This window comes from Streptomyces sp. NPDC057682, from assembly GCF_042799575.1.
Lineage (GTDB): Bacteria > Actinomycetota > Actinomycetes > Streptomycetales > Streptomycetaceae > Streptomyces.
The window spans coordinates 1-55,034 of sequence record NZ_JBHVIN010000025.1; the positions used below are offsets into that span (position 1 = coordinate 1).

55 protein-coding genes (1 of these 55 running past the window's edge) are annotated in these 55,034 nt (G+C 72.7%); 25 read left to right on the forward strand and 30 right to left on the reverse strand.

Annotated features, from left to right (window positions below):
* From ACFVDM_RS34720 to ACFVDM_RS34740, 5 genes are all read left to right on the forward strand, one after another.
* Positions 1–234, forward strand: a 234-nt coding sequence (locus tag ACFVDM_RS34720; RefSeq protein WP_383650151.1) for a hypothetical protein, incomplete at its 5' end; no start/stop codon positions are given.
* Between the two features lie 214 nt (positions 235–448).
* Positions 449–1,417: a hypothetical protein gene (locus ACFVDM_RS34725; protein WP_383650153.1), complete on the forward strand. Its 969-nt coding sequence runs from the start codon at positions 449–451 to the stop codon at positions 1,415–1,417.
* Between the two features lie 109 nt (positions 1,418–1,526).
* A complete protein-coding gene (locus ACFVDM_RS34730) occupies positions 1,527–2,912 on the forward strand; it encodes an Ig-like domain-containing protein (RefSeq protein WP_383650155.1) in 1,386 nt (461 codons plus the stop codon).
* A 31-nt stretch (positions 2,913–2,943) separates the two neighbouring features.
* Complete coding sequence (locus tag ACFVDM_RS34735) at positions 2,944–3,888, forward strand: sortase (protein ID WP_383650157.1); 945 nt, start codon at positions 2,944–2,946, stop codon at positions 3,886–3,888.
* Positions 3,889–3,911: 23 nt separating this feature from the next.
* Complete coding sequence (locus tag ACFVDM_RS34740) at positions 3,912–4,739, forward strand: phosphate ABC transporter ATP-binding protein (protein WP_383650159.1); 828 nt, start codon at positions 3,912–3,914, stop codon at positions 4,737–4,739.
* 100 nt (positions 4,740–4,839) lie between these two features.
* Here the strand turns inward: ACFVDM_RS34740 and ACFVDM_RS34745 are convergent, their stop codons facing one another.
* From ACFVDM_RS34745 to ACFVDM_RS34755, 3 genes are all read right to left on the reverse strand, one after another.
* Complete coding sequence (locus ACFVDM_RS34745) at positions 4,840–6,483, reverse strand: phospho-sugar mutase (RefSeq protein WP_383650161.1); 1,644 nt, start codon at positions 6,481–6,483, stop codon at positions 4,840–4,842.
* Between the two features lie 50 nt (positions 6,484–6,533).
* Entirely contained in the window at positions 6,534–7,358 is an 825-nt protein-coding gene (locus ACFVDM_RS34750) for a purine-nucleoside phosphorylase (protein ID WP_383650162.1), read from the reverse strand.
* Between the two features lie 135 nt (positions 7,359–7,493).
* Positions 7,494–7,931 carry a gamma-glutamylcyclotransferase gene (locus ACFVDM_RS34755; RefSeq protein WP_383650164.1) on the reverse strand — a complete coding sequence of 146 codons (438 nt, stop codon included), beginning with the start codon at positions 7,929–7,931 and terminating at the stop codon, positions 7,494–7,496.
* Between the two features lie 262 nt (positions 7,932–8,193).
* Between ACFVDM_RS34755 and ACFVDM_RS34760 the strand changes: the two genes are divergently transcribed.
* Together ACFVDM_RS34760 and ACFVDM_RS34765 are read left to right on the forward strand one after the other, a co-directional pair.
* Positions 8,194–9,630 (forward strand): NAD(P)H-quinone dehydrogenase, encoded by a 1,437-nt coding sequence (locus ACFVDM_RS34760; RefSeq protein WP_383650167.1) that lies wholly within the window; start codon positions 8,194–8,196, stop codon positions 9,628–9,630.
* Positions 9,631–9,825: 195 nt separating this feature from the next.
* Positions 9,826–10,779, forward strand: coding sequence for a DeoR/GlpR family DNA-binding transcription regulator (locus ACFVDM_RS34765; protein ID WP_383650169.1), 954 nt, complete (start codon positions 9,826–9,828; stop codon positions 10,777–10,779).
* Between the two features lie 15 nt (positions 10,780–10,794).
* Here the strand turns inward: ACFVDM_RS34765 and ACFVDM_RS34770 are convergent, their stop codons facing one another.
* Together ACFVDM_RS34770 and ACFVDM_RS34775 are read right to left on the reverse strand one after the other, a co-directional pair.
* Positions 10,795–11,394 (reverse strand): TetR/AcrR family transcriptional regulator, encoded by a 600-nt coding sequence (locus ACFVDM_RS34770; protein WP_383650172.1) that lies wholly within the window; start codon positions 11,392–11,394, stop codon positions 10,795–10,797.
* Positions 11,395–11,527: 133 nt separating this feature from the next.
* Entirely contained in the window at positions 11,528–13,282 is a 1,755-nt protein-coding gene (locus ACFVDM_RS34775; protein WP_383650175.1) for an acetyl/propionyl/methylcrotonyl-CoA carboxylase subunit alpha, read from the reverse strand.
* 392 nt (positions 13,283–13,674) lie between these two features.
* On the opposite strand from ACFVDM_RS34775, the gene ACFVDM_RS34780 reads away from it, so the two are divergent.
* A complete protein-coding gene (locus tag ACFVDM_RS34780) occupies positions 13,675–14,133 on the forward strand; it encodes a hypothetical protein (protein WP_383650180.1) in 459 nt (152 codons plus the stop codon).
* A gap of 10 nt (positions 14,134–14,143) precedes the next feature.
* Here the strand turns inward: ACFVDM_RS34780 and ACFVDM_RS34785 are convergent, their stop codons facing one another.
* From ACFVDM_RS34785 to ACFVDM_RS34800, 4 genes are all read right to left on the reverse strand, one after another.
* A complete protein-coding gene (locus ACFVDM_RS34785; RefSeq protein ID WP_383650183.1) occupies positions 14,144–14,752 on the reverse strand; it encodes a nucleoside triphosphate pyrophosphatase in 609 nt (202 codons plus the stop codon).
* A gap of 31 nt (positions 14,753–14,783) precedes the next feature.
* Positions 14,784–14,912, reverse strand: a complete 129-nt coding sequence (mmpB, locus tag ACFVDM_RS34790; RefSeq protein ID WP_306056857.1) for a morphogenic membrane protein MmpB — start codon at positions 14,910–14,912, stop codon at positions 14,784–14,786.
* A gap of 78 nt (positions 14,913–14,990) precedes the next feature.
* A complete protein-coding gene (locus ACFVDM_RS34795) occupies positions 14,991–15,197 on the reverse strand; it encodes an acyl-CoA carboxylase epsilon subunit (protein ID WP_383650186.1) in 207 nt (68 codons plus the stop codon).
* Between the two features lie 14 nt (positions 15,198–15,211).
* On the reverse strand, positions 15,212–16,804 hold the full coding sequence (locus ACFVDM_RS34800; protein ID WP_383650189.1) for an acyl-CoA carboxylase subunit beta: 1,593 nt from the start codon (positions 16,802–16,804) through the stop codon (positions 15,212–15,214).
* Positions 16,805–16,961: 157 nt separating this feature from the next.
* Between ACFVDM_RS34800 and ACFVDM_RS34805 the strand changes: the two genes are divergently transcribed.
* The 5 genes from ACFVDM_RS34805 (at position 16,962) to hutH (ending at position 22,907) form a co-directional block, all read left to right on the forward strand.
* Complete coding sequence (locus tag ACFVDM_RS34805) at positions 16,962–17,825, forward strand: biotin--[acetyl-CoA-carboxylase] ligase (protein ID WP_383650191.1); 864 nt, start codon at positions 16,962–16,964, stop codon at positions 17,823–17,825.
* Between the two features lie 121 nt (positions 17,826–17,946).
* Positions 17,947–19,131, forward strand: a complete 1,185-nt coding sequence (locus ACFVDM_RS34810; protein WP_383650193.1) for an adenylate/guanylate cyclase domain-containing protein — start codon at positions 17,947–17,949, stop codon at positions 19,129–19,131.
* Positions 19,132–19,213: 82 nt separating this feature from the next.
* Positions 19,214–20,026: an enoyl-CoA hydratase/isomerase family protein gene (locus ACFVDM_RS34815; RefSeq protein ID WP_383650195.1), complete on the forward strand. Its 813-nt coding sequence runs from the start codon at positions 19,214–19,216 to the stop codon at positions 20,024–20,026.
* Positions 20,027–20,120: 94 nt separating this feature from the next.
* Positions 20,121–21,287 carry a diguanylate cyclase domain-containing protein gene (locus ACFVDM_RS34820; RefSeq protein ID WP_383650197.1) on the forward strand — a complete coding sequence of 389 codons (1,167 nt, stop codon included), beginning with the start codon at positions 20,121–20,123 and terminating at the stop codon, positions 21,285–21,287.
* Positions 21,288–21,356: 69 nt separating this feature from the next.
* Positions 21,357–22,907, forward strand: coding sequence for a histidine ammonia-lyase (gene hutH / locus ACFVDM_RS34825; RefSeq protein WP_383650198.1), 1,551 nt, complete (start codon positions 21,357–21,359; stop codon positions 22,905–22,907).
* A gap of 70 nt (positions 22,908–22,977) precedes the next feature.
* Here hutH and ACFVDM_RS34830 read toward each other — a convergent pair whose 3' ends face one another.
* Entirely contained in the window at positions 22,978–23,268 is a 291-nt protein-coding gene (locus ACFVDM_RS34830) for a hypothetical protein (RefSeq protein ID WP_383650200.1), read from the reverse strand.
* A gap of 551 nt (positions 23,269–23,819) precedes the next feature.
* Here ACFVDM_RS34830 and ACFVDM_RS34835 point away from each other — a divergent pair.
* The 3 genes from ACFVDM_RS34835 (at position 23,820) to ACFVDM_RS34845 (ending at position 27,472) form a co-directional block, all read left to right on the forward strand.
* Entirely contained in the window at positions 23,820–25,091 is a 1,272-nt protein-coding gene (locus ACFVDM_RS34835) for an Ig-like domain-containing protein (RefSeq protein WP_383650202.1), read from the forward strand.
* Positions 25,092–25,254: 163 nt separating this feature from the next.
* Positions 25,255–26,724, forward strand: a complete 1,470-nt coding sequence (locus tag ACFVDM_RS34840) for an ABC transporter permease (RefSeq protein ID WP_383650204.1) — start codon at positions 25,255–25,257, stop codon at positions 26,722–26,724.
* Positions 26,725–26,788: 64 nt separating this feature from the next.
* Entirely contained in the window at positions 26,789–27,472 is a 684-nt protein-coding gene (locus tag ACFVDM_RS34845) for an ABC transporter ATP-binding protein (RefSeq protein ID WP_383650206.1), read from the forward strand.
* Positions 27,473–27,576: 104 nt separating this feature from the next.
* On the opposite strand, the gene ACFVDM_RS34850 is transcribed toward ACFVDM_RS34845, so the two are convergent.
* Complete coding sequence (locus tag ACFVDM_RS34850) at positions 27,577–28,065, reverse strand: RDD family protein (RefSeq protein WP_383650483.1); 489 nt, start codon at positions 28,063–28,065, stop codon at positions 27,577–27,579.
* Between the two features lie 362 nt (positions 28,066–28,427).
* Between ACFVDM_RS34850 and ACFVDM_RS34855 the strand changes: the two genes are divergently transcribed.
* Positions 28,428–28,598, forward strand: a complete 171-nt coding sequence (locus tag ACFVDM_RS34855) for a hypothetical protein (protein WP_383650208.1) — start codon at positions 28,428–28,430, stop codon at positions 28,596–28,598.
* Between the two features lie 351 nt (positions 28,599–28,949).
* Entirely contained in the window at positions 28,950–30,329 is a 1,380-nt protein-coding gene (gdhA, locus tag ACFVDM_RS34860) for an NADP-specific glutamate dehydrogenase (protein ID WP_383650210.1), read from the forward strand.
* Positions 30,330–30,422: 93 nt separating this feature from the next.
* Here gdhA and ACFVDM_RS34865 read toward each other — a convergent pair whose 3' ends face one another.
* The 5 genes from ACFVDM_RS34865 to ACFVDM_RS34885 all read right to left on the reverse strand — a co-directional run bounded on the left by ACFVDM_RS34865 (position 30,423) and on the right by ACFVDM_RS34885 (position 33,593).
* On the reverse strand, positions 30,423–30,812 hold the full coding sequence (locus tag ACFVDM_RS34865; RefSeq protein WP_383650212.1) for a YrdB family protein: 390 nt from the start codon (positions 30,810–30,812) through the stop codon (positions 30,423–30,425).
* The gene (locus ACFVDM_RS34870; protein WP_383650214.1) at positions 30,812–31,408 is read right to left on the reverse strand and encodes a dihydrofolate reductase family protein; all 597 of its coding nucleotides are present in this window, start codon (positions 31,406–31,408) and stop codon (positions 30,812–30,814) included. Before ACFVDM_RS34870 ends, ACFVDM_RS34865 begins: the two co-directional genes overlap by 1 nt.
* 147 nt (positions 31,409–31,555) lie before the next feature.
* Positions 31,556–32,221, reverse strand: coding sequence for a peptide-methionine (S)-S-oxide reductase MsrA (msrA, locus tag ACFVDM_RS34875; RefSeq protein ID WP_383650216.1), 666 nt, complete (start codon positions 32,219–32,221; stop codon positions 31,556–31,558).
* A gap of 76 nt (positions 32,222–32,297) precedes the next feature.
* A complete protein-coding gene (locus ACFVDM_RS34880) occupies positions 32,298–32,420 on the reverse strand; it encodes a hypothetical protein (RefSeq protein ID WP_383650218.1) in 123 nt (40 codons plus the stop codon).
* A 69-nt stretch (positions 32,421–32,489) separates the two neighbouring features.
* Complete coding sequence (locus ACFVDM_RS34885) at positions 32,490–33,593, reverse strand: hypothetical protein (RefSeq protein ID WP_383650220.1); 1,104 nt, start codon at positions 33,591–33,593, stop codon at positions 32,490–32,492.
* Between the two features lie 66 nt (positions 33,594–33,659).
* Between ACFVDM_RS34885 and ACFVDM_RS34890 the strand changes: the two genes are divergently transcribed.
* Entirely contained in the window at positions 33,660–34,805 is a 1,146-nt protein-coding gene (locus ACFVDM_RS34890; protein WP_383650222.1) for a cystathionine gamma-synthase, read from the forward strand.
* A gap of 67 nt (positions 34,806–34,872) precedes the next feature.
* Here ACFVDM_RS34890 and ACFVDM_RS34895 read toward each other — a convergent pair whose 3' ends face one another.
* The 4 genes from ACFVDM_RS34895 to ACFVDM_RS34910 all read right to left on the reverse strand — a co-directional run bounded on the left by ACFVDM_RS34895 (position 34,873) and on the right by ACFVDM_RS34910 (position 36,466).
* Positions 34,873–35,064 (reverse strand): DUF1059 domain-containing protein, encoded by a 192-nt coding sequence (locus ACFVDM_RS34895; RefSeq protein ID WP_383650224.1) that lies wholly within the window; start codon positions 35,062–35,064, stop codon positions 34,873–34,875.
* A gap of 74 nt (positions 35,065–35,138) precedes the next feature.
* Positions 35,139–35,387, reverse strand: a complete 249-nt coding sequence (locus ACFVDM_RS34900) for a hypothetical protein (protein ID WP_383650226.1) — start codon at positions 35,385–35,387, stop codon at positions 35,139–35,141.
* Positions 35,384–35,878: a sigma factor-like helix-turn-helix DNA-binding protein gene (locus ACFVDM_RS34905; RefSeq protein WP_383650228.1), complete on the reverse strand. Its 495-nt coding sequence runs from the start codon at positions 35,876–35,878 to the stop codon at positions 35,384–35,386. The genes ACFVDM_RS34900 and ACFVDM_RS34905 overlap by 4 nt, the downstream gene beginning before the upstream one ends.
* Before the next feature lie 60 nt (positions 35,879–35,938).
* Positions 35,939–36,466 carry a MarR family winged helix-turn-helix transcriptional regulator gene (locus ACFVDM_RS34910; protein ID WP_383650230.1) on the reverse strand — a complete coding sequence of 176 codons (528 nt, stop codon included), beginning with the start codon at positions 36,464–36,466 and terminating at the stop codon, positions 35,939–35,941.
* A gap of 156 nt (positions 36,467–36,622) precedes the next feature.
* Between ACFVDM_RS34910 and ilvA the strand changes: the two genes are divergently transcribed.
* The 3 genes from ilvA to ACFVDM_RS34925 all read left to right on the forward strand — a co-directional run bounded on the left by ilvA (position 36,623) and on the right by ACFVDM_RS34925 (position 39,952).
* A complete protein-coding gene (gene ilvA, locus ACFVDM_RS34915; protein ID WP_383650232.1) occupies positions 36,623–37,852 on the forward strand; it encodes a threonine ammonia-lyase in 1,230 nt (409 codons plus the stop codon).
* A gap of 241 nt (positions 37,853–38,093) precedes the next feature.
* Positions 38,094–39,107: an ATP-binding cassette domain-containing protein gene (locus ACFVDM_RS34920; protein WP_383650234.1), complete on the forward strand. Its 1,014-nt coding sequence runs from the start codon at positions 38,094–38,096 to the stop codon at positions 39,105–39,107.
* Entirely contained in the window at positions 39,104–39,952 is an 849-nt protein-coding gene (locus tag ACFVDM_RS34925; RefSeq protein WP_383650236.1) for an ABC transporter permease, read from the forward strand. The genes ACFVDM_RS34920 and ACFVDM_RS34925 overlap by 4 nt, the downstream gene beginning before the upstream one ends.
* A 69-nt stretch (positions 39,953–40,021) precedes the next feature.
* Here ACFVDM_RS34925 and greA read toward each other — a convergent pair whose 3' ends face one another.
* Positions 40,022–40,519 (reverse strand): transcription elongation factor GreA, encoded by a 498-nt coding sequence (greA, locus tag ACFVDM_RS34930; RefSeq protein ID WP_383650238.1) that lies wholly within the window; start codon positions 40,517–40,519, stop codon positions 40,022–40,024.
* 185 nt (positions 40,520–40,704) lie between these two features.
* A complete protein-coding gene (locus ACFVDM_RS34935; protein WP_383650240.1) occupies positions 40,705–41,121 on the reverse strand; it encodes a DUF4307 domain-containing protein in 417 nt (138 codons plus the stop codon).
* A gap of 152 nt (positions 41,122–41,273) precedes the next feature.
* Here ACFVDM_RS34935 and mca point away from each other — a divergent pair, with 152 nt between their 5' ends.
* Together mca and ACFVDM_RS34945 are read left to right on the forward strand one after the other, a co-directional pair.
* Positions 41,274–42,155 carry a mycothiol conjugate amidase Mca gene (gene mca / locus ACFVDM_RS34940; protein ID WP_383650242.1) on the forward strand — a complete coding sequence of 294 codons (882 nt, stop codon included), beginning with the start codon at positions 41,274–41,276 and terminating at the stop codon, positions 42,153–42,155.
* 1 nt (position 42,156) lies between these two features.
* On the forward strand, positions 42,157–42,402 hold the full coding sequence (locus ACFVDM_RS34945) for a hypothetical protein (RefSeq protein WP_383650244.1): 246 nt from the start codon (positions 42,157–42,159) through the stop codon (positions 42,400–42,402).
* 84 nt (positions 42,403–42,486) lie between these two features.
* Here ACFVDM_RS34945 and ACFVDM_RS34950 read toward each other — a convergent pair whose 3' ends face one another.
* The 5 genes from ACFVDM_RS34950 to ACFVDM_RS34970 all read right to left on the reverse strand — a co-directional run bounded on the left by ACFVDM_RS34950 (position 42,487) and on the right by ACFVDM_RS34970 (position 51,572).
* Positions 42,487–44,643, reverse strand: coding sequence for a glycoside hydrolase family 3 N-terminal domain-containing protein (locus ACFVDM_RS34950; RefSeq protein WP_383650246.1), 2,157 nt, complete (start codon positions 44,641–44,643; stop codon positions 42,487–42,489).
* 138 nt (positions 44,644–44,781) lie between these two features.
* On the reverse strand, positions 44,782–48,006 hold the full coding sequence (locus tag ACFVDM_RS34955; RefSeq protein WP_383650248.1) for a tetratricopeptide repeat protein: 3,225 nt from the start codon (positions 48,004–48,006) through the stop codon (positions 44,782–44,784).
* 218 nt (positions 48,007–48,224) lie between these two features.
* Complete coding sequence (locus ACFVDM_RS34960; RefSeq protein ID WP_383650249.1) at positions 48,225–49,622, reverse strand: protein kinase; 1,398 nt, start codon at positions 49,620–49,622, stop codon at positions 48,225–48,227.
* Positions 49,623–49,651: 29 nt separating this feature from the next.
* Positions 49,652–50,500: an FHA domain-containing protein gene (locus ACFVDM_RS34965; RefSeq protein ID WP_383650251.1), complete on the reverse strand. Its 849-nt coding sequence runs from the start codon at positions 50,498–50,500 to the stop codon at positions 49,652–49,654.
* Positions 50,501–50,639: 139 nt separating this feature from the next.
* The gene (locus tag ACFVDM_RS34970) at positions 50,640–51,572 is read right to left on the reverse strand and encodes a peptidoglycan DD-metalloendopeptidase family protein (RefSeq protein WP_383650253.1); all 933 of its coding nucleotides are present in this window, start codon (positions 51,570–51,572) and stop codon (positions 50,640–50,642) included.
* Between the two features lie 229 nt (positions 51,573–51,801).
* On the opposite strand from ACFVDM_RS34970, the gene ACFVDM_RS34975 reads away from it, so the two are divergent.
* Complete coding sequence (locus ACFVDM_RS34975; protein WP_383650255.1) at positions 51,802–52,236, forward strand: MmcQ/YjbR family DNA-binding protein; 435 nt, start codon at positions 51,802–51,804, stop codon at positions 52,234–52,236.
* 26 nt (positions 52,237–52,262) lie between these two features.
* On the opposite strand, the gene ACFVDM_RS34980 is transcribed toward ACFVDM_RS34975, so the two are convergent.
* The 3 genes in view from ACFVDM_RS34980 to ACFVDM_RS34990 are tightly spaced (at most 34 nt apart) and all read right to left on the reverse strand, a layout consistent with a single transcriptional unit that may run on beyond the window.
* On the reverse strand, positions 52,263–52,787 hold the full coding sequence (locus ACFVDM_RS34980) for a hypothetical protein (protein WP_383650486.1): 525 nt from the start codon (positions 52,785–52,787) through the stop codon (positions 52,263–52,265).
* 34 nt (positions 52,788–52,821) lie between these two features.
* The gene (locus ACFVDM_RS34985; RefSeq protein WP_383650257.1) at positions 52,822–54,810 is read right to left on the reverse strand and encodes a hypothetical protein; all 1,989 of its coding nucleotides are present in this window, start codon (positions 54,808–54,810) and stop codon (positions 52,822–52,824) included.
* On the reverse strand, positions 54,807–55,034 hold the 3' portion of the coding sequence (locus ACFVDM_RS34990; RefSeq protein WP_383650259.1) for a purine phosphorylase. 936 nt of this gene lie beyond the right edge of the window; 228 of the gene's 1,164 nt are visible here — the last part of the coding sequence; its start codon lies beyond the right edge, outside the window — the gene reads right to left on this strand; its stop codon occupies positions 54,807–54,809. Before ACFVDM_RS34990 ends, ACFVDM_RS34985 begins: the two co-directional genes overlap by 4 nt.

A 55,034-nucleotide genomic window follows, 5' to 3' on the forward strand; every position in this document is an offset into this window, starting at 1 on the left:
GGCGGCGGCCGTCCCGCCGGCCGTCCCGACGCGGCGGGGCCCGGCGCCACGACGGCCGGCCCCGAGGGAGCCGCGCGGCAGAACGCCGCCCACTCCGGCGGGCTCACTCCTTCCACGGTCCTCGGAATCATCCGCTGGGTCCTGCTCGGCGCCCTGGTCGCGGGCGGTGCGGCGGCCCTTTCCGGACCGGTGCTGCTGCGCCTTTCGGTACGGAAATCCGTGCGGACCGGCTGAGTTCCCCAGGAGTCACCCCGTACAGGAATTCGTAACCTGATCAACCGTCGCCGTTGGTGGCCGCCGATATCCGGATACGGAAAGGTGATCGATGGCCGGCCGACGGGTCGGCGGCAAAGGGATTCGAATTCTGCAGAATTCTGAAACCTGTTCGTACGTCTTGAACGTCCATTCCTTCCATTCCTCATATCCGTAAGCACGGAGGAGAACAGAAGTGAACGTCAAGTCCCGCGCACGCATCGGTGCCGTCGTCGGTGCCGCGGCCCTCGCCCTCGGCCTCCTGGCCGTCCCCGCCTCGGCGGACCCGGCCACCGGCGACTACCGGGTTCTCGCCGGCGCCGGCTCCGACACCACGCAGGACGTCCTGAACGGCCTGGGCACGGCGATCGACAGCGGCACGCTGATCGCCTCCTACGACGCCACCGGACCTTCGCCGGTCAAGACCCGTGCCACCGGGTGCCAGATCGCCCGGCCCAACGGCTCCTCGGCCGGCATCAACGCGCTGCGCAACGCCGTCGACAACAACACCGGATGCCTGGACTTCGCGCGCTCCTCGCGCGGCGTGGCGGACTCCTCGTCCACCGATCTGACCTGGATCCCCTTCGGCAAGGACGCGGTCACCTTCGCCGTCCGCGCCGACAGCGCCCTGCCCACCGCGCTCACCGCGGCGCAGCTCGTCTCCATCTACACCTGCGACACCACCACGCTCAACGGTGTGGCGCTCACCCCGCTGCTGCCCCAGCCGGGCTCCGGCACCCGCTCCTACTTCCTGGCCCAGCTCGGCCTGACCGAGAGCACCTTCGGCCCCTGCGTCGACGACACGGTCCAGGAGCACAACGGCGAGGCGCTGGACAGCGCGGGCGACATCGCCCCGTACTCCATCGCCCAGTACATCGCCCAGGGCAACGAGATCGACGGCGTCGCCGACCGGCGCGGCTCCGCCGTGCTCGGTTCGGTCAACGGGGTCGCCCCCCAGCTGGCCGACGGCACGCTCAACACCGCCTTCCCCTTCAACCGTGACGTCTACAACGTCGTCCCGACCGCCGAGCTCACCGACCCGACCATCGCCGCCGCCTTCGTCGGCGCCACGTCCAAGGTCTGCTCGCAGTCCGCGGTGATCAACACCTACGGCTTCGGCACCCTCGCCCACTGCGGCGACACGAGCCTCAAGGGCGAGAGCTGACCACCACCCCGTAAGCGCGCGACGGCCGGGCACCCCACGGGTGCCCGGCCCCCCGGCGTATCCGCCACCACCACCGCATCCACCGCATCCCATGGGGGGACCGATCATCATGAGGCACCTCGCACCACCGAGAACACCCACCGCCCTGCTGCTGTGCTGCTCGCTCCTGCTCGCCGCCGCCGCGGCCGTCCTCGGGCTCGCGCCGTCCGCGCGTGCCGTGGACACGCTGGGAAAGCTGACCCTCCCGGTCACCTCGGGCAGGATCGCCGACAACCCGACGTTCCCCCGGGTCACGACGGACGGACCCTGCCCGTCCGCCAACGCGCAGCAGGTGTCCCTCGTCCTCGCCAAGCCGACCGGGGGCACGGTCACGCTGGGCAGGACGACGGTCGGCGCCCCCTTCGACCAGGGGCCCTTCAGCGCCGACATCCTCGCCGGCAAGTCGCTGGAGTCGCTGCTGCGCGGCTGGATCCCGACCGGATCCCTCGACGGCACGTACGACATCCGCCTGATGTGCCGCACCGCGGCCAATGTGGGCGGGTCGTACTTCGCCGCGAAGGCCGAGGTCGCCGGTGACTCCTGGACCCTGGAGGCGCCCGCCCCCGTCGCGACCACCACCGCCCTCACCGCCGCCCCGGCCGCCCCCGCACCCGCCGGCGCCGAGATCACCCTGACCGCGGCCGTCACGCCCGCCACGGCGGCCGGCAGGGTCACCTTCCTGGACGGGGCCACCCCGCTCGGCACCGCGGACACCGCCTCCGGCACCGCGACGCTGAGGACGACCGCGCTCGCCCGGGGCGCCCACACCCTCACCGCGTCCTTCGCCCCGGCCGACACCGCCGCGTACGCCGCATCGGCCTCCACCGCGACCGCCTACACCGTCACCGCGGCCGGCTCCTCGCCCTCGCCGGACCCGAGCGACACCCCCGGCCCCACCCCGACCGCGTCCGCCGACCTCGACGCCACCGACGCCGACGGCACGGCGCTGGACGTCGACCCGACGCTCACCCCGGGGCAGAAGGTCCTCCTCACCGCGCGCGGCTACACCGGGAACGCCAAGGTGAAGGCCGTCCTCGCCGACAGCGACGCCACCTTCCCCGACACCACCGCCGACGCCCAAGGAACCGTCACCGCCTACGCGTTCACCGTCCCGGACGACAGCGCGGCCGGCTCGTACACGCTCAGCCTCACCGAGGACAAGGCGGACGGGCACAGCGTCGAGTTCCTGTACAGCGTCGGCGACGCCCCCGGCACCGACCCCGGCGCCGGCCCCTCCGCCACCGCCGACGACGGCGGGACCACGGCCGGGGCCGACGACGGCGACTCCGGGGCCGCCGACACCGGTGGACCGGCCGGCGGCGGCGAGAGCGCCACCGGGCCGCTCGCCTCCACCGGTACGAGCGCCCTGGCGCTCGGAGCCGCGGCCCTCGCGCTCTGCGGGCTCGGCACGGCGTTCGTGACGCACGCCCGCCGCAAGGGCCTGCTCCGGTTCTGATCCGGCCCGATCCGAACGAAAGGCCCCCGCCGTGACCACCGTGCTGACTCCGCCGCCCCCACCGGTGACCCCCGCCCCACCCCCGCCGGACCCGGCCGCGACGGACCCCGGCGCCCCGTCCGCACCGCCCGCCCGCCCCGGCCTCGCCCTGGCCGGAGCGGCGCTGTGCGTACTCGCCGCCGTACTCCTCGGCTTCGCCGCCAACCTCACGGTGGTCGGCCACCTCCAGCACGCCCGCGACCAGCGGACCGCCTACGACGAGCTGCGCCGGCAACTCGCCCTCGGCACCGCCCCGGTCGGCCAGCGCACCTTCGACGGCAGGCTCCTCGCCCCGGGTGCGCCCGTCGCCCTGCTGCGCATCCCCGCACTGGGGCTCCGCGAGGTCGTCGGCGAGGGCACCACCTCCGGCATCCTGATGTCCGGGCCCGGCCACCGCCGGGACACCCCGCTGCCCGGCCAGGCCGGCACCAGCGTCGTGATGGGCCGGCAGTGGGGCTACGGCAGCCCCTTCCACGCCCTCGGCACGCTCCGCGCGGGCGCCGTCGTCGAGGTGACGACGGGCCAGGGCAAGGCCGTGTACCGGACCCTGGGCGTGCGGCGGTCCGGGGACCGGCTCCCCGCCCCCGCCGGGGCCCGCGGCCGGCTCACGCTCGTCACCGCCTCCGGCAGCCCGTACACCCCCGCCGGTGTGCTGTACGTCGACGCCGAACTGACCACGCCCGTACAGCCCAGCCCGCCCCGCTCCGTCCGGCTCGGCTGGACCGGGCCCGCCGAGGAGGCGCTCGGCGGGGAGAGCGGTGCCTGGCTCGCGGTCTTCCTCTGGTCGCAGGCCCTGCTGGTCGCCGCGCTCCTCGCCGTCTGGCTGCACCGGGTCTGGGGCGTCTGGCAGACCTGGATCTCCGCCGGTCCCGTCCTGATCGCCCTCGGCCTCGCCGTCTCCGGCGCCGTCACCCGACTGCTTCCCAACCTGCTCTGAACCGCCAGGAGTTGATGAACCGCATGACCATCGAAACGGTCCGGCCGCCCGCCGTTCCCCGCACCGTCACCGCCGCCCCCGCCACCCTGGAGGCCGAGGCGGTCTCGGCGTGGTTCGGGGACCACAAGGTCCTGGACCGCGTCTCGCTCGCCATGCCCGCCCGCGAGGTCACCGCGCTCATCGGCCCGTCCGGCTGCGGCAAGTCGACGTTCCTGCGCATCCTCAACCGGATGCACGAGCTGATCGGCTCCGCCTCCCTCGCCGGCCGGGTGCTGCTGGACGGCGACGACATCTACGACCGGGGCCGCCGCATCACCCGGGCCCGCCGCGAGATCGGCATGGTCTTCCAGAAGCCCAACCCGTTCCCCGCGATGTCCCTGTACGACAACGTCCTCGCCGGACTGAAGCTCAACGGCATCAAGGCGGCCAGGGGCGGCAAGGACGACCTGGTCGAGGAGTGCCTGACCAAGGCGGGGCTGTGGCGCGAGGTCAAGGACCGGCTCCGCCAGCCCGGCGGGGCGCTCTCCGGGGGACAGCAGCAACGCCTGTGCATCGCCCGGTCGCTGGCGGTGCGCCCCCGGGTGCTGCTGATGGACGAACCCTGCTCGGCGCTCGACCCCACCTCCACCCGGCGCATCGAGGAGACCATCGCCGACCTCAGGGAGGAGGTCACCATCGTCATCGTCACGCACAACATGCAGCAGGCGGCGCGCGTCTCCGACCACTGCGCGTTCTTCCTCGCCGAACAGGGCACCCCCGGCGTCGTCGTCGAACACGGCCCGACCGACGACATGTTCCACCGCCCCCAGGACAGCCGGACCGCCGACTACGTCAACGGCCGCTTCGGGTGAGGGGGCGCGGCACCCCGGCCCGCGGGCCGTTCCCGCGCGGGCCCGGACGCCGGCTCCACGCACCGGACGCGTGCGTGGGCCGGTGTCCCGTCCCCGGGGATCAGATGCCGGCGGCGGCGGCCAGGTCCCGCCGGATGCCCGCCAGCAGCTCCGCACCCCGGGCGCGGGCCTCGGGCAGCCCGTCGGCCGAGGCGACCGGCACCACGACCTCCAGGTAGCACTTGAGCTTGGGCTCGGTGCCGCTCGGGCGGACGATCACCCGGGCGCCGTCGAGGCGGTAGCGCAGCCCGTCCGTGGGCGGCAGCTGCTCCGAGCCGCGCGCCAGGTCCTCGGCCGAGACGACGGGCAGGCCCGCGAGCGCGGCCGGCGGGGACTCGCGCAGCCGGCGCATCGCACCGGCGATGACGGACAGGTCCTCTACACGCACCGACAGCTGGTCGGTGGCGTGCAGCCCGTGCTCCACGGCCAGATCGTCCAGCAGGCCGAGCAGGGTGCGGCCGCGCTCCTTGAGCACCGAGGCGAGTTCGGCGACGAGCAGGGCCGCCGTGATGCCGTCCTTGTCGCGCACGCCCTCGGGGTCGACGCAGTAGCCCAGCGCCTCCTCGTAGCCGTACCGCAGTCCGTCCACGCGCGCGATCCACTTGAAGCCGGTCAACGTCTCCTCGTACCCGAGGCCCGCCTTCCCGGCGATCCGGCCGAGCAGGGACGAGGACACGATCGACTCGGCGAACACCCCGGTGACGCCGCGGTCGACCAGATGGGCGGCGAGCAGCGCGCCGACCTCGTCGCCGCGCAGCATCCGCCATCCGCCCTCCGCCGCCGGGTCCGGGACGGCGACGGCGCAGCGGTCGGCGTCCGGGTCGTTGGCGATGACGAGGTCGGGGTCCGTGCGGCGCGCGGTGGCGAACGCGAGGTCCATCGCGCCGGGCTCCTCCGGGTTGGGGAAGGCCACGGTGGGGAACGCCGGATCGGGCTCGGCCTGCTCGGCCACCAGGACCGGGGCGGGGAAGCCGGCCCGGTCGAAGGCGGCGGTGAGCACCGACGTACCGACCCCGTGCATCGCCGTGTACACGACGCGCGCGGTGCGCGGCGAGCCGGCCGCGAGCACCGCGTCCGTACGTGCCAGATAGGCCTCCAGCACCGATTCGCCCAGGGTCTCCCAGCCGCTGCCGGGCCGGGGCACGGTCTCCAGCGGGCCGACCGCGGCGATGGCGGCGGCGATCTCGCCGTCGGCGGGCGGCACGATCTGCGAGCCGTCGCCGAGGTAGACCTTGTAGCCGTTGTCGCGCGGCGGGTTGTGGCTGGCGGTGACCTCGACCCCGGCGACGGCGCCCAGATGCCTGATCGCGTACGCGAGGACGGGCGTCGGCAGCGGGCGGGGGAGCACCGCGGCCCGCAGCCCGGCGCCGGTCATCACGGCGGCGGTGTCCCGGGCGAAGTCGGCGGACTTGTAGCGGGCGTCGTAGCCGATGACGACGAGTCCGCCGCCCTGCCCCCGGTCCTTCAGATACGCGGCGAGGCCGGCCGCCGCCCGGATGACGACCGAGCGGTTCATCCGCATCGGCCCGGCGCCGATCTCGCCCCGGAGCCCGGCGGTGCCGAACTGGAGCGTGCCGGAGAAGCGGTCGCCCAGCTCGTCCAGGTCCTCCGCGTCGATGAGCTTCGCCAGCTCCTCGCGGGTCTCGGGGTCCGGGTCCTCGGCGAGCCAGGTCCTGGCCCGCGCGATGAGGTCCTGCGTCGTCACGGTCGTCCGCCTTCCGGGGTGTGGCTGGGGTGGGAGGTGCGCGGGCCGGGTCAGATCCGGTCCAGGACCCGGGCCAGCAGCGAGCCCATCCGGGTCGCCGAGTCGCGGCCCGCCTGGAGGACCTCCTCGTGGTTGAGCGGCTCCCCGCTCAGCCCCGCCGCGAGGTTCGTCACCAGGGAGATGCCCAGCACCTCCGCGCCCGCCTCGCGCGCCGCGATGGCCTCCAGCACCGTGGACATGCCGACCAGGTCGCCGCCCATCACCCGGACCATGTTGATCTCGGCGGGCGTCTCGTAGTGCGGCCCGGGGAACTGGACGTAGACGCCCTCCTCCAGGGTCGCGTCGACCTCCTTGCACAGCGCCCGCAGCCGGGGCGAGTACAGGTCGGTCAGATCGACGAAGTTGGCGCCGATGATCGGCGACGCCGCCGTGAGGTTGATGTGGTCGCTGATCAGGACCGGCTGTCCCGGGCGCATGCCCTCGCGCAGTCCCCCGCAGCCGTTCGTCAGGACGACGGTCCGGCAGCCCGCGGCCACCGCGGTCCGCACCCCGTGCGCCACGGCGGCGACGCCCCGGCCCTCGTAGTAGTGCGTACGGCCCAGGAAGACCAGGGCGCGCTTCTCGCCGATCCGGTACGAGCGGATCGTGCCGCCGTGGCCGGCGACGGCGGGGGCGGGGAAGCCCGGCAGCTCGGTCACCGGGAACTCGGCCTCCGGAACGCCGAGCGCCTCCCCGGCCGGCGCCCAGCCCGAGCCCATCACGAGGGCGACGTCGTGGGTCTCGGCGCCGGTCAGCTCGCGCAGGCGGGCGGCGGCGTCGGCGGCGGCGGAGTACGGGTCGCCCTGGATGTGGTCCGGAATAACTGATGCGTTCACGCGGACGAGCGTAACCGCTGATTCCCTACGCGCGTAGATGCTCCCGGACAGAGTCTGGGCGTGTTCGTTCGTGTGTTCCCACAGTCGGCTCCGCGTACGGCCGCGAAACGGCAGTTCAGCGCGGGGGTCCGGGGGTCAGCAGGGGCGCTTGCGCAGCTCCATCACATAATCGTGCGGCGCGCCCGCGGACTCGGCCGCGTCCGCGATCTCGCCGAGGTACCGCGCGGAGGGCAGACCGCCCTCGTAGCCGTTCAGCACATAGATCCAGGCCGGCTCCTCGCCGTCCAGGGTGTGCACCCGCACCCGCATCCGCCGGTAGATGTCCAGGCCGACACCCTCCCAGCGGTCCATGGAGTCCTCGTCCATGGCGGCCAGGTCGTAGAGGGCCACGAAGACCTGCGAGCGCGGCGCCTCGACCACCGTGGCCAGCGCGCCCTCCCAGCCCATCTGCTCGCCGCCGAAGGTCAGCCGCCAGCCGTTCAGCCAGCCGGTGCCGCGCAGCGGGGAGTGCGGGGCGCGGCGCGTCATCAGCCGCGCGTCGAGGTTGCCGGCGTACGCGGCGTAGAGCGACATGGGATCGAGGGTACGGGAGGGGACGGCGGGAGCGTCGATTACCGGAAGGTTGCCCCCGGCCGGGGGAGGCGCGTCACCCGGTCCTCCCGGTTCCCGCTTCCCGGTCCCCGGCCGCCGCGCGCACGTATGGAGGGCCCCGGGGCGAAGCACCTTGGCGCGTGCGGGACAATGAAGTACGTACTGCATTCCCCCGGGGCGATCCCCCGGACCCCCGGCCGGGGCAGCAGGCGGCCGCGGGACGAGAAACGCGAGGCGGACTTTCGTGACCCGGATCGTGATCATCGGCGGCGGACCCGGCGGGTACGAGGCGGCGCTGGTGGGCGCCCAGCTCGGCGCGGAGGTGACCGTCGTCGACTGCGACGGCCTCGGCGGCGCGTCCGTGCTCACCGACTGCGTGCCCTCGAAGACCCTGATCGCGACGGCGGAGGTGATGACCACCTTCGACTCCTCGTACGAGGAGCTGGGCATCATCGTCGCCGACGACACCCCGAGCGAGCAGGCCGCCCGGGTGGTCGGCGTCGACCTCGGCAAGGTCAACCGACGGGTCAAGCGCCTCGCGCTGGCCCAGTCCCACGACATCACCGCCTCGGTCACCCGGGCCGGCGCCCGGGTGATGCGCGGGCGCGGCCGGCTGGAGGGGCTCCAGGCCGCCGACGGCTCCCGCAAGGTCGTGGTCACCGCGGCCGACGGCACCGAGGAGACCCTCACCGCCGACGCCGTGCTGATCGCCACCGGCGGTCACCCCCGGGAGATCCCGGACGCGCAGCCCGACGGCGAGCGCATCCTGAACTGGACCCAGGTCTACGACCTCGACGTGCTGCCCGACGAGCTGATCGTGGTCGGCTCCGGTGTCACCGGTGCCGAGTTCGCCGGCGCCTACCAGGCCCTCGGCTCCCGGGTCACCCTCGTCTCCTCCCGCGACCGCGTGCTGCCGGGCGAGGACCCGGACGCCGCCGCCGTCCTGGAGGACGTCTTCCGCCGCCGCGGCATGAACGTCATGGCCCGCTCCCGCGCCCAGTCCGCCAAACGGGTCGGCGACCGGGTCGAGGTGACCCTCGCCGACGGCCGGGTCATCACCGGATCGCACTGCCTGATGGCGGTCGGCGCCATCCCGAACAGCGCGGGCATGGGCCTGGAGGAGGCCGGGGTCCGGCTGAAGGACTCCGGGCACATCTGGACCGACAAGGTCTCGCGCACCAGCGCGCCGGGCGTCTACGCCGCCGGTGACGTCACGGGCGTCTTCGCGCTGGCCTCGGTCGCCGCCATGCAGGGCCGCATCGCGATGTACCACTTCCTCGGGGACGCGGTCGCCCCGCTGAACCTGAAGACGGTGTCCTCCAACGTCTTCACCGACCCGGAGATCGCCACCGTCGGCTACACCCAGGCCGACGTCGACGCGGGCAAGATCGACGCCCGGGTCGTGAAGCTGCCGCTGCTGCGCAACCCGCGCGCCAAGATGCAGGGCATCCGCGACGGCTTCGTCAAGATCTTCTGCCGCCCCGGCACCGGGATCGTGGTCGGCGGCTGTGTCGTCGCCCCGCGCGCCAGCGAACTGATCCACCCCATCTCGATCGCGGTCGACAACAATCTGACCGTCGAACAGATCGCGAACGCCTTCACGGTCTATCCGTCGCTGTCGGGTTCGATCGCGGAAGTGGCCCGCCAGTTGCACACCCGGAAGAGCGCGGGCGAGGCGTAACCGGCACCGGACGTCGGAAGTCCGCCGCTCCGCGACGGCTTCCGACCGCTCGGGCGGGTCCCCTGACCGACGTTCGGTCAGTACGGAACAACAACAGGGTCGCCTATACCACTTGGTGACCCTCGGCATGCGCAACTTCTGCTATTCGCCGCAAACACCTGAAAACGCTCGGGCGGTCACGTTACTGTCAGTTTTGTGTTCGCTGCAGAACGTCGTCAGTTGATCCTCGAAATGGTGCGCGCCAACGGGGCGGTATCGCTCCGTGAGCTCGCCCGCGTCGTCCAGACCTCCGAAGTGACCGTACGGCGGGACGTGCGGGCGCTGGAGGCAGAAGGACTCCTCGACCGCCGGCACGGCGGTGCGGTCTTGCCGGGCGGTTTCACGCGGGAGTCCGGCTTTCCGCAGAAATCCCATCTCGCCACCGCGGAGAAAACGGCCATCGCCGATCTGGCGGCCGGCCTCGTCGAAGAGGGCGAGGCCATCGTCGTCGGCGCCGGTACGACCACGCAGGAGCTGGCCCGCCGGCTCGCGCGGGTCCCCGGTCTGACCGTGGTCACCAACTCGCTGCTGGTCGCCCAGGCCCTGGCCCATGCCAACCGGGTCGAAGTGGTCATGACCGGGGGCACCCTGCGCGGTTCCAACTACGCCCTCGTGGGCAGCGGGGCCGAACAGTCCCTCCAGGGGCTGCGGGTCTCCCGCGCCTTCCTCTCCGGGAGCGGCCTCACCGCCGAACGCGGACTCTCCACGTCCAACATGCTCTCCGCGAGCGTGGACCGGGCGCTGGTGCAGGCCGCCGCCGAGGTGGTGGTCCTCGCCGACCACACCAAGCTCGGCTCCGACACCATGTTCCAGACCGTGCCGACGGACCTCATCACCCGTCTGGTCACGGACGAACCGGCCGCCCACGACGACCGCTCGGCCGCGGAGCTCCAGGCCCTCGCCGACCAGGGCGTACAGATCGCGGTCGCCGGACCCGGCGGGGCCGCCCCCACCACCGACCCGCTGCCGTCGGGACGCTCCTCGCGCCGCGAGATGCCCCTGCCGGGACAGCGCCGCACCCACGCCCAGCAGCTGCGCGGCGGATCGGTCCTGGCCGACCAGGGCGGCCAGGGCGAACGGTCCAGAGTCGCCGACCTCCGCCGCCGCTGATCGTTGCCCCCTGGCTCAGGGGGCCGTCCGCAGGCCGAGCAGAGTGAGCGTCAGGAGCCGTTCGGCCAGCGCCGGATCGTCCGGCGACTGCTCGGCGGCGAGCGCGATCGCGTTGGTCAGCTGCATCAGATCGTCGATGGAGACGTCGGCGCGGACCGAGCCCGCGTCCTGCGCCCGGGACAGCAGCACCGCGCCCGCCTCGCGCAACGGCACATTGCACCGGGACAGCGCCGAATTCTCGTCCCGGCAGGTCGAGATGAGTGCCTGGGCCAGCCCCCGGTACTCACCCGCATGAGTGATGATCGCGCCCAGCCACTCCACCAGCGCGGCGCACGGGCGCTCGGCAGCCGCCAGCTCGCGGGAGCGGTCGATCAGGGCGGCCACCGCCTCCTGGAAGACCGCGCTCATCAGCGCGTGCCGGGTCGGGAAGTGCCGGTACAGCGTGCCGATGCCCACTCCGGCCCGGCGCGCGACGTCCTCCAGGGACGCGTCCGTACCGTGCTCGGCGAAGGCGGCGCGGGCCTCGGTCAGCAGCCGGTCGTAGTTGCGCCGCGCGTCGGCGCGCATGGGCCGCTGCGGCGCGCGGGCCGGTGTCCGTGCCGTGCTGATCGCCATTGCGCAGTCCTCCCAGTGTCCGCACCGGGGTCCAGGATGCCACCGCGCGGGCGGAGCGATCCCCCCGGACGACGACCGGCGCCCCGTCCGTGTCCGGTGACATGGGCGGGGCGCCGGTGGAGCGTACGGCGGATCAGTCCTTGATCTCGCAGAGGACCGCGCCGGAGGAGACCGAGCTGCCGACCTCGGCGGCCAGGCCCTTGACCGTGCCGGCCCGGTGGGCGTTGATCGGCTGCTCCATCTTCATGGCCTCCAGGACGACGATCAGATCGCCCTCCTGGACCTCCTGGCCCTCCTCGACGGCGACCTTCACGATGGTGCCCTGCATCGGGGAGGCGAGGGTGTCGCCGGAGACCGCCGAACCGGACTTCTTCGCCGCGCGGCGCTTGGGCTTGGCGCCCGCCGCGAGGCCCGTACGGGCGAGGCTCATGCCCAGCGAGGAGGGCAGCGAGACCTCCAGGCGCTTGCCGCCGACCTCGACGACGACCGTCTCGCGGCCCGCCTCGTCGTCCGCCTCGGCCTCGGCGGGCGCGGCGAACGGCTTGATCTCGTTGACGAATTCCGTCTCGATCCAGCGGGTGTGGACGCGGAACGGGTCGGCGGTGAACGCCGGGTCGACCACGACCGCGCGGTGGAACGGGATCGCGGTGGCCATGCCCTCGACGTGGAACTCGGCGAGCGCGCGGGCGGCGCGCTGGAGCGCCTGCTCACGCGTCGCACCGGTCACGATCAGCTTGGCGAGCAGGGAGTCCCAGGCCGGGCCGATGACCGAACCGGACTCGACGCCCGCGTCCAGGCGGACGCCCGGACCGGTCGGCGGGGCGAAGCGGGTGACGGTGCCCGGGGCCGGCAGGAAGTTGCGGCCCGGGTCCTCGCCGTTGATCCGGAACTCGAACGAGTGGCCGCGCGTGGCGGGGTCGTCGTAGCCCAGCTCCTCGCCGTCCGCGATCCGGAACATCTCGCGGACGAGGTCGATGCCGGAGACCTCCTCGGTCACCGGGTGCTCGACCTGGAGACGGGTGTTGACCTCCAGGAAGGAGATCGTGCCGTCCAGGCCCACCAGGAACTCGACCGTGCCGGCGCCGACGTAGCCGGCCTCCTTCAGGATCGCCTTGGAGGCCGCGTACAGCTCCGCGTTCTGCTCGTCGGAGAGGAAGGGGGCCGGGGCCTCCTCGACGAGCTTCTGGTGGCGGCGCTGGAGCGAGCAGTCACGGGTGGAGACGACGACCACGTTGCCGTGGGTGTCGGCCAGGCACTGGGTCTCCACGTGCCGGGGCTTGTCGAGGTAGCGCTCCACGAAGCACTCCCCGCGGCCGAAGGCGGCGACGGCCTCGCGGACCGCGGAGTCGTACAGCTCCGGGATCTCCTCCAGCGTGCGCGCGACCTTCAGTCCGCGCCCGCCACCGCCGAAGGCGGCCTTGATGGCGATCGGCAGCCCGTTTTCCCGGGCGAAGTCGACGACCTCGTCGGAGCCCGAGACCGGGTCCGGGGTGCCGGCCACCAGCGGGGCGCCGGCGCGCTGGGCGATGTGCCGGGCGGCGACCTTGTCACCGAGGTCCCGGATGGCGTGCGGCGGCGGGCCGATCCAGGTCAGACCGGCGTCCAGCACGGCCTGGGCGAACTCGGCGTTCTCCGAGAGGAAGCCGTAGCCCGGGTGGATCGCGTCCGCCCCGGAGTCCTTGGCGGCCTGGAGCACCTTGGCCATGTCCAGATAGCTGGCGGCCGGGGTGTCACCGCCCAGGGCGAATGCCTCGTCGGCCGCGCGGACGTGCAGAGCGTCGCGGTCGGGGTCGGCGTAGACGGCCACACTCCCGATACCCGCGTCCCGGCAGGCCCGAGCAACACGGACAGCGATTTCGCCACGGTTGGCGATGAGCACCTTGCGCACGATGGCTCCCTCCTTGAAACAAGCTGAGTTTAGGGACTACCGACACGGCCGTACGACCCGTCCCCAATGGTGAGCTTGCCCACACGGAGTGTGATTCGAGGCTTGCTCGAGTCGCGAAATCCCTTGTGGCACCACGGTACGCCGGGAGCCGTGACCGCACAGTAGCCACGAGGTGTGGTCCAGGTCTCTGTTGGTACGAGCAGCGACGTGCGCTGTTTCTTTGTTGGTTTCCTACTAAGCCACGAAAGATTCTTTGCCCGACGCACTTGGGGGTGAACAACAGGGGTCGGGGGTCCGGGAGGAAGGGGTGGGGCGGGGTCGTGCCGCACCCCTTGTCCCCGCGATTACCCGTTAGTAGGGTCCGGGCTGTCACGTACTGCTGGTAACAGGGGGTGAGCGCCGTGGTGCGCAGGCCGGTGGCTTTCATAGCCGCGCTCGTGCTGTTCGCGGAAGCCGTGGGCGTCGTGATCGTCAACATGGTCCTCGGCACGGTCGTGAAGAACCAGACCATGTCCCTCGCGGGCACCGACCCCGACGTCATGTCCAAGGGCACCTGGGTGCTCGGCGGCGTCAGCGGGGTCTTCCTGCTCCTGTGCGGTGCGCTGCTCCTGACCGCCGGCATCCGCGACCGCGCCCCGGGCCGCGCGGCCCGGATCCTCCTCGTCGTCTGCGCCGTCGTCCACGGGGTGCTGGGCGCGCTCACGGTCGGCCTGGTCGGCTGGACGGCCTTCGCCTGGATGATGCTGGTCCTCGGCCTGATCGTGCTGGTCCTGGTGGCGTACGGCCCCGCCGCCGAGAAGCCGGGGCCCGCCCCCGAGCCCGAGCAGCCCGCGGCCCCCGCACCCGCCTGAACGGGGCCGGTCAGGCCCAGAGGTCGGTGACCAGGACGTCCAGGTCGCCCAGCAGCCGGCGCAGCAGCGGCAGCGACAGACCGATCACATTGCCCGGGTCCCCGTCGATGGAGTCGACGAACGGTGCCGAGCGCCCGTCCAGGGTGAACGCGCCCGCGACATGCAGCGGTTCGCCCGAGGCCACATAGGCGGCGACCTCGGCGTCCGAGGGCTCCCCGAAGCGGACGGTCGTGGACGCGGTCGCCGAGACGGTGCGCCCGCTCGCGGTGTCGATCACGCTGTGCCCGGTCCGCAGCACCCCGGAGCGTCCCCGCATCGACTTCCAGCGGGCGGTGGCCTCCTCGGCGTCGGCCGGCTTGCCGAGCGCCTCGCCGTCCAGTTCGAGGACCGAGTCGCAGCCGATGACCAGGGCCCCGGCCGCCTCCGGACGCGCGGCGACCGCCGCGGCCTTGGCCTCGGCCAGGACGAGGGCCAGTTCGGCGGGGGACGGCGCGTCCAGCGCGTCCTCGTCGACCCCGCTGACGATCACCTCGGGGGCGAACCCGGCCTGCCGGAGCAGACCGAGACGGGCGGGGGACTGGGAGGCGAGGACGAGGCGGCGGGGCGTCGGCGTGGTCATGGGCGCCATCGTACGGAGGGACGCGGCCGGGTCAGCGCGTGCCCAGGACGAACATCGCCACCACCATGGCCAGCGCCAGCACCAGGCCCGCGCGGCGCATCATGTTCTCCGCGTCGCGCAGTTCCTTGGGGGGCTTGTTCTCGGGGTCGGACCAGAGCATGCCGTCGATCCTCCCCGGCGGTCCTTGGGCGGCGCCTGAGTACGCGTACTCAACCGCCGCCCCCGCACGTCACCCGCGTCACACGGGCCAGTAGGTGCGCGCCCAGGCGCGCGGGCCCGGGACGTGCCGGCCCCGGCGGGCCAGCCGGCCCGGGTCGGACCACTGCGCGGGCAGCTCCGGCGCGCCGGAGGACACGGCGGACGCCGCCGCGGCCCGTGCCCGGACCACCGCCAGGGCGGCGGCCAGCTCCTCCGGGGTCGGGTTGCCCCGTACGACCTTGATCATGGCCAGGACCCTTTCTAGAGGGGGATGTTGCCGTGCTTCTTCGGGGGCAGGGCCTCCCGCTTGGTCCGCAGCTGGCGCAGCCCCTTCACCACATGGGCGCGGGTCTCGGACGGCATGATCACCGCGTCCACGTAGCCGCGCTCGGCCGCCACGTACGGGTTGAGGAGCGCGTCCTCGTAGTCCCGCATCAGCTCGGCCCGGGTGGCGTCCCTCTCGTCGGCATCCGTGACGGCGGCGATCGTGCGCCGGTGCAGGATGTTGACCGCGCCCTGCGCGCCCATGACGGCGATCTGCGCGGTCGGCCAGGCCACGTTGATGTCGGCGCCCAGGTGCTTGGAGCCCATGACGTCGTACGCGCCGCCGAAGGCCTTGCGGGTGATCACCGTGATCAGCGGGACGGTCGCCTCCGCGTACGCGTAGATCAGCTTGGCGCCGCGCCGGATGATGCCGCCGTACTCCTGGTCGACACCGGGCAGGAAGCCCGGCACGTCCACGAAGGTCAGCACCGGGATGTTGAACGCGTCGCAGGTCCGGACGAAGCGCGCGGCCTTCTCGCTCGCGTTGATGTCCAGACAGCCGGCGAACTGCATCGGCTGGTTGGCGACGACACCCACCGGAAAGCCCTCCACCCGGCCGAAGCCGGTGAGGATGTTCGGCGCGAACAGGGCCTGGGTCTCCAGGAATTCGCCGTCGTCCAGTACGTGCTCGATGGCGGTGTGCATGTCGTACGGCTGGTTCGCCGAGTCCGGGATGAGCGTGTCCAGCTCCCGGTCCTCGTCGCTCACCGCCAGGTCCGCCTCCTCCGGGAAGGCCGGGGCCTCGGAGAGGTTGTTCGACGGCAGGTACGACAGCAGCGACTTGACGTACTCGATGGCGTCCTTCTCGTCGCCCGCCATGTGGTGCGCCACCCCGGAGGTGGTGTTGTGCGTACGGGCGCCGCCCAGCTCCTCGAAGCCGACGTCCTCGCCGGTGACCGTCTTGATGACGTCGGGTCCGGTGATGAACATGTGCGAGGTCTGGTCGACCATGACCGTGAAGTCGGTGATCGCGGGGGAGTAGACCGCGCCGCCCGCGCACGGTCCGACGATCAGCGAGATCTGCGGGATCACGCCCGAGGCGTGCACGTTGCGGCGGAAGATCTCCGCGAAGAGACCGAGGGCCGCCACACCCTCCTGGATGCGTGCCCCGCCGCCGTCGTTGATGCCGATGACCGGGCAGCCGGTCTTCAGCGCGAAGTCCATCACCTTGACGATCTTCTCACCGTAGACCTCGCCGAGCGAGCCGCCGAAGATGGTGAAGTCCTGCGAGTACACGCAGACCGGGCGGCCGTCCACCGTGCCGTAGCCGGTGACGACGCCGTCGCCGTACGGGCGGTTCTTCTCGATGCCGAAGTTGGTCGAGCGGTGCCGGGCGAACTCGTCGAGCTCCACGAAGGAACCCTCGTCGAGGAGGAGATCGACGCGTTCGCGCGCGGTCAGCTTGCCCTTCGCGTGCTGCTTCTCCACCGCGCGCGCGGAACCCGCGTGGGTCGCCTCGTCGATACGGCGCTGCAGGTCCGCGAGCTTGCCCGCGGTGGTGTGGATGTCGGTCTCTTCCGGCTCGGACATCGGGTGGCGGCTCCCTGCCTGGTCACGGGGGACGACTGCTGCTGCCGGCGCTGCGGCCGGTCGGCGGATGGACAGCCGTGGACAGCTACTGAGCCGTAGCGTATCCGCGCGGATACCGTTCGGCAGTGCGTCGTTTGACACACCTAGGGTGGCTTGCATGACTCCCTCGGATGCGCCACACAGCCGTTGGTCGGACCTGGACCGGCCGCCCCTCAACCTCGCCGCGCTGCGGCGCGGACTGCTGCGGCCGGACGGGCTGTGGACCGCGTTGGACGTGGTCGAGTCCACCGGTTCCACCAACTCCGACCTCGCCGCGCGGGCCGGTTCCCTCACCGAGGGCACCGTCCTGGTCGCCGAGGAGCAGACCGCCGGACGGGGCCGGCTGGACCGCGCCTGGTCGGCCCCGGCCCGCTCCGGCCTCTTCTTCTCGGTGTATCTGACCCCCGGCGACGTACCGATGGGGCGGTGGGGCTGGCTGCCGCTGCTCACCGGGGTCGCGGTCGCCACCGGGCTGGCCCGCTCGGCCGGGGTCGACACGGCACTGAAATGGCCCAACGACCTGCTGGTCACCGTGGACGGCGGGGAACGCAAGGCCGGCGGCATCCTCGCCGAACGGGCCGGCGAGGGCGTCGTCGTCGGCATCGGCCTCAACGTCTCCCTGCGCGCGGACGAACTGCCCGCCCCCACCGCCGGCTCGCTCGCCCTCGCCGGAGCCGTCTCCACCGACCGCGAGACGCTGCTGCGGGCCGTCCTGCGCTCCCTGGAGCAGTGGTACGGGCAGTGGAAGGCGGCCGACGGCGACGCGGCGGCCAGCGGGCTCCAGGCGGCCTACGCGGCGGGCTGCGCCACCCTCGGCCGGACCGTGCGCGCCCAGCTCCCCGGCGACCGCACCCTCACCGGGGAGGCGGTCGCGATCGACGGCGACGGCCGGATCGTCCTGTCCACCGGTGACGGACTGCGCGCGCCGGTCTCCGCCGGTGACATCGTGCACCTGAGGGGCGCGGGCGGCGGTCTGACCTGACCCGGGTGCCCGTTCCCGTCCCGACGCGACGACGTGAGGTAGGGCACACCTGCCGTATCGTTGAGGCGATCCACCGACAGATCGGCAGGGCAGTGCGCAGGGAACGGGCAGGAGGCGGCTGGTGACCGTCGACGACACGAACTCCGGTGCGGGCGAGCAGCCCCCGCCGGGCCCCTCGGTCCACGCGACACCGCATCACGACGTCGACCACACGGCCGAGCCGACCGACGATCCGCTCGCGATCCGGCTGGAGGCGCTCATCCTGGGCGCCGACCGGCGCTACACCCCCTTCCAGGCAGCCCGGACCGCCGGCGTCTCCATGGACCTCGCCTCCCGGTTCTGGCGGGCCATGGGCTTCGCGGACATCGGCCAGGCCAAGGCGCTCACCGAGGCGGACGTCCTGGCCCTGCGGCGGCTCTCCGGTCTGGTCGAGGCCGGACTGCTCAGCGAGCCGATGGCGATCCAGGTGGCCCGGTCGACCGGCCAGACCACCGCCCGGCTGGCCGAATGGCAGATCGACTCCTTCCTGGAGGGGCTCACCGAGCCGCCCGAGCCGGGCATGACCCGCACCGAGGTCACGTATCCGCTGATCGAGCTGCTGCTGCCCGAGCTGGAGGAGTTCCTGGTGTACGTGTGGCGGCGCCAGCTGGCCGCCGCCACCGGCCGGGTCGTCCAGGCCGCCGACGACGAGGAGATGGTCGACCGGCGCCTCGCAGTCGGCTTCGCCGACCTCGTCGGCTTCACCCGGCTCACCCGGCGCCTGGAGGAGGAGGAGCTGGGCGAGCTCGTCGAGTCCTTCGAGACCACCTGCGCCGACCTGGTCGCCGCACACGGCGGCCGGCTCATCAAGACCCTCGGCGACGAGGTCCTCTTCGCCGCGGACGACGCCGGGACCGCCGCCGAGATCGCGCTGCGCCTGATCGAGGCGATGACCCAGGACGAGACGATGCCGGCCCTGCGCGTGGGCATCGCCTTCGGCACGGTCACCACCCGGATGGGCGATGTCTTCGGGACCACGGTGAACCTCGCCAGCCGGCTGACCTCCATAGCCCCGAAGGACGCGGTGCTGGTGGACGGTGCCTTCGCCGAGGAGCTGACCCGGACCGGCGACGCCCCCGTCTCCGAGGCGCGGGCCGCCCAGGAGGCGGCGGCCGCCGCCGAACGGGCCGAGAAGGAGGGCGCGGAGGGCCACGAGCCCGCCCCGCTGCCCACCTACCGCTACGGGCTCCAGCCGATGTGGCAGCGCCCGGTCCGCGGCCTCGGCATCGTCGAACCCTGGCTCCTGGCCCGCCGCGGCACCTCCTGACACCGCCCCGATCCCTTCCGGGGCGGGGCTCTAGGATCCTTCCGATAACGCTCGTTAACGCGTCGATCTGAGGGGTGCAGTCATGACGGTCACGTCCGAGCAGCGGTTCGGGGAGTTCGTCGTCGTACGGAGCCGCGAGGGCCTGGAGCACGTCGCCGAGCTGGTCCTCGACCGGCCGAAGGCCATGAACGCCGTGTCCACGGACATGGCGCGCTCGATCACCGCCGCCTGCGCCGCGCTGGCCGCCGACCCGGCGGTGCGGGTCACGGTGCTCAGCTCCAGCCACGAGCGCGCCTTCTGCGTGGGCGCGGACCTCAAGGAGCGCAACTCCTTCACGGACGCCGATCTGCTGCGCCAGCGGCCCGTCACGCGCGCCGCCTACACCGCCGTGCTGGAGCTGCCGATGCCGACGATCGCGGCCGTGCACGGCTTCGCGCTCGGCGGCGGCTTCGAGCTGGCCCTGTCCTGCGATCTGATCGTGGCCGACCCGACCGCGCTGGTGGGGCTGCCCGAGGTGTCCGTGGGGGTCATCCCGGGCGGCGGCGGCACCCAGCTGCTGCCGCGCCGGATCGGGGCGGCCCGCGCCGCCGAGCTGGTCTTCACCGCCCGGCGGGTGGAGGCGGCCGAGGCCCGCGCGCTCGGGCTGGTCGACGAACTGGTCGGCACGGGCGAGGACCGGGCCGAGGCGCTGGCCCTGGCCGGCCGGATCGCCGCCAACTCCCCGGTCGGGCTGCGGGCGGCCAAGCGGGCCCTGCGGCTGGGGCACGGCCTCGATCTGCGGGCGGGACTGGAGGTCGAGGACGCCGCGTGGCGCTCGGTGGCCTTCTCCGGCGACCGGGCGGAGGGTGTGGCCGCGTTCAACGAGAAGCGGAAGCCGAACTGGCCCGGCGAGTGACGGACATCACGTTCGGTGAGGTTTCGGCGACGCACCGTATCCAAAGAAAGCGGTCAACTGATCAAAGTGCCCGAAATCTCCCTAAACTGGGGTGATGGGTGGTGACGATGCGCGACTGCGGTCCGTGGTTTCCCTGGCGCAGGCGATGGCCGCGGCGCACACCCCTCGCGGGTGCTGGCGGGCCGCGGCCCTCGGCGCGTGCGAGGCGCTGGGCGGCTCCTTCGCCGCGCTCTCGGTCTGGGAGCGCGGGCCCGGCCGGCTGAGGGTCCTGGTCAACGCGGGTGCGCGGGCCGAGGGGGAGGAGGAGTTCCCCGAGGACGAGACCTACCCGGTCCACCAGTTCCCGGAGATCACCGAGTTCCTGCACGAGCGGTGGGCGGGCGGTGGCGAGCCGGACGCGTGGGTGGAGACCGCCGACGAACCGGACGGGCCGGCGGCCGCGGGTGTGCGCGGATACGGGCGCGGCTACTGCCACCAGCGGGTGACGGCCCTGCGGCGGCGGGGCCGCGGCAGCTGTGTCGTCGCGCCGATCGTCCTGCACGGGCGGGCCTGGGGCGAGCTGTATGTGGCCCGCCCGCTGGGGGAGCCGGTGTTCGGCCGCCGGGACGCGGACTTCGCCACCGTGCTGGCCGCCGTGGCCGCCGCCGGGATCGTGCAGACCGAACGCCTGGAGGAGGTGCGCAAGCTCGCCTTCACCGATCCGCTGACGGGCCTGGCCAACCGGCGGGCCGTGGACATGCGGCTGGACGAGGCGGTGGAGCGGCACCGGGCGGACGGTTCCGTGGTGAGCCTGGTCGTCTGCGACCTCAACGGTCTCAAGCGGGTCAACGACACCCAGGGGCATGCCGTCGGCGACCGCCTGCTGGAACGTTTCGGCTCGGTGCTCTCGCGCTGCGGGGCGATGCTCCCGGGGGCGCTCGCGGCCCGGCTCGGCGGGGACGAGTTCTGTCTGCTCGCGGTGGGCCCCGAGGCGGACGAGGTGGTCGCGGTGGCCACGGAGCTGTGCGACCGGGCCGCCGAGATGGAGTTGGGCGACGGGGTCGCCTGCGGGCTCGCGTCCACCGGCGACCCGATCGGGCCGGACGTCTCCGGCCGCCGGCTCTTCCGGCTGGCGGACGCCGCCCAGTACCGGGCCAAGGCCGCCCGCTCCGCCCGGCCCGTGGTGGCGGGCCGCGACAACGAGGTCATCCGGCTCGCGGACTCCCCGCCGCCCTCGCCGCACGACCGCCGCAGGCTGCGCGGGAACCGTCCGGAGGGCTGAGCCCGGGGTAAGGGGTCAACCCGCCGACCGCTAGTGACATGAAGGGTTTCAATCCGTACGCTTCTGAATATGGATATGCATACAGTCGTGGTGGGGACGTCCGGCACCACCGCACAGGACGTCATCGCCGTGGCCCGCGGCAACGCCCGGGTCGAGCTCTCCGCCGCCGCGGTGGGCGCCCTGGCCGCCGCCCGCGAGATCGTGGACGCGCTCGCCGCGAAGCCCGAACCGGTCTACGGCGTCTCCACCGGATTCGGCGCGCTGGCCAGCCGCCACATCAGCCCGGACCTGCGCGCCCGCCTCCAGCGCAACATCGTCCGCTCGCACGCCGCCGGGATGGGCCCGCGGGTCGAGCGCGAGGTCGTCAGGGCGCTGATGTTCCTGCGGCTGAAGACGGTCGCCTCCGGCCGCACCGGCGTCCGGCCGGAGGTCGCGCAGACCATGGCGGACGTACTGAACGCCGGGATCACACCCGTCGTTCACGAGTACGGATCGCTCGGCTGCTCCGGCGATCTGGCCCCGCTCTCGCACTGTGCGCTGACCCTCATGGGCGAGGGGGACGCGGAGGGCCCCGACGGGACCGTGCGCCCCGCCGGTGAACTCCTCGCCGCCCACGGCATCACCCCGGTCGAACTGCGCGAGAAGGAGGGCCTGGCCCTTCTCAACGGCACCGACGGCATGCTCGGCATGCTCGTGATGGCCCTCGCCGACCTGCGCGCCCTCTACACCTCGGCCGACATCACCGCCGCCCTCTCCCTGGAGGCCCTGCTCGGCACGGACAAGGTCCTCGCCCCCGAGCTGCACGCCATCCGCCCGCACCCCGGCCAGGGCGCCAGCGCGGACAACATGCTGCGGGTGCTGGCCGGTTCGGGCCTGACCGGTCACCATCAGGACGACGCGCCGCGCGTCCAGGACGCCTACTCCGTGCGCTGCGCGCCCCAGGTCAACGGCGCGGGCCGGGACACCCTCGCGCACGCCGCGACCGTCGCCGACCGCGAACTGGCCGCCGCCGTCGACAATCCGGTCGTCCTTCCCGACGGCCGGGTCGAGTCCAACGGGAACTTCCACGGGGCCCCGGTCGCGTACGTCCTGGACTTCCTCGCGATCGCCGCCGCCGACCTCGGCTCGATCACCGAGCGCCGCACCGACCGGCTGCTCGACAAGAACCGCTCGCACGGGCTCCCGCCCTTCCTCGCCGACGACGCCGGGGTCGACTCGGGCCTGATGATCGCCCAGTACACCCAGGCCGCCCTGGTCAGCGAGATGAAGCGGCTGGCCGTCCCCGCGTCGGCGGACTCCATCCCGTCCTCCGCGATGCAGGAGGACCACGTCTCCATGGGCTGGTCGGCCGCGCGCAAGCTCCGTACGGCCGTCGACAACCTCGCCCGGATCATCGCCGTCGAGCTGTACGCGGCGACCCGGGCGATCGAGCTGCGCGCCGCACAGGGGCTGACCCCGGCGCCCGCCTCCCGCGCCGCGATCGAGGCGCTGCGGGCGGCCGGGGCCGAGGGCCCGGGGCCGGACCGCTTCCTCGCGCCGGACCTGGCCGCGGCGGACGCCTTCGTGCGCTCCGGCGGCCTGGTGGCGGCCGTCGAGCCGGTCACGGGCCCGCTGGCCTGAGTCCCGCCGCAACGGGAAAGCGGCCACCGGACGGATCCGGTGGCCGCTTCCGCGATGCGGGGGCGGGTGCTCAGCGCACCGGGCGTGGCTCCGTCCGGCGGGCCGAGCGCACGGCGAAGCCGGCACCGGCGCCCAGGAACGCCATGCCGCCCAGCAGATAGGGCGTCGTGTCGAAACCGGGCCCGTTCTCGGCGAGCGCAGTGGCGCCCGGACCGGCCTGGGCGGACGCGGCCGTGGGGATCTCGGGGCCGGGCGCTCCGGAACGGTCCCCGTCGGCATGGGCGGACGGGACGAACCACAGCGCGCACAGCAGCGTTCCCGCGGCGGTCGCGGTGAGCAGGGGGCGGCGGGGGATGGCCAAGGAAATCGTTCTCCCTCAAGACAGCCGTGGAAGGAGGGGGCGGCCCAAGTGCCGGGCCCCCTCGGGCCTGTTGCGGCGATGCTAGTGAACGTCGCGGGCCCCGGGAAAGGGCGCGGAGGGGGCGGTGACGCGGCGCGTGGGATCAGGGGCCCGCACACGTTCCAGGACGTCCCGGTTCGCACTCTTTCAGGTGGAAATGGTGAGGGACATCACGGACGTCTGCGGACGGTGTCCGCCCCGTCACCCGACCCGCCGGAGCCCGTACGCATACCGGCATCCGGGGCGGGGAAGGCGAGCAGCCGGAGAGGGACGCGGCAACGGTGCCGCTTTCGGTGTCCCGCACAATGGGGAGGAACGGAGCCAGGCGGTGGACCGGCGGAGACACCGGAGCCGGCCACGGGAACCGCCGCCCCCGTCACCGCGTCGATGAGTGGTGTTCCCCACATCGAAGACGCATGTGGAACGGGTGACCCATTACGGGGGTTCTGGAACATTGAGGGGTAGTGCCGGTCGACGGCCTTGCTCGGGGTTTTTCGGGGATTTCGGCAACGATGGAGAAGCGTGTGATGACGGACAGCAAGCGGCGCAAGGGCCTCGTGGCCGCGTCCGCACTGCTCGGCGGCGTACTGGTGCTCTCGGCCTGCAACGACAGCGACGGTGACAGCGGCGGGGCGGCTCCCGCCGCCTCGACGCAGTCGCAGGCGGCCGACGTCGACAAGGCCGCGGCGCAGGAGACCTCCGAGGCCCAGATAACGATCGCGCCGAAGAACGGTGCGACGAACGCGAGCATCAACAACGCCGCCAAGGTCTCCGTCACCAAGGGCACGCTGACGTCCGTCGAGATGACGACGGCCGCCGGCGCGGCGGTCAAGGGCACGATCTCCGCCGACGGCACCAGCTGGAAGCCGGACGTCCAGCTGGAGCGCTCCACCACGTACAAGATCACCGCGACGGCGAAGGACGCCAAGGGCCGCGAGGCCCACGAGAACTCCTCCTTCACCACCGTCTCGCCCGCCAACAGCTTCATCGGGAACTTCACCCCCGAGGACGGCTCCACGGTCGGCGTCGGCATGCCCGTCTCGATCAACTTCAACAAGGCGATCACCGACAAGAAGGCCGTCCAGGCCGGCATCACGGTGACGTCCAGCAGCGGCCAGGAGGTCGTCGGCCACTGGTTCAACTCCCAGCGGCTCGACCTGCGCCCGCAGGACTACTGGACGGGCGGCTCCACCGTCACGCTGAAGCTCGCCCTGGACGGCGTCGAGGGCGCGGACGGCGTCTACGGCGTCCAGCAGAAGACCGTCACCTTCAAGATCGGGCGCAACCAGGTCTCCACGGTCGACGCCAAGACCCACATGATGACCGTCACCCGGGACGGCAAGACGGTCAAGACCATCCCGATCTCCGCGGGCTCGCCCGACAACCCCACGTACAACGGCCAGATGGTGATCTCCGAGAAGTACAAGGAGACCCGGATGAACGGCGCCACCGTCGGCTTCACGGACGACGACGGCAAGGGCGAGTACGACATCAAGGACGTGCCGCACGCCATGCGGCTCTCCACGTCGGGCACCTTCATCCACGGCAACTACTGGGGCAAGGGCATCTTCGGCAAGGTCAACACCAGCCACGGCTGCGTCGGCCTCGCCGACGTCCAGGGCGCCGGCGACCCCAACCAGGCCGCCGCCTGGTTCTACAACAACTCGATGATCGGCGACGTCGTCATCGTCAAGAACTCCCCGGACAAGACGATCCAGCCCGACAACGGCCTCAACGGCTGGAACATGAGCTGGGCCCAGTGGACGGCGGGCTCCGAGGCCTGATCCGCCTCCCCGCTCCCCAGCCGGAACCCCACCCCGTACGCCGGAGGCGGCGGCGCCCGGTCCCCCGAGGACCGCGGTGCCGCCGCCTCCGGCGTACGCGTTCTCATCCGGCTCTCATCGCGGCCTTAACCCACCATCACGCGCGCTCCCTAGCCTCGCGCCCATGTTCTTCACCTACCTCCGGCGCGAACTGCGCCGCCGCAGAAAGGCGGCGCTCGTCGTCGCCTCCGGGCTCGCCCTCGGCATCGCGCTGGTCATCATCGTGAGCTCGGTCTCCTCGGGCATGAGCAAGGCCCAGGACAAGGTCCTGGAATCCCTGTACGGCCTCGGTACGGACATGACCGTCACGAAGGCCGCGGCGGCGCCCGGCTCCGGAGGAACGGACCGGCCCCGGTTCCAGTTCGACGCCAAGGACGGCGACGACGACACGACGCAGAGCACGGACCGGGTCATGGTCCAGGGCTTCCAGTCGCTGGCCGCCTCCACCGTCGACCAGGTGGGCAAGCAGACCGGCGTCGCCGACGCCGTCGGCGGGCTGAGCCTGACGGTCATGAAGGTCGACGGCCAGTTCAAGCGCGGCGAGTTCAAGCAGCAGGAGGGCGGCGCGTCCCAGGGCGGCGGCCGCGGCGGGTTCGGCGGCGGCTCCGGCCAGCCGCAGGGCGAGGTCCAGGGCGGCGGCGCCTCCTTCGACGTCAACTCCTACACCGTGTACGGCACCGACGTCACCCGGCAGGACCTCGGCCCGCTCACCTCGTCGAAGATCACCGCCGGACGCACCTTCAAGACCACCGAGACCGACGCGAAGGTGGCCGTCGTCGACGCCGCGTACGCCAAGGAGAAGTCCCTCGCGGTCGGCAAGTCCCTGACGATCCACGGCACGAAGTTCTCCGTCATCGGCGTCTCCACCGCCGACAGCGGTGACGCGGCGGCCAACGTCTACGTCCCGCTCCAGCAGGCGCAGACCCTCGCCGACGCGAAGGACAAGGTCACCACGGTCTATGTGAAGGCCACGGACTCGCAGAAGATCGACAGCGTCAAGTCGGCCATCCAGAAGAACATCTCCGGCACCACGGTCACCACCTCGGCCGATCTCGCCGACACCGTCTCCGGCTCCCTGTCCACCGCCTCCGACCTCGCCGCCGGCGTCGGCAAGTGGCTCTCCGTCGCCGTCCTCGCCGCCGCCTTCCTCGTCGCGGGCCTCCTCACCTCCTCCGCCGTCAGCCGCCGCGTCCGCGAGTTCGGCACGCTCAAGGCCCTCGGCTGGAGGAGCGGCCGGGTCACCCGCCAGGTCATCGGCGAGGCCCTCGTCAACGGCCTCATCGGCGGTGTCCTCGGCATCGCGGTCGGCCTGGCCGGCGCGTACGCCGTCACCGCCGCCAGCCCCACCCTCACCGCCGAACTCGGCTCCTCCGGCGGCGGGATGCGCGGCGGCCCCATGGGCGGCGGGATGGGCGGCCCCGGCCGGCAGAGCGCGTCCAAGGCCCTGGACATCGCGCTGACCGCACCGGTCTCCCTCTCGGTCATCCTGACCGCCGTCGGCCTGGCCGTCGCGGGCGGACTGATCGCGGGTGCCTTCGGCGGCTGGCGCGCCTCCCGGCTCCGTCCCGCGGACGCGCTGCGCCGGGTCGAGTAGCCCGAGCCTCCTCACCCGTCACCCGTCGCGCGACACGCGCCCACCGTCCAGCAGGAGTTGGCCCATGTACACCCTTCACGGCGTCACCAAGCAGTACACCCGGGGAAAGTCCACCGTCCACGCGCTCGCCGGCGTCGACCTCACCATCGAGGACGGCGGCCGCCTCGTCATCCAGGGACCCACCGGCGGCGGCAAGTCCACCTTGCTCCAGATGCTCGGCGGCCTGGACCGGCCCACCGCCGGCACGGTCGAGCTCGACGGGGTGGACCTCGCCGGGCTCAGCGAGGCCAGGCTCACCAAGGTGCGCGCCGAGAACATCGGATTCGTCTTCCAGAGCTTCAACCTCATCCCGACGCTCACCGCCCAGGAGAACGTCGAGACCGCCCTCGTCCCGCTCGGCGTCAAGGCGTCCGAGCGGCGCACCCGGGCCGCCGAGGCGCTCGACTCCGTCGGCCTCGGCGAACGGCTCGGCCATCTGCCCAGCGAGATGTCCGGCGGCCAGCAGCAGCGCGTCGCCATCGCGCGGGCCCTGGTCAAGCGGCCCAAGGTGCTGCTCGCCGACGAGCCCACCGGCAACCTCGACGAGTCGATGCGCGACGAGATCATGGAGGTGCTGGAGACCCTGTGGAAGGAGCACGGACTCACCTTCGTCATGGTCACCCACGACAGCGCGATCGCCCGCCGCGCACCGCGGCTGGCCACCATCCGCAAGGGCAAGGTCACCATCACGGAGAACGCGGCGGCCTGAAGCGGGGGAGGGGGAGTGTGCCTCCGGTCGGCCTCATCCGCCCTCCGGTCGGCCGCCTCCGCCCCGTCCGCCCCCTGTGCCCCGTCCGCCGGGGCGGAGGGGGCTCAGCCAGTCCGGGCCCGGCCGGTGAGGGCCGCCGCCCGGCGGAACGCCGCGAGATCGCCCCGGCGGACCTGGCGCAGCCCCAGCGGGTCGTCCGGGGCGAGATGCTCCGCGAGGCCCTGGCCGCCGTGCGGGCCGCCCGTACCGGCGTACGGGCCCCCGCCGCCGGTGCGGGCGGCCCGCAGCCCGTACCAGGGCCGCAGGGGCAGCCAGCACAGCCCGTACAGCCAGCGCAGCGCCAGCCGGCCGGGGCCGGGGCGCCGGACCTCCGGCAGGCTCACCACCCGGATGTCCATGATCAGCTTCCCGGCGCCGCCGCCGAAGCAGGCGGTGAGCAGCACCTGGTTCAGGAAGGACAGCGCGAGCACCGGCCCGGCCAGCAGCGCCGCCGCCTCGGCGGCCGGCACGCCGTCCACGTACGGCCTGGCCAGCAGTCCCGCCGGGACCACGCACAGATAGCAGTCGAGGCCGACCGCGAGGAAGCGGCGCATCTCGCCGGCCCGGGGCGGTGTGCGGGGCCCGGGGCGTGCGGCCGTCCCGTACCCGGCCGCACGGGGGGCCGGGCCGGAACCGGGGCTTCTGCGGTGCCCCCGTAACGGTGTCATGCGCGAATCATGTCCGATCCCCCCGTGCCGCGTCCCGCGGTCCGCCCGGAGCGTCGCGCACGGACGCGGGGCCGCACGGCCGCTCGGCCGCACGGGACGGCGGGCACCCCGGGGGGTGCAGCAGGCTCCACCCCCGGTCCGGGGGCCCGGCACCTCGTGGCGCGGCGCGTGCGCCGGAAGCATGGAGGAAGAGGCGAGGCCCGGTCCGGTCGGCGGATCACGGCCCGCCCGTACCCCCTGGAGGAACCGTGAAATCGCTGCTGTGGACCGTGCTCGTCGGGGCGGTCGCCGCCAATGTCGCGTTCAACTTCCTCGTGGAGCAGGACGCCCTCTCCACCGTGCTGAGCGCCGTCTCCGGATCCGTGTTCCTCGTGGCGGGGGTGGGGCTCTGGATGACACGAGGGGCCCACGAGGAGTGACGGGCGCACTGTCCGACCTCACAGTGGCCTCCGGCGCGTTGTGAGGTTCACCACTTCGGAGGGATCCCGGCCGCCGCCGCAACCCGGCCATTGCTGCCCGGAACCGGCCTCGCACAAGGCCGTTGGCCAGGTACCGAGCCCCTCGGGGCGGGATCACCATGTGGATGGCGCGGGCCTTTCCGCCGGGCCACTGGGACAATCGGTATGCCACAACGGTCCTGTACGCCGCATGCGTGAGCGCGGTAATGCGCGAAGTCCCGGCGACGCCCTCAATGGGGAGGGGGACCTGGCGCGCCCCCCGGGACGGGGGCGCCCTCGCGTTCGAGCCGACCCATGGAAGGTCTTGATCAGATGACGGTCAGCCCTGACTCCGCAATCCCCCACGCTGCCGAGAACCGGATCATCGAGCCGCTGTACGCCGAAGTCCTCCGCCGCAATCAGGGCGAGAAGGAGTTCCACCAGGCCGTACGGGAGGTCCTGGAGACCCTCGGCCCGGTGCTCGCGCAGCGCCCGGAGTTCGTGGACGCCCGGATCATCGAGCGCATATGCGAGCCGGAGCGCCAGCTCATCTTCCGGGTGCCGTGGTCGGACGACTCGGGCGACATCCATGTGAACCGCGGCTTCCGGGTCGAGTTCAACAGCTCGCTCGGCCCGTACAAGGGCGGACTGCGCTTCCACCCCTCGGTCAACCTCGGCATCGTGAAGTTCCTCGGCTTCGAGCAGATCTTCAAGAACGCCCTCACCGGCATGCCCATCGGCGGCGGCAAGGGCGGCGCGGACTTCGACCCGAAGGGCCGCTCGGACGCCGAGATCATGCGGTTCTGCCAGTCCTTCATGACCGAGCTGCACCGCCACCTCGGTGAGTACACCGACGTGCCCGCCGGTGACATCGGCGTCGGCGGCCGTGAGATCGGCTATCTCTTCGGCCAGTACAAGCGCATCACCAACCGGTACGAGTCCGGTGTCCTCACCGGCAAGGGCCTCGGCTGGGGCGGCGCGCTGGTGCGCACCGAGGCGACCGGTTACGGCTGCGTCATGTTCACCGCCGAGATGCTGCGCAGCCGGGGCGAGTCCCTGGACGGCCAGCGCATCTCCGTCTCCGGCTCCGGCAACGTCGCGATCTACGCGATCGAGAAGGCCCAGCAGCTCGGCGCTACCGTGGTCACCGCGTCCGACTCCGGCGGCTACGTCGTCGACGACAAGGGCATCGACCTCGACCTCCTCAAGGAGATCAAGGAGCAGGGCCGCGGCCGGATCTCCGAGTACGCCGAGCGGCGCGGCTCGCACGTGAAGTACGTCGAGGGCACGGGCGTCTGGAACGTCCCCGTCGACGTCGCCCTGCCCTGCGCCACGCAGAACGAGCTGCACGAGGCCGACGCCGTGGCCCTCGTCCGGGGCGGTGTGAAGGCCGTCGCGGAGGGCGCCAACATGCCCACCACCCCCGAGGCCGTCCGGGTCCTCCAGGACGCCGGCGTCGCCTTCGCCCCCGGCAAGGCCGCCAACGCGGGCGGGGTCGCCACCAGCGCCCTGGAGATGCAGCAGAACGCCTCGCGCGACTCCTGGACCTTCGCCCACACCGAGGAGCGGCTGGCGGAGATCATGCGCCACATCCACGACTCCTGCTACACCACGGCGGAGCGCTACGGCACCCCCGGCAACTACGTCGTCGGCGCGAACATCGCCGGCTTCGAGCTGGTCGCCGAGGCGATGCTCGCGCAGGGCCTCATCTGACCCCTGCGGCCGTCTTCGCAGCCGTACGGACGCACCGACGGGCCCGGGACCCCTTTCGAGGGTGTCCCGGGCCCGTCGGCCTTTCCGAGGCGCCTACCCGGCGGCGGGCCGCCGCCGGAACGTCTCCGCGAGCGCCGTGTTCACCACGACCACCACGCCCGTCACGGCCGCCGCCACCGGATGCCCGACCCCGTACAGCGCGAGCGCGCCCCCGCCCAGGACCACGGCCTTCACGGCGAGCACCCCGGCGAGCGGCGGCCGGAACCGGGCCCGGGGCGCCGCGAACAGCCCCCACAGCGCGACGGCCGCCCCGGTCACCACGACCCCCAGCGCCACCCCGGGCAGGCCGCCGTCCCCACGGTCGTACCCCCACCAGAACAGGCAGCCCAGCGCCACCAGCTCCAGGACGAACGCCAGGCCCTCGTTGGCCGCCCACCAGGGCCGGCCCGCCACCGACGGGACGACCGGCGTCTGCGGGGGCATCAGCCGCCCGCCCGCGTGTACGTGAGGAACAGCGCCCCGCTCTTCAGCACCGTATGGTCCACGAGCTCCCAGGTGCGCGGGTCGAAGGCGGCCTCGCGGGAGAACAGCGGAATCCCGTTGCCGACGGTCAGCGGACCGACCTTCAGGATCAGCGCGTCGATCTCCCCGTACAACGACTCCGCCAGCCCGGCCCCGCCCAGCAGCCAGATGTCCTTGCCCTCCTGCCGCTTCAGCTCCCGCACCGTCTCCACCGGATCGTCCGCGACCAGCTCCACCCGCGGGTCGGGGCTCTCCTTCAGAGTCCGCGAGAACACCAGGTGCCGCAGATGCGGATACGCGTCCGTGACCCCGGCAGCCAGCCCGATCCCGTAGCTCTTCCGCCCCTCCAGCACCGTGTCGAACCGCGTCCCCTCCGCCGTCACCGACAGCGCCTCCCGCGCCGGCCCCGGCAGCGTCTCCGGGTACTCGGCGACCAGGTGCGCGATGTAGTCCTCCGGCACGGGCCAGAACCCGCCCGGCCCCGTCGGGTCCGCCCCGTCCGGTCCCGCGATGAAACCGTCGAGCGTGGTGGCGATGTAGTAGACGAGCCTGCGCATGCGGATCCCTTCCCCGTGGATGCCCTGTCACCGTGCCGTGCGGGCATATGACTGCCCGGTGATCATGGCCTCCGGTCGCCGGTGCGATCAACAGGTCGCGGCGGCGGGGTTTCTGACGGGCATTCAAGGGATCCCCGGTTCCGGGTCTCAGCCCTCCGCCGGCGCCACCCCGATCGGGCAGCTCACGCCCGTGCCGCCGATGCCGCAGTAGCCCGCCGGGTTCTTGTCGAGGTACTGCTGGTGGTCCGGTTCGGCGGGCCAGAAGGTGCGGCCGTCGGCGGGAAGGATCTCGGTGGTGATGTCGCCGTGGCCGGAGGCGGTCAGGACGCGCTGGTACGCCTCGCGGGAGGACGCGGCCGCTTCGGCCTGGGCGGGGGAGTGGGTGTACACGGCGGAGCGGTACTGGGTGCCGACATCGTTGCCCTGGCGGAAGCCCTGGGTGGGGTCGTGGGACTCCCAGAAGAGCTTCAGCAGCTCGGCGTACGAGACGACGGACGGGTCGAAGACGACGCGGACGGCCTCGGTGTGGCCGGTCAGGCCGGAGCACACCTCTTCGTACGCGGGGTTCTCGGTGTAGCCGCCCTGGTAGCCGACGAGGGTCGTCCAGACGCCGTCGGTCTGCCAGAACTTGCGCTCGGCGCCCCAGAAACAGCCCAGGGCGAAGTCGGCGACCTCCAGGCCCTCCGGGTAGGGGCCCACCAGCGGGTTGCCCAGCACGGTGTGCCGGGACGGGACGGTGAACTCGGGGACCGGACGGCCGCGCAGGGCCTCCTCCGGGGTGGGGAGCTGCGGGGTGCGGCGGTGCAGGAACATACGGGGGCTCCTCCTGGGTCGGCGTGCTGTCCGTACAACGCACCGGGACCGCCCCGGATTCCTGCCCGGGGCGTGGTCAGCGGCCCGGACCCGCCTCGTCCGACTCCATGGACGCGACATAGGCCGACGCCCGCTTGCGGGCCTTGAACCAGAAGTAGAGGCCGAGGCCGATCAGGAGCAGGGGGACGAGGCGTGCCACGGGGATACCGGTCCTTGGTGTCGGGGGCGGTGCGTGGCCCCCACCGTCGCACACCGGCCGGCGGCACCACTACCTCGGCAGCGTCGCCGGGCTTCCGCCGTTCGCCTCGTAGCCCGCGACCGCCAGGGCCCGGTACACCGTGTACTCGGCCGCCGGGTCGGAGCTCTCCGTCCACGGCAGGGCGCCCACGTGGCCGTCGATGTGGACGAGCTGGGCCATCGCCTCCGCCCAGCGCTCCATGCGGACCAGGAAGAGGACGAGGAGGTGGCGGACGTGGGCGAGCATCGGGTCGTCGGGGCGGGCGGAGTGGACGGCGTACATCGCGCCCTCCACGGCGCGGGTGACGACCTGGCTCTGGTAGAAGCCGCGCACGAAGTTGACCTCCGGCAGGTGCTCGTACACCGCGAAGAGCGGCAGCGCGGCCAGCAGGGAGCCCTGGGGGGCGCGGGCGGCCGCCGCGGTGGCGAAGGCGTCGGCCTCCTCGCGGGAGCCGTGCCACTTCTCGCACCAGAAGTGCAGGGCCGCGATGTGGGCGCCCATATGGGCCGGGGCGCGGTCGATGATCTTCGCCCAGAGCCGGTCGAACTCCTCGTGGGAGTAGCCCAGTCCGCGGGCCACGGCCAGCTCGGCCAGATACGGGACCGGATCGCCCGGGGCCAGCAGGGCCGCCTCCGCCGCGACCGTACGGGCCTCCTCCAGGATGATCCGGAAGTCGTCCGTGCCCGCCGTCGAGGACCGCCAGGCCTGCTGCACCAGGAACTCCGCGTGCACCGCCGCCGCACCCGCGTCCTTCGGGGCCTCGGACCGCCACGCGCGCAGCCACGCCCCGCCGACGCCCGGCTGCCGCATCAGCTCCAGCGAGGCGGCCCCGGCGAAGGCCTGCACCCGCTGCCAGCGGACCTCGCCCTCCTTCGGCGTCCCTGCGAGCAGCTGGGAGGCCGCCTTCCAGGACCGGGTGTGCTGGACCACGTCCAGGACGTCGAGGAGATCCTGGTCCGGGCCCGGCATCCGGATGTCCAGCTCCTCCTGGCGCACGAAGCCGTAGGTGTCCGGATCGGCGGCGTCCGGCGACCCCGGAGCCACCTGGCGGACACCGCCCCGGCGACGCAGCACGAAGGGACCGATCACCGCCGCGAGCATGCACAGCGCGAGCAGGAACCACAGAATCTCCATGCCCCCATTGTCACCGGACGGCCGGGTGGCCCGTGAGGGCCCTCCTGACGAACTACGCTCGGCCCCATGAGCGACCAGCACAGCTTCGAGACCCTCGCGATCCACGCGGGCAACACCGCCGATCCCCTCACCGGCGCCGTGGTCCCGCCCATCTACCAGGTGTCCACGTACAAGCAGGACGGCGTGGGCGGGCTGCGCGGCGGCTACGAGTACAGCCGCAGCGCCAACCCGACCCGGACCGCCCTGGAGGAGAACCTCGCGGCCCTGGAGGGCGGCCGCCGCGGACTCGCCTTCGCCTCCGGCCTCGCCGCCGAGGACTGCCTGCTCCGTACGCTGCTGACCCCCGGCGACCACGTGGTCATCCCGAACGACGCCTACGGCGGCACGTTCCGGCTGTTCGCGAAGGTCGCCTCGCGCTGGGGCGTGGAGTTCTCGGTCGCCGACACCTCCGACGTGGCCGCCGTACGGGCCGCGATCACCCCGCGCACCAAGGCCGTCTGGGTGGAGACCCCCTCCAACCCGCTGCTGGGCATCACCGACATCGCGGCCGTCGCCGCCGTCGCCCGCTCCGCCGGGGCCCGCCTCGTCGTCGACAACACCTTCGCGAGCCCCTACCTCCAGCAGCCGCTCGCGCTCGGCGCCGACGTGGTCGTGCACTCCACCACCAAGTACATGGGCGGTCACTCCGACGTCGTCGGCGGCGCGCTGATCGTCAACGACCCGGACCTGGCCGAGGAGCTGGCGTATCACCAGAACGCGATGGGAGCCGTCGCCGGGCCGTTCGACGCCTGGCTGGTGCTGCGCGGCATCAAGACGCTCGCCGTCCGCATGGACCGGCACTGCGAGAACGCCGCCAAGGTGGCCGAGCTGCTGACCCGCCACCCCAAGGTCACCCGGGTCCTCTACCCCGGGCTCCCCGAGCACAAGGGCCACGAGACCGCCGCCAAGCAGATGAAGGCCTTCGGCGGCATGGTGTCCTTCCGCGTCGAGGGCGGTGAGGAGGCGGCCGTCGCGGTCTGCGACCGGGCGAAGCTCTTCACGCTCGGTGAGTCCCTGGGCGGTGTCGAGTCGCTGCTGGAACACCCCGGCCGGATGACCCACGCCTCCGCCGCCGGCTCCCCGCTGGAGGTCCCCGCCGACCTGGTCCGCCTCTCCGTCGGCATCGAGAACGCCGACGACCTGCTGGCCGACCTCACCCAGGCCCTCGGCTGAGCCCGACCGCGCAGCGGAAGGGGGCGGGACCGGCCGCACGGCCGGTCCCGCCCCCTTTTTCCACGGCTCAGGCCGGAACCTTCTCGTCCTCCAGCGACGCCCTGATCTGCTCGCGCAGTTCGGGACTGTCGGTGTGTTCGTGCACCGAGACCGCGTGCTCGGTCGCGGCCCGTACGACCTCGTCCTCCTCGCCGGAAATCGCCAGCGAGCAGTTCGACACGCTCGGATACTTGCGGCAGTCAGCGATCTTCCTCGTCATCACAGCCTCCTCGGCCGGTGGTGCCGCTCCTCTCCAGGATAGATCGGATCATCCGGCCCGAAACGGGGCGGACGTCACCATTCCAGCGGAGGGGTCGTCTCGGCCGGCGGCGCGTGCCACGGCTGGACCGTCACCGCCCAGACCGTGAACGCCACCACGACGGCGGTCGCCGTCAGCAGCCACAGCCGGCGCAGCACCCGCCGTCTGCGCAGCCGTCCGGAGCCCCGCCGCGCCGCTCGCGCCGCCAGATCGGCCGGCACCTGCGGATGCGGGGTGTCCAGCATCCGCCGGACCTCGTCCTCCCGGCGCCCGGTCCCGCTCATCGGGCCGCCCGCAACTGCCCGGGGTGGCGCCGCCGTTCGGTCGGTGTCCGGGTGCCGCGCATGGTGGCCACCGAGCGGTTGCAGACCGCGCGGATCCGGTCCGCCGGCACCCCGAGCAGGGCGGCGGTCTGCTCCTCGGGCACACCCTCGTACAGGCGCAGGACCAGCACCAGCCGCTCCTGCGGGGTCAGCCGGTCCAGCAGCCCGCCGCGCGGCCGGTGGTGGCGCCAGGCCTCCCGGGCGAAACGGGTGGCCAGATCCTGACGGGTGCGGTTGTACGGATCCTCGCCGTGCAGCCGGTCCCATTCCGCGTACGTCCGGGACAGCGCGTCCGTCAGCAGCCGCAGCGCCCGGGGATGCGCGTCGGGAGGGTCCGCCGGCTCGGCGGTGAGCAGGGTGGCGGTGTGCAGCAGCCGGCCCGCCGCGCCCGCCACGAAGGCATCGAACTCCTGGGCGCGGCGCCGCTCGCGGCCCGCCTGACGCTCTCGCACGGGTCCATCGCAACGCCCCGCGGTCCCGGGGTCAACCCCCGGGAGGCGGAAGGCGGTTGATCAGCTCGATGGAGGCTGGTGGGCGGCCTGCCGGGCGGCGAGCGCCGCGTTGAACCGAGTGAGGAGCGTGCAGAAGGTGTCCCGCTCGTCCTCGGTCCACTCGTCCGTCACCTGGGACATCAGCGCGCGCCGCGACTCCCGCACCTCCTCCAGCCGGGCCTGGCCGCGCGGCGACAGCTGGAGCACGACCGCGCGCCCGTCCTCGGGGTGCGAGGTGCGCTTGACCAGGCCGGTGTCCACCAGCGGCGCGACCTGGCGGGTCACCGTCGACGAGTCGATCCCCATCCCGGCGGCCAGCGCCTTGACGCCCATCGGGCCTTCCCGGTCCAGCCGGTTGAGCAGCAGATACGCGGCCCGGTCCATGGAATTGCGCACCTGGCCGACACCGCCGAGGCGGGTCTGCTCGGCACGCCGGGCGAAGACCGCCACCTGGTGCTGCAGAACGTCGAGCAAGTGGTCGTGACCCGGGTTCTCCGGGGCTGCGCCCCCGGAAGGAGACGCGGCAGTCGTCATGTCCTGAGGGGGCATGGCCGGGGGCTCTCTTCGTGCGGTGTCGGATGGGTGGGGGACAGAGTACGCGGCCCCGGGGCAACGTGTGCCAGTGCTGCACAAACCTGTGGACATCGACGCAGTACGGCCCGGCGGGCGGCGGCGACGGCCCCGGGAGGCTGGAAGACTTGCGGTATGAACTACCTTCCGCCCGGCCGCTTTCCCTCGGTGATCCTCGACGACGTCAGGGGAGCGCAGAAGATGCTCGCCGGGGTCTCCCGGGTCACGCCGCTGGAGGGCAGCCGCCATCTGTCCGGGCTGGTGGGCGCGCCCGTCCGCTTCAAGTGCGAGAACCTCCAGCGGACCGGTTCGTTCAAGCTGCGCGGTGCGTACGTGCGCATCTCGGGGCTGACCCCGGTCGAGAAGGCCGCCGGCGTCGTCGCGGCGAGCGCCGGGAACCACGCGCAGGGCGTCGCGCTCGCCTCCTCGCTCCTCGGGGTGCGCTCGACGGTCTTCATGCCGGTCGGGGCGCCGCTGCCGAAGGTCGCGGCGACCCGGGAGTACGGGGCGCGGGTGCGGCTGCACGGCCATGTGGTCGACGAGACGCTGGCCGCCGCGCAGGAGTACGCCGAGGAGACCGGCGCGGTCTTCATCCACCCCTTCGACCACCCCGACATCATCGCGGGGCAGGGGACCGTGGGGCTGGAGATCCTGGACCAGTGCCCCGAGGTGCGGACGATCGTCGTCGGCATGGGCGGCGGCGGGCTCGCGGCCGGGATCGCCGTCGCGGTCAAGGCGGTCCGGCCCGAGGTGCGGATCGTCGGGGTGCAGGCGGCGGGAGCGGCCGGCTATCCGCCCTCGCTGGCGGCCGGGCATCCGGTGTCGGTCCGCTCGCTCCAGACGATGGCGGACGGCATCAAGGTCGGCCGCCCCGGAGACGTGCCGTTCCGCATCGTCCAGGAGCTGGTCGACGAGGTCGTCACGGTCACCGAGGACGAGCTGTCCAGTGCCCTGCTGCTCTGTCTGGAGCGGGCCAAGATGGTGGTGGAGCCGGCCGGGGCCAGCCCGGTGGCGGCGCTGCTCGGGGATCCCGGGGCGTTCCGGGGACCGGTCGTCGCGGTGCTGTCCGGCGGCAATGTGGACCCGCTGCTGATGCAGCGCATCCTCACCCACGGCATGTCGGCGGCCGGCCGCTATCTGAGCCTGCGGCTGCGGCTGACCGACCGCCCCGGCGCGCTGGCGACCATGCTCGGGGTGCTCACGGTGGCCGACGCCAACGTCCTGGACGTCAGCCATGTGCGGACCGATCCGCGCCTCGGGCTCACCGAGGCCGAGGTGGAGCTGCACCTGGAGACCAAGGGCCCCGAACACTGCGAGGAGGTCGCCGAGGCGCTGCGCGGGGCGGGGTACCGGGTGATGTCCTGAGGGCGGGGTGCGGGGTGACGGTCCGGGGGAGAGGTGCCGCGTGATGGCCCGGGGAGGGGTGCCCCGGAGGTTCCCGGCACACCTCTCTTGTGAGTCGCGATGTATCGCGATACCGTCCGGATGTCCGGAGCCTTCGGCCGCGGACGTACGCATGTGCGTCTCGCGTGTTCACCGGGCGCGGAAACCCGGGCAAATCTAGGATCTGTGAGGAAGTCACCCGAACGCACTGGGGGAACCCCGTATGCCAGGCGCCATCTACGCCGAAGGTCTCGTGAAGACCTTCGGAGACGTGCGAGCCCTCGGCGGCGTCGACCTCGACGTGCCGGAAGGCACCGTCCTCGGACTCCTCGGCCCCAACGGAGCCGGCAAGACGACCGCCGTACGCGTCCTCACGACGCTGCTCAGGCCCGACAGCGGCAGCGCCTTCGTCGCGGGCATCGACGTCCTGAAGAAACCCAACGAGGTGCGGCGCTCCATCGGGCTCTCCGGCCAGTTCGCCGCCGTCGACGAATACCTCACCGGCCGCGAGAACCTCCAGATGGTCGGCCAGCTCTACCAGATGTCCGCACGCGACGCGAAGGCGCGGGCCGTCGAGCTGCTGGAGCGGTTCAACCTCTCCGACGCGGCCGACCGCACGGCCAAGACGTACTCCGGAGGTATGCGCCGCCGCCTCGACCTGGCGGCGGCGCTCGTCGTCTCCCCGCCGGTCATGTTCATGGACGAACCCACCACCGGACTCGACCCGCGCAACCGCCAGCAGCTCTGGGACGTCATCGAGGAACTGGTCGCCGGCGGCACGACCCTGCTGCTGACCACCCAGTACCTGGAGGAGGCCGACCGCCTCGCCCACGACATCTGCGTCATCGACCACGGACTCGTCATCGCCCGGGGCACCTCCGACGAGCTCAAGGCCCGCACCGGAGGCGAACGCGTCGAGGTCGTCGTCCAGCGGCGCCAGCAGATCGACCCCGCCCGCGAGGTCCTGACCCGTCTCGGCAAGGGCGCCGTCGCCGTCGTCCCCCACATGCGCAAGCTCACCGTCCCGGTCGACGGCGGCGCCAAACTGCTCGCCGAGGTCATCCGCGACCTCGACGCCCGGGGCGTGGAGATCGACGACATCGGGCTGCGCCGCCCCACCCTCGACGACGTGTTCATCTCCCTCACCGGCCACGCCGCCGAGCAGGAGCGGAACGACGACAACGACGCGGACGGGCCGGAGAGCCCGTCCGCCACCAGGACGGAGGCCGCGCGATGACCGCCGTGACCCGGACCCCCGCAGCCGTCCCCCGGGGCGGCGGAGGAGTCGGCCAGTCCGTCCGCGACTCGCTGGTCATCGCCCGCCGCAATCTGATCCGGATGACCCGGATCCCCGAAGTGGTCCTCTTCGGACTCATCCAGCCGATCATGTTCGTGGTGCTCTTCAGCTACGTCTTCGGCGGCTCGATGAACATCGGCGGCTCCACGGACCCCACCGTCTACCGCAACTTCCTGATGGCCGGGATCTTCGCCCAGACCGTCACCTTCGCCACCGCCGGCGCCGGGGCCGGCATCGCCGACGACATGCACAAGGGGCTCGTCGACCGCTTCCGCTCCCTGCCCATGGCACGCGGCGCCGTCCTCACCGGCCGCACCCTGGCCGACCTCGTGCAGACCATGTTCACCGTGCTGGTCCTCACGATCGTCGCCCTGATCGTCGGCTGGCGGATCCACGAGGGCGTCCCCAAGGCGCTCGGCGCCTTCGGGCTGCTGCTCCTCCTCGGCTACGCCTTCTCCTGGATCGGCGCCCTGATCGGCCTCTCCGTCCGCACCCCGGAGGCGGCCACCTCCGGCGGGCTGATCTGGCTCTTCCCCGTGACGTTCATCTCGAACGCCTTCGTGGACTCCAGCCAGATGGCCGGCTGGCTCCAGCCGATCGCCGACTGGAACCCCTTCAGCGCCACCGTCCAGGCCTGCCGGGTCCTCTTCGGCAACCCCGGGGTCTCCACCTCGGACGCCTGGCCGATGCAGCACCCCGTCTGGGCCTCGCTGATCTGGTCCGCCGTGATCATCGTGGTCTTCCGGACCCTGGCCGTACGGAAGTACCGCTCGGTGGCCGTCTGAGCACGGGCCCACGGAAGAGCCCCGGCCGCCAGGGAGGCGGCCGGGGCTCTCGCGTACGGGGGACGCGGATCAGCCGGAGTACGGCTTCGCCGACAGGATCTTCACCGTGGCGGTCCGGCCGTTGGGCAGCTCGTACTCGGCGTTGTCGCCGGTGCGCTTGCCGTTCACGCCCATGCCGAGCGGCGACTGCGGCGAGTAGGTCTCGATGTCCGCGCTCGCGTACTCGCGGGAGGCCAGGAGGAAGGTCACGGTGTCGTCCTCGTCGCCGTCGAAGGCGATCGTGACGACCATGCCGGGCTCGACCACGCCGTCGTCGGCCGGCGCCTCGCCGACCTTCGCGTGCTCCAGGAGCTGGGTCAGCTGGCGCACCCGGAGCTCCATCTTGCCCTGCTCCTCCTTGGCCGCGTGGTACCCGCCGTTCTCTCGCAGGTCGCCCTCCTCACGGGCCGCCGCGATCTTGACGGCGATCTCCGTGCGCGCGGGACCAGACAGGTACTCCAGCTCGGCCTTGAGCTGGTTGTACGCCTCCTGCGTGAGCCAGGTGACGTTTTCGCTGGTCTGGGTCACAGGGTGCTCCTCGTCGGTACTTGGGAAATACAAAGCAACGCCCTGCCCCGCAAACATCGCGTTCACGGGTGGGCGAAACCACGAGCCTAACAATTCGGCGGGAAAAGGGGGAGAAGGTAAACGGCTGAGACTGGGAAACCGCAGCTCAGCGGGCGTAACTGCGGGTCAGCAGGGGGGTGCGGCGGTCAACGCGACGCACCGCCGTCGTCCGTGCACCCCAGCAATTCCACACTCGTCGCCCGGGACGTGGTCCGCAGCGTCAGGATCCGGTCGATCCGGGTACTCGCGTCATCGAAGCGGAAACCCTTGCGGGCGACCTCCGTACCGTCCTCGCGCTGCGAGCGGAGCGTGCAGTAACCCTGGGCGTCCCGCTCCTTGCGGACCTCCAGATGGACCTCGACCTTCTCGTCCGAGACCACCTTGAACTTGATCATCTCGGCGCTCAGGGCCTGGCCGCTGACGTATCCGTAACCGATCCAGCCGACCACGCCGAGCAGGAGGGCGCCGAGCACCGCGCCGACGATCTTCAGCTTCCGGTCGGCGCGGCGGTCCGCGGACCGGCCGTAGCGGTTCTCGGGAAGCGCCTCGCGCACCGCCGTCATGATCGTTCCTCCCGTACCGGGGATCGAGGAATTTTCCACCCCCCGGTTCGGTCACTATAGAAGTTGCCCACCCGTCACCCGACCGCCGCCCCGGGATCGGCGTCCCTGCGGGGCGGCACCACTGAGGGCGACCAATCACTGAGGATCGAGTCTTGACTGAGCAGCTTCGACTGATGGCCGTGCACGCCCACCCCGACGACGAGTCGAGCAAGGGCGCGGCCACCATGGCCAAGTATGTGTCCGAGGGGGTGGACGTGCTGGTCGTGACCTGCACGGGAGGCGAGCGCGGCTCCATCCTCAACCCGAAACTCCAGGGCGACGCGTACATCGAGGAGAACATCCACGAGGTGCGCCGCAAGGAGATGGACGAGGCCCGGGAGATCCTGGGCGTCAAGCAGGAGTGGCTGGGCTTCGTCGACTCCGGGCTGCCCGAGGGCGACCCGCTGCCGCCGCTGCCCGAGGGCTGCTTCGCGCTGGAGGACGAGACCGTCGCGGCCGGGCGCCTCGTCGCGCGGATCCGCGCCTTCCGGCCGCAGGTCATCACGACGTACGACGAGAACGGGGGCTACCCGCACCCCGACCACATCATGACCCACACCATCTCGATGATCGCCTTCGAGGGCGCCGCCGACACCGAGAAGTTCCCCGAGGCCGAGTTCGGCCCGGCCTGGGCCCCGCAGAAGCTCTACTACAACCAGGGCTTCAACCGGCCGCGCACGGTCGCGCTGCACGAGGCGCTGCTCGCCCGGGGCCTGGAGTCGCCGTACGGGGAGTGGCTGGAGCGCTGGAAGGAGTTCGGCCGCGCCGAGCGCACCCTGACCACGCACGTGCCCTGCGGCGACTTCTTCGAGATCCGCGACAAGGCCCTGATCGCGCACGCCACGCAGATCGACCCGGACGGCGGCTGGTTCCGCGTCCCGCTGGACATCCAGCGGGAGGTCTGGCCGACCGAGGAGTACGAGCTGGCGAAGTCTCTCGTCGATACCTCCCTCCCCGAGAGCGACCTCTTCGCGGGCATCCGCGACAATGCCTGATATGTACGCGACTCAGGCACTGCCGCACCTTGTCCCGCTCGCCGAGGAACTGGACAAGAACAAGGTGACCCCCGGGGTCCTCGGCTTCCTCGTCTTCGCCGCGCTCGCGGTGGGCGTGTGGGCGCTGATGAAGTCCATGAACCGGCACATGGGCAAGGTCGACTTCGAGGAGACGCCCGAGGAGCCGGCGGCGTCCTCCGGCGCCAAGGAGACCGCGGACTCCGCGGGTTCCGCGAAGCGCTCGTAGCCGCCGGCCCGGCCGGTGTGACGGCGCGCCCGTGGGCGGTACCGGACCCGCCGGTACCGCCCCTCAGTGCGTCGTGCCGCGCGCTCAGCGCACGGTCAGCGTGCGGTACGCGCTCGCCGCGGAGCTGGTGCCCGCGTAGACGTCGATCCGGCCCGGCTCGACGGTGAACGTGCCCGCCGGGTCGTTCGTCCAGAAGCCCAGGTCCTCCGCGTCCAGCCGGAACGTCACCGTGGTGCGCGCCCCCGGCTCCAGCGTCACCCGGGCGAAACCGCGCAGCCGCCGCACCGGCTGCGCGATGCTCGCCGCCACGTCGTGGACGTAGAGCTGGACCACCTCGTCGCCGGTCCGCGCGCCGGTGTTCTCGACGTCCACCGAGACCTCGACGGCCGCGCCGCGCTCCAGCTCCGCCACCGTGACCTCCTCGCGGTCCAGCCGGGGCCCGTCCGTGGCGAAGGTCGTGTAGCCCAGCCCGAACCCGAACGGGAACAGCGGACCGTCCTCCAGGTCGAGGTACTTGGAGACGTACTTCTCGTCCGGAACGGCCGGGCGGTAGGGGCGGCCGGTGGACTCGCGGTTGTAGTAGACGGGGATCTGGCCCACGTCGCGCGGGAAGGACACCGGGAGCTTGCCGCCCGGGGCGACCGTGCCGAAGAGCACGTCGGCCACCGCGTGACCGGCCTCGATCCCCGGGTGCCAGGCCTCCAGCACGGCGGGCGCCGACTCCAGCCAGCCGCCGATCGTCAGGGGCCGCCCGTTCAGCAGGACCACCGCGAACGGCCTGCCCGTCGCGGCGACGGCCGCGATCAGCTCCTCCTGCCCGTCCGGCAGACCGATGGCGCTGCGCACCGCGGCCTCGCCGCTCAGCGCGGGCTCCTCGCCGACGACGACCACGGCGACCTCGGCCGACTCCACGGCGGCGACCGCCTCCGCGACGCCCGGACCGGCCGGGGCGACGACCGTCCCGGCGGCGGCCTCGCGCACCGCGTCCAGGACGGTGACCGAGGGGAAGCGGGTGCCGCCGGGGCCCGCCCAGGTGCCGTGCAGATCGGCGGAGTCCGCCAGCGGGCCGACGACGGCGATCCGGGAGGCGTCCGGGGACAGCGGCAGCACGGCGTCCTCGTTGCGGAGCAGCACCATCGAGCGGGCACCGGCCGTACGGGCCGCTTCGCGCGCCTCGTCGGTCGGGCCGGTGACGGCCGCGGACTCGTCGGCGTACGGCCGGTCGAAGAGGCCCAGCGCGAACTTCAGCCGCAGGATCCGGGCCACCGCGTCGTCCAGCCGGCTCATCTCGACGCGCCCGGCGGCCAGCAGCTCCTCGCCGTGGTCGGCGAGGCGGGTGGAGACCATCTCCATGTCGAGCCCGGCGTTGAGCGCGAGCCGCGCCGCGTCCGGGCCGTCCTCGGCGAAACCGTGCGCGATCAGCTCCTCGACGCCCGTGTAGTCGCTGACCACGAAGCCGCCGAAGCCCCACTCCTCCTTGAGGATCCGGTTCATCGTGTGGGCGTTGGCGTGCGCGGGGACGCCGCTGACCGTGTTGAAGGCGGCCATGACGGTGGCGACGCCCGCGTCCAGCGCGGCCTTGAACGGCGGCAGGTAGAGGTTGCGCAGCCGCTGCTCGGAGACGTCGACGGTGTTGTAGTCGCGGCCGCCCTCGGCCCCTCCGTACGCGACGAAGTGCTTGGCGCAGGCGGCGACCCGGTCCTTGGAGGCCAGTCCGGAACCGTCGGCCGGGCCCTGGTAGCCGCGGACCCGGGCGACCGCCAGCACGGCGTTCAGATACGGGTCCTCGCCGCTGCTCTCGGCGATGCGGCCCCAGCGGGGCTCGTGGGTGACGTCCATCATCGGCGAGAAGGTCCAGTGGACGCCGTTGGTCCGGGTCTCCCGCGCCGAGACCTCGGCGTCGGACTCGGCGACCGCCGGGTCGAAGCTCGCGGCCTGGGCCAGCGGGATCGGGAAGGTGGTCCAGAAGCCGTGGATGACGTCCAGGCCGAACAGCAGCGGAATGCCGAGCCGGGACTCCTCGACCGCCATCCGCTGGAGCGCGTTGGTGTGCTCCGCGCCGTGGATGTTCAGCACCGAACCCAGCAGCCCGGCCCGCGCCGCGGCCTCCGTGAGCGCGGTCTGGCCGCCGCCCGGCCCGGTGTCGCCGGTCCAGGTCAGCTGCTGGAGCTGGCCGAACTTCTCGGCGGTCGTCATCCGGCCCAGAAGGGCCTCGACCTGGTCTTCGTACGTGCGCCGCATCCGGGTTCCCTCATGTGTCCCACCGCGTCGGGGCGCGGCGGGTCGGACATTCCTCCCTTCATGTAAGCGCATTCATTTTCTGTGCACAAGCGCCGTCCCGGACCGGGGGACCGCAGTACGACGCGGTCCCCCGGGCGCCTACCGGGAGCCCGGGACCGCCACCCCCATCACCTCGCGGGCATGGCGGGCCGGCGTCAGCCCCAGCCGCCACGCCTGCCAGCCGTCCTCCAGGTCCACGCCCCGGTTCAGCACCACCCGGAAGGTCTCCGCGCAGTCCGCCAGCTTCGCGTCCCGGGTCGGATGCCCGGCCGCGGCCAGCTCCGCCAGCTCCTGCTGCGCCACCACCGACCCCACCTCGGTCCCGCCCGGCGAGGCGTACGGCAGCAGCGTGCAGCGCAGGAACCGCGCCCAGTCCGCACCCCGCGCGTCCCCGTACGACGTGAACAGCTCCACCGCCTCCCCGCACAGCTCCAGCGCCTGCGGCGCCCGCTGGTTGCCCGCGTCGATCAGCGCCAGCTCCAGGCAGGTCCACGCCTCCCCGTGCGCCACCCCGATCCGCCGGAAGTCGTTGCGGGCGTCCACCAGCAGTTGACGGGCGAAACCGGAATTGCGCAGGTTCCCCGTCTGCGCGGCCCGCTGATCGCGGGTCACCCGCCCCGAGTGGTGCCGGGCGCACGCCAGCCCGTACACGTCCCGCATCCGCGAGAACATCGTCCGGGCCCGCTCCAGATGGCGCACCGCCTGATCGCCGTCGCCGCTCTCCTCCAGTGCCTGGCCCAGGTAGTACAGCGTCCATGCCTCGCCCCGCGCGTCCTCGTTGTCGCGGTGCCGGGCCAGCGCCGCGTTCAGCCCCTCCACCGCGGGCGCCGGATCGCCGTCCACCAGCCGGGCCCGCGCCAGTTGCGTCAGCGCCCACGCCTCACCGCGCTCGTCGCGCGTCTGCCCGTACAGATCCATCGCTCTGCGCAGCGCCGTCTCCGCCGGCGCCACCTCACCCGTCCGCAACCGCACCTGCCCCAGCTGGAACTGGGTCCATGCCTCGCCGTGCAGCGACTCGCCCTCGCGGTGCAGCACCAGCGCCGTGTCCAGCAGCTCCAGCGCCTCCGCCAGATTCGCCCGGTCGCGCTCCACCGCGCCCAGCGCGTGCAGCGACCACGCCCGGTCCGCCGCCTGCGCGTCCGGGGCCTGCAGCCCGATCGCCTCGCGCAACCGCGCCGAGGCCTCCACCAGATTGCCCTGGTGGTGCAGGGTGATCCCCAGCGAGCACAGCGCCAGCGCCGTCCCCGCGTCGTGGTGCGCCTCCCGGTACAGGCCGACCACCGACGCCAGCGTGGTCCGCGCCTTGTCCAGCTCGCCGAGCTGACGCGCCGCGATCCCGGTCCGCCACTGCACCGAACGCTCCAGCAGCCCCTGGTCCACCGCCTGGGTCAGCTCGCTTATCTCACCGAGCCGGTACAGATCGCCGCGCAGCAGGCAGTAGTCGCACAGCGCGCCCAGCAGCTCCAGCACCGCGCCCTGGTCGACGCCCTCGCTGTGCCGGAGCGCGGAGGTGATGAAGCTCGACTCGTCGTCCAGCCAGCGCAGCGCCGCGTCCAGCGAAGGGAAGCCGTACGAACCGAACTGCCCGGCCCGCGTGGACATCTTGCCGTCCACCATCCGGATCACCGCGCCCGCCAGCTCCGCGTAGTTCGCGATCAGCCGCTCCTGCGCCGCCGTACGCTCCGCGGCCTCCTCCTCGTCGTGCAGCCGGGCCAGCGCGAAGCCCCGCACGAGAGCGTGCAGCCGGTAGCGCGAACCGCGCACCCGGTCCAGCAGACCGGCCTCCGCCAGCCCCGTCAGCAGCCGCTCCGCCTCCTGCTCGTCCGCCGCCAGCAGCGCCGCAGCCGCCGCCGCGCCCAGACTGGCCCGCCCGGCCAGCGCCAGCCGGCGCAGCAGCCGGCGCCCCTGCCCGGACTGGTCCGTGTAGCGCAGCCAGAGCGCCCGCTCCACCGGCTCCACCGGTCCGTACGCGGCGAGATCCGCGGCCAGCGCGCCCGGTGTGCGCGCCCCCAGCGCCGACCCCGCGACGCGCAGCGCCAGCGGCAGCCCGCCGCACAGCTCGGCGATCGCCTCACTGGACGGGTAGTCGTACGGTGCCCCCGCCTCCTCCCGCGACACCGCGCGCAGCAACTCCTCCGCGCCCGCCGCGTCCAGCGCCCCGACCGCCAGCTGGTGCACCCGGGCCGGAACGGACTCCGGCAGGTCCAGCCGCTCGCGCGCGGTGACCAGGACCAGGCTGTCCGAACGCTCCGGGATCAGCGTGCGCACCTGCTCCGCGTCGCTCGCGTCGTCCAGGACGACGGCCACCGGGGTGCCCGTCAGATGCTGGTGGTACAACTCGCCCAGCCGGCGCACCTGCTGCTCGGCCGAGGCGCCGTCCCGGAACAGCAACTGCTCGCGCGGCGCGCCCAGCCGGTTCAGCAGATGCAGCAGCGCGTCCCGGGTCGGCAGCGGCGGCTCCCCGTCCGCACCGCCCCGCAGATCCACCACACAGGCGCCCCTGAACTGGTCCTTCAGCGCGTGCGCCGCCCGCACGGCCAGCGTGGTGCGCCCGGAGCCCGGCGGCCCGTACAGCACCACGACCGTCGGCTTCGTCTCCGTCGAGGCGCGGCCCTCCCGCACCCACTGCCCGATCTGCCCCAGCTCCGTCCGCCGCCCCGCGAACACCCCGTCCGCGGAAGGCAGATGGCCGAAGGACTGCTCCAGGAGCGACCGGGTGCGCGCGGCCGCGCTGCGGTCCTGCCCGCGCAGCGGGGCCGTCCGGGCGGCGGCCTTCTTCGCCTTCGCGGGCGTACGCGAGGAGGCGAGCAGCATCCGCTGCTGGTCGAGGAAGGGCCGGATGCCCCGCACCTCCAGCGCCGTCAGCCACTGGAGCCGCAACTGCTCGGTGCCGCCCGGCTGGCCGGCCGCACCGGCCCTTCGGTGCGCGGCCGGCCAGTGCGAGGCGGTCACCTTCGCCACGGTGGTCGCCGCGCCCGCGACCGCCACGACGGCCCCCGCGCCGAGCGCCGGACCCGCCGCCGTGCCGAGCACCACGTCGGCGCCGAACGCGGCCACCGCGGCCACCCCGGTGACCAGCAGCGGGGTGCTCAGCGTGGCCCGGTTGAGCCGGTGCGCCAGGGGCCGTTCCCCGGCCGCCGCCGCGTCGAGCGCGGCGGTGTACACCGCGTACTCCTCGGCCGCCCCGTCCGCCAGGGCGTCGAGCGCGCCCCGGCCGCGCGACATCAGCGTCGCCGCGTCCGCCCGGCCGCCGGAGCGGCGCACCTCTTCCTCCACGGCCCGAGCCAACAGCCGTTCGACTTCCGCGCGGTGGCTGTCCCGCATGTGTGTCCCCCTCCGGATACGACGACGGCCGGCGGTGTCCGCGGGCGCCGGGCCCCCGGGTGCCGTGCGCGGGCGCGGGGGAGCGCGACGGGCCGGGCGGGCGCGCGCGAGGGCGGCCCCGCCGAATCGTCTGGAACGTGAGACTTCCCCGTAACTCCCGCGGCATGCCGGTCATTTCCGTACGGAGACGGGGAGGCCGGTTCGGGAACGGCACGTTCTCAGAGGGAGCAGCTCTTCGCCCAGGTGTGGGAGCGGACGGGCGAGGACGGGGCGAGGTCGTGCCGTTCGCCGCGCCGCACGCAGCCGAGCCGCCGGTTCAGGCCCGCCTCCGCGAAGTACGCGACGTCGACGAAGCCCTTGGGATCGGGCACCCCGTTGTTGAAGATCGAGCGCGGTGGCCGCCCGGAGGCCCAGGAACAGTCGTTCTCGCCGTCCGACCAGTCGGGGTCGTCGCCGATCCAGGAGCACATCGCGCCCCGCCCCTCCGCCTCGGCGAAGAAGCAGACGGACTCCGGGGCGCAGCGCTCGTAGCCGGTGGCGGTGCGTGCCGCTCCGGGCCGCGACTCCGCGGCGGGCCCCGCGCCGGGTCGCGATTCCGCGGCGGGCCCCGCGCCGGTGCGCTGCCGCACGGACGGCCCCTCGTCCAGCACGATCCACGTCCCCAGCCCCGCAGCCAGGGCCAGCACCCCGGCGGCCGCCGCGAGCAGCGGGCGGCGCCTGCGGCCGGGGCGCGCCACCCGCCCCGCCGCCGCGTCCGAGGCCCGCCGCAGCAGGGACGCCGCGTCGTGCCGGGCGCGCTCCTCGTGCGTACGGCTGAGGCAGTCGCGCACGATCTCCCGCCACGGCCCCCGCAGCGCGGGCGACAGGCGCAGCTCCTCGGCGCCCCGCGCGTAGCGCGCCACCGCGTCGCGGCGGGCGGCCGGGGTCCCGCCGGGCAGCGGGAAGGAGCCGGTCAGCACCAGATGGGCCAGCACCCCGAAGGCCCAGACGTCCGCCGTCGGCCGGATCCGCATACCGCGCTCACCGATCTCGGACCAGAGCAGTTCGGGCGGGGTGTAGTCGGCCGTGGCGAAGGCGGGGGAGTAGGCGTGCGTCCCGTCCAGTTCGGCGGCCGTGTTGAAGTCGCCGAGCCGGGCCGTGCCGTCCGCCATCAGCAGCACATTGCCCGGTTTGAGGTCCCCGTGCACCCAGCCCGCGCCGTGCAACTGCTCCAGCCCCTCGCAGATCTGCGCGAGCAGCGCCGGCCCGCCGGCGGGCGCGGTCTCCTTCGCGAGCAGGGTGTCCAGGGAGCCCCGCGCCTCCTCCAGGACGAGGACGGTCGCGCCGTCCAGCTCCGGATGGTCGGCCGCGTCGACCGTCAGCGCGTCGTGCATCCGGATCAGCCGGGGCGAGCGCAGCCGGCTCAGCAGGGCCACCTCGCGCTCGGCCAGCTCCCGCAGATGGCGCAGCTGGCGCGGGGTGTGCGTGCCGGTCGGCAGGAACTTCAGCGCGGCACGCGCCGGCCGGGACGCCGGATCCCGGTGCCTGGCCGCGTACACATGGCCGAACGCCCCCGCGCCCAGGGGGCTTTCGACGATCCACGGCCCGACCCGGTAGCCGGCCGGGACGGACGCCACGCTGTACGGCTCCCCGGGCCGCCGCCCGGTCACCGCTCCGGTCCCGCCGCCGGGAGCGCCAGGACGGCGAGATCGTCCTCGCGCACCAGGTCGAAGCGGAGCGCGAGGGCGACGAGCGTCTCCTTCTTGCCGTTGAGACGCGGGCCCGGCTCACAGGTGTCCGGCCCCGGTTTCAGCCGCAGCTTCACCGCCAGATAGTCGATGTTCCACTGCACGGCCGCCCGGGTGGCCGCCGGCCACCCCGGCCGCAACCGCTCGACGACCTGCTCCACGGTCGGCAGCGGGGCGTACGGTTCGCCGCGCAGCCGGGGCTCGCACAGCGCGGTCAGCACGGTGAAGTACCGCTTGGAACGGTCCAGGGGAAAGGCCGCCGCGGTCGGCTCCCCGGCCCGGCCGCCCGGCGGTCCAACGGGGCCGGAACCGTCCTCCGGTTCGGCGTAGTCGTGCCGGGGCGCCCACACGTCGAAGCTCAGCAGCTCGCTCCCGGCGGGCAGGACCACCCGGGAGAACTCGAACGCCACCGGGGCGGCCAGCCGTCCGGGCCCCACCTTGATGTGCTCCCCGGCACCCTCCGGGTTCTCGACCGCGTAGGTGGCCGTACGGCTCAGGTTGCTGAGCGACCAGAAGGTGCCGGACGCGTGGATCTCGCCGGCCGCGCGCGAGACGCCGTCATGCGGAATGGCCAGGACGGGGGAGAGGCCGGTGCCCGTACCCGTACCCGTACCCGTGCCCGTGCCCGTGCCCGTGCCCGCGTCCGTTTCCGTGTCCGTGTCCGCGTACAGTGCGGCCCGGCCGAAACGGAGACTTTCCCCCGGTGCCAGATGGACCTTTCCGCGGGGATCCATACCGGGCCCGGGTACCACGACGATGGTGTACATGGACTGATTCCTTCCCCCGAGGTGCGCCCAGAGGATAGGAAACGCCGATAAATATCCGCATGACGCGCAGGCCGGGACCGGACCGCGGCCGCACGCCGCGCGACCGCCCCGGACCCGGCCTCACCGATCCGTCACGCGGTCAGCACTCCCCCCGCCAGCGGAAACCGCTGATCGTCCGCCCGCCGGACGCGAAGTTCCCGCGCCCCTCGTCCCAGCCGACGTGGAGGCACTGCCCGCCGCCCTCGGCGAAGTTCACCTGAACGTGGTCATAACCCGGTTGGGGATTACCGTTGTTGTAGTACGACTTACGCAGCCCGCAGGTGCTGCTGGGCTCGTCCCTCTCCGACCGGCAGACCGAACCCGTGCCGTTCGCCCCCGAGTAGAAGCACACGTACCCCGCCGGGCAGTTCTGCCAGGCCGGCGTCCCCGAGCAGTTCCTGCTGGTGACGGCCGCCCACTCCTGGTTGATGCCCGAGTACCGCACCCCGTCGAAGCTCACCGGCACCCGGTGCCGTTCGTCGGTGAAGTCCCCCGACTCCAGATAGCGCTGCTCGTAGTGCAGATGCGCCCAGTCGGACGCCCCCGTCGTGCCGATGCGCGCGATCTGCGTGGACGCGGTCACCGCCTGCCCCTTGCGCACATACGCGTCGGGCGCGTCCTTCAGGTGGTAGTACGCGGTGAACCAGCCGTTGCCGTGGCTGATCTGGATGGTGTTCCCGGACCCGTTGTCCACGTACGTGGCGGACACCGTCCCCGCCGCCGAGGCCAGCACCGGCCTGCCGTCGGACCCGGTGTTGTTCTCCACGACGATGTCCAGGGCCGGACTGTGCGCGGAGCCGTACGTGTTCAGCTGCCACCGGGTCCCACACGGAAACGGCATCTGGAACGCCGGTTCGGCGGCGGCCCTCGTTCCCGTCGCGCCCTCGGCGGGTGCGGGTGCGGGTGCGGGTGCCGTGGCCGAGGCCGTCACGGAACCGGCCACCAGCCCGGCCGTCGCCAGCCCCGCGACGAGCACGGCCCGCAGCCGCCCCGCCCACCCGGGCCGTGTCCGCCCGTACGTGCGATGAAGCATGATCTCCCCCTGGTCCTCCGCTCGCTCACCGCCGGCCCCCGCCGACGAGGAGCACCGTCCCGGATGCGCCGGGCACGCCGGAACACATGCTGGGGGAGGGGCGCGGACCGCGGCACCTCGCAGTTCCGAGGGTGGGACGGCCCGCCCCGTACCGGCCCCTCTCCGCCGGACGTCCCCGCCCGTGGCACGATGCCGCCATCAACCGACCGGCCGACGCGCAGGGAGCCCCGTGCCGCATCCGCTGATGTTCGACGACGACGACCCCTACCTGGTCCGCCTGCGCCGGCTGGCCCTCGTCCTCCCCGACGCGGAGGAGCAGATCGCCCACGGCCGCCCCGGCTTCCGCGCCGGCAAGTACTTCGCCTGGTACGGCGGCAGCACCAAGGGAACCGCCGCCACCCGCACCCGCTACGACCAGGCCCTCCTCGTCCTCCCCGACGAGACCGACCGCCCCGCGCTCACCGAGGACCCCCGCTTCTTCACCCCCGCCTACCTCGCCCCCTCCGGCTGGATCGGCCTCGACCTCACCGCCGCCGGCACCGTCCCGCCCGACGCGGTCGACTGGCAGGAGATCGCCGAACTCCTGGACGCGTCGTACCGGAGGGTGGCGGGGGTGCGGCGGGTTGCGCGGCTCGATGCGGGGGGCGGGACGCGGAGCGGTTGAGCGCGAGGGGTAGCGCGGGACCCGGGCTACCCCTCCGTACGGCGCAGGAACCGCCAGCCCAGTACGGCGAGGGCGAGTGCCTGTACGGCTGAGACCAGCACGAGCAAGGGCTGAACGGTGGGGGAGCACCAGAACGCCGTCGTACAGACCATCGGCAGGACCAGATACGTGAACAGGTCGACCGTCGTCTGAAGACGTTTACGCAGCGCGCGGCCCGCAACGTTGCGGTGGTAGACCTCCCAGCCGAAGGCCGTGCCGTGGACGGAGGCGAGTTCCCCGAGGCGTGGTCCCAGTCGGTCGCGGACGTATGAGCCGATCGCGGAGATCTTCTCGTCGTTGACCAGGTAGGTCCAGCCCAGGATCAGGCAGATCGCGGGGGCGGAGAGCAGCACGCGGGACTGTCCGCTCTGAGCGGTGACCGCCACGACCGCTGTGACGGCGGCGAGTGTGAAGTAGAGCAGGTTGTCGCGGAACCCTATACGTGTCTTCTGTTCCTCCTTGAGACGGTCGTACTCGGCCAGCAGGACCTTGCTCTCGGTGACATCGTCCATGGAGGTCACAGCCGCTCGCCCCTCTGCCTCGGGATCAGCCGGTGGTCTGGAAGAGAGCCGGGGTGTCGGGGCTGTGCCGTTCGATCCAGCCCTTGCCGTCCGCCGCGACCCCTTCCAGGAGACGGAAGGTATGGGTGAACCCCGCCGAGTCGAGGCTGATTTCGGAGATCTCCCGAGCGTTCTCGTCCGCGGCCAGTTGCTGGGTATCGGCATCCTTGACACGGATCTGACGCGCCGGACCATTGGTGAGGACGAGCTCCAGGTCGTAACCGACGGAGGTGTTCTCCGTGACTTGCACGGAGGACAAGGCGTCGTAGCGGTAGTTGCTCCGATGCTCGTTCCTGCGCGTCGAATCGGAGAACGTGAAGTCCGAGCTGATCTCTCGGATGCCGTCCCGGGTGAACAGGAACAGGCGCAGGGTGAAGTGCGAGTACCGCCACGGGCCGCCCCGGACACGCCCCCTTCGAGAGCGAGCGACCGGGACCACCAGGATGGTGTAGGCGATCAGGTCGCGCCAGCGGAGCCGGTGGTGCCGGAGCGCCTCGTCGACGAACAGCGTTTTGTCGCAGGTGAGCCAGGTTTCCATTTCCAGCTCGCTGGGGCGCGTCATCTCCAGGCGCGCCTTCCAGCGTTCGTGCGCGACCTGCCGCGCGGTCAGCTGATCCTCGTACTCCTGCGTCTCCCGGGCCACTCGGTATCGTTCACGCCGGACCTTCAGCCACAGGAACGCGGACGCCTGTCCCGACCAGGCCGTACCGAGCAGGGCCAGGAAGGCCCACAGAGCCCGTGGCTGGGCGGCACCCGAAGCGGCCGTCCCGAAGGTGTAGAGCGCCGTGCCACCGAGAGCGGCGAGGGCCACCACGGTCAGGACCTTTACCCCCGCCGATGTCCGACCCTGGTGGTGCTGGTCGAACAAGGTGCCTTCGTTGTGACGGTTCCGCGCGTCCTCGGCGAGGTACCGGATCAGCCAGGTGACCCGTTTCACGGGGACCCGTTTCTCCCGGTAGAGGTACGCGATCTCGGCCGCGAGGTCGGCCCGGACCTCGGCGGTGTGCGCGAGCCACTCTTCCGAGGTGAACCCGTACGGGGTGCGGACGCTGAAGTAGTGATCGAACTCGTGGCGGACGTTGCCGGTGAAGCCGTTCTCATCGGGTGCGGGATGCCGCGGATGCGGGACGCCCGCCCCGGCCGCGGGGCCCGGCCCGTCGTCCCGGCCCCACCACTGCAGGCCGCATCGGGCCGCGGTACCGCCTGCACCGAGTGCCACGAGCAGCGCCACAACCGCCCGCAGGGGATCCGCGATCAGTGCCAGAGCCCCGAGGGCCGCGCCGCCCACCACGAACAAGGCCACACGGACCGGAAGAGCCGCCCGCGCGGCGGCGGCCTCGGCACTGACCGGGCGGGGTGGTACGGCCCGCGCTCCGATGGGGTCGGGCTCGAAGTAGGCCCAGGTCCGTCCGGCCCGGTCGTTGTCGAAGCGTTCTGCCGCGGCCCGTTCCAGGGATTCCGCCCAGAGTTCGTCCTTCAGGCCGCCCGTGAGCATGAGGTCGAGGTGGCGGAGGATCGCGTCGTGCTGACGGGGCGGCAGGTCGTGCAGCTGTTTCAGTACAGGAGCGGTCTCCCCGCTCGGCGCGCTGAGGACGGCCAGCAGGTCGAAGGTGACGCGCAGCGCGTCCTTCCACTCGTCCTGGGCGTAGTTCCGGAGGAGACCGGAGACGTAATGCAGCCGCTTGATTTCCTCAGCGCTGAGGTCGTGGTAAGTGCGCGCGCTGAGCATGGAGAGCACCCAGTGGAAGCGGACCTCCGCGCTGTCGTAGTCGTGAGCGAGTGCGTCGCTGATCATTTCGCGTGCACGACTGGGAACTCCGTCCTCCAACAGCCGCACACCCACGCGGTACTTCTCGTGGGGCGAGGCGTCCGGGTGAACGAAGTAGACGTTGGAATTGTGCACGGCATCGGCCTGGATTCCGACGTTGGAGCCGTACGTGGCCGAGTTGTACGTAGCGCCATTGCCGTCGTTCATGCCCGGTCACCGGCGGCGGCGATCAGGGGGGCCAGCTCGGCCACCAGCGCGGGGCACTCCCCGACCAGACCCCGCAGCCTCCTGAGCATCATGACCGTGCGCTTCGACGAACCGGGAGTACCGCTCCCGGCCGACCGGAGTGCGGAGTCCAGGTCGGTCAGGGCCTCCTGGAACGTGTCCTCGTCGAGGTCCCCCGCGGCGCGGTGCCGGTCCAGACTCTCGTG

Excerpts from the sequence above, each read along its gene's own strand:
- ACFVDM_RS34730 (WP_383650155.1), top strand. The coding sequence starts at position 1,527 with ATGAGGCACCTCGCACCACCGAGAACACCCACCGCCCTGCTGCTGTGC.
- ACFVDM_RS34740 (WP_383650159.1), top strand. The coding sequence starts at position 3,912 with ATGACCATCGAAACGGTCCGGCCGCCCGCCGTTCCCCGCACCGTCACC.
- ACFVDM_RS34755 (WP_383650164.1), bottom strand. The coding sequence starts at position 7,931 with ATGTCGCTCTACGCCGCGTACGCCGGCAACCTCGACGCGCGGCTGATG.
- ACFVDM_RS34770 (WP_383650172.1), bottom strand. The coding sequence starts at position 11,394 with ATGGCGATCAGCACGGCACGGACACCGGCCCGCGCGCCGCAGCGGCCC.
- ACFVDM_RS34785 (WP_383650183.1), bottom strand. The coding sequence starts at position 14,752 with ATGACCACGCCGACGCCCCGCCGCCTCGTCCTCGCCTCCCAGTCCCCC.
- mmpB (WP_306056857.1), bottom strand. The coding sequence starts at position 14,912 with ATGCTCTGGTCCGACCCCGAGAACAAGCCCCCCAAGGAACTGCGCGAC.
- ACFVDM_RS34795 (WP_383650186.1), bottom strand. The coding sequence starts at position 15,197 with ATGATCAAGGTCGTACGGGGCAACCCGACCCCGGAGGAGCTGGCCGCC.
- ACFVDM_RS34800 (WP_383650189.1), bottom strand. The coding sequence starts at position 16,804 with ATGTCCGAGCCGGAAGAGACCGACATCCACACCACCGCGGGCAAGCTC.
- ACFVDM_RS34805 (WP_383650191.1), top strand. The coding sequence starts at position 16,962 with ATGACTCCCTCGGATGCGCCACACAGCCGTTGGTCGGACCTGGACCGG.
- ACFVDM_RS34815 (WP_383650195.1), top strand. The coding sequence starts at position 19,214 with ATGACGGTCACGTCCGAGCAGCGGTTCGGGGAGTTCGTCGTCGTACGG.
- ACFVDM_RS34820 (WP_383650197.1), top strand. The coding sequence starts at position 20,121 with ATGGGTGGTGACGATGCGCGACTGCGGTCCGTGGTTTCCCTGGCGCAG.
- hutH (WP_383650198.1), top strand. The coding sequence starts at position 21,357 with ATGGATATGCATACAGTCGTGGTGGGGACGTCCGGCACCACCGCACAG.
- ACFVDM_RS34835 (WP_383650202.1), top strand. The coding sequence starts at position 23,820 with ATGGAGAAGCGTGTGATGACGGACAGCAAGCGGCGCAAGGGCCTCGTG.
- ACFVDM_RS34840 (WP_383650204.1), top strand. The coding sequence starts at position 25,255 with ATGTTCTTCACCTACCTCCGGCGCGAACTGCGCCGCCGCAGAAAGGCG.
- ACFVDM_RS34845 (WP_383650206.1), top strand. The coding sequence starts at position 26,789 with ATGTACACCCTTCACGGCGTCACCAAGCAGTACACCCGGGGAAAGTCC.
- ACFVDM_RS34850 (WP_383650483.1), bottom strand. The coding sequence starts at position 28,065 with ATGCGCCGCTTCCTCGCGGTCGGCCTCGACTGCTATCTGTGCGTGGTC.
- gdhA (WP_383650210.1), top strand. The coding sequence starts at position 28,950 with ATGACGGTCAGCCCTGACTCCGCAATCCCCCACGCTGCCGAGAACCGG.
- ACFVDM_RS34865 (WP_383650212.1), bottom strand. The coding sequence starts at position 30,812 with ATGCCCCCGCAGACGCCGGTCGTCCCGTCGGTGGCGGGCCGGCCCTGG.
- ACFVDM_RS34870 (WP_383650214.1), bottom strand. The coding sequence starts at position 31,408 with ATGCGCAGGCTCGTCTACTACATCGCCACCACGCTCGACGGTTTCATC.
- msrA (WP_383650216.1), bottom strand. The coding sequence starts at position 32,221 with ATGTTCCTGCACCGCCGCACCCCGCAGCTCCCCACCCCGGAGGAGGCC.
- ACFVDM_RS34885 (WP_383650220.1), bottom strand. The coding sequence starts at position 33,593 with ATGGAGATTCTGTGGTTCCTGCTCGCGCTGTGCATGCTCGCGGCGGTG.
- ACFVDM_RS34890 (WP_383650222.1), top strand. The coding sequence starts at position 33,660 with ATGAGCGACCAGCACAGCTTCGAGACCCTCGCGATCCACGCGGGCAAC.
- ACFVDM_RS34895 (WP_383650224.1), bottom strand. The coding sequence starts at position 35,064 with ATGACGAGGAAGATCGCTGACTGCCGCAAGTATCCGAGCGTGTCGAAC.
- ACFVDM_RS34900 (WP_383650226.1), bottom strand. The coding sequence starts at position 35,387 with ATGAGCGGGACCGGGCGCCGGGAGGACGAGGTCCGGCGGATGCTGGAC.
- ACFVDM_RS34910 (WP_383650230.1), bottom strand. The coding sequence starts at position 36,466 with ATGCCCCCTCAGGACATGACGACTGCCGCGTCTCCTTCCGGGGGCGCA.
- ilvA (WP_383650232.1), top strand. The coding sequence starts at position 36,623 with ATGAACTACCTTCCGCCCGGCCGCTTTCCCTCGGTGATCCTCGACGAC.
- ACFVDM_RS34920 (WP_383650234.1), top strand. The coding sequence starts at position 38,094 with ATGCCAGGCGCCATCTACGCCGAAGGTCTCGTGAAGACCTTCGGAGAC.
- ACFVDM_RS34925 (WP_383650236.1), top strand. The coding sequence starts at position 39,104 with ATGACCGCCGTGACCCGGACCCCCGCAGCCGTCCCCCGGGGCGGCGGA.
- ACFVDM_RS34935 (WP_383650240.1), bottom strand. The coding sequence starts at position 41,121 with ATGACGGCGGTGCGCGAGGCGCTTCCCGAGAACCGCTACGGCCGGTCC.
- ACFVDM_RS34945 (WP_383650244.1), top strand. The coding sequence starts at position 42,157 with ATGTACGCGACTCAGGCACTGCCGCACCTTGTCCCGCTCGCCGAGGAA.
- ACFVDM_RS34950 (WP_383650246.1), bottom strand. The coding sequence starts at position 44,643 with ATGCGGCGCACGTACGAAGACCAGGTCGAGGCCCTTCTGGGCCGGATG.
- ACFVDM_RS34955 (WP_383650248.1), bottom strand. The coding sequence starts at position 48,006 with ATGCGGGACAGCCACCGCGCGGAAGTCGAACGGCTGTTGGCTCGGGCC.
- ACFVDM_RS34965 (WP_383650251.1), bottom strand. The coding sequence starts at position 50,500 with ATGTACACCATCGTCGTGGTACCCGGGCCCGGTATGGATCCCCGCGGA.
- ACFVDM_RS34970 (WP_383650253.1), bottom strand. The coding sequence starts at position 51,572 with ATGCTTCATCGCACGTACGGGCGGACACGGCCCGGGTGGGCGGGGCGG.
- ACFVDM_RS34980 (WP_383650486.1), bottom strand. The coding sequence starts at position 52,787 with ATGGACGATGTCACCGAGAGCAAGGTCCTGCTGGCCGAGTACGACCGT.
- ACFVDM_RS34985 (WP_383650257.1), bottom strand. The coding sequence starts at position 54,810 with ATGAACGACGGCAATGGCGCTACGTACAACTCGGCCACGTACGGCTCC.